Origin of the sequence: Janthinobacterium fluminis, from assembly GCF_028595325.1 — a bacterium.
Lineage (GTDB): Bacteria > Pseudomonadota > Gammaproteobacteria > Burkholderiales > Burkholderiaceae_D > Janthinobacterium > Janthinobacterium fluminis.
This window is the reverse complement of the sequence record NZ_JAQQXR010000001.1, coordinates 1-56,594: the sequence shown is the minus strand read 5'-3', so window position 1 is coordinate 56,594 and position 56,594 is coordinate 1. Positions and strand designations below refer to the sequence as shown.

Here is a 56,594-nt window from a genome sequence, read left to right as displayed (position 1 = left end):
GGAGCAGGTGCTGGGCGTGCGCGTGGTCGAGCGCAGCACGCGCAAGACCCAGTTGTCCGAGCTGGGCCGCGAGCTCTATCCGCTGTTCGACAAGATGATCCAGGACCTCGACGGCGCGATGCTCGACATCGCCAACCGCAAGGCGCTGAAGAAGGGCATGGTGCGCATCGCCGCGCCGCAGATGATGTCGTGCACGCTGTTGCCGGAGGTGATAGCCGCCTACCGGCTGGCCCATCCCGAGGTGCAGGTGCAACTGGTCGATTGCCCGGTCGAGCACGTGTCCGGGCGGGTCTTCAGCGGCGAGGTCGACTTCGGCATCGGCCCGGAGCGCGACCCGACGGCGGAAATCGCCGCGCAACTGCTGTTCGAGATGCCCTTCGTGCTGGTGTTCCCGAACCAGCATCCGCTGCAACAGAAGGCCCGCGTCACCTGGGCCGACGTCAACGACTACCCCTTCATCGCGCTGCAGGGCCAGTTCACCGAACGCCTGCTGCGCGACATGCACATCGCCTTCCGCGACCTGTCGCTCAAGCCTTACAACGAGGTGACCTTCATGACGACGGCGCTGGCCATGGTCAGCGCCAGGCTCGGCATCACCGCCTGCCTGCCCTATGCCGAGCCGATGGTCAAACTGTATGGCCTGCAGATGCGCCTGCTGCACGAGCCGGAGCTGACGCGCCGCTTCTTCGTCTACACCAAGACGGCGCGCTCGCCGTCGCCGGCGGCGGAAAGCTTCATCGCCTTTCTCGTCAAATTCGTCGAAACGCACGAGTGGAATGTCACCGTGCCGCCGCCGGCCTGAGCCCTCCCCCGTTAAGCCCCGTCAAAAAATGTCATGATTTCGTCACGAAAACGTGTTATTTTTGCATTGCATAAAAAACAATCTCTTGGGCGCCGGTAAGTGACTTTCTTGATTGCAATCGTACTTGCGCCCGCTCATTGCCAACCGATACGACAAGGGGAACGTCATTGAATAAATTGATCATTGCTCTGTACCTGATGAGCCAAACGATGTACGCCGTGGCCGACGGCCGCAGCGATTGCGATGCGGCGGCCGGCGAATTCCTGAGCGCCAGCGTGGTCAGCGCTCCGAAATTCGCCCGCGCAAAACAGACGATCAAGGGCATCAAGCTGTCGCACACGCATATCAACGTGCGGCCCGACGGCGACAGCCGCGTCTACGACGTGGCCATGAGCAACGTCTATGCGCGCGACTACGTCAGGAACGCCAACAACATACCGAAATCGCTGGCGGCCTTGCGCACTGGCGATAAGCTGGAACTGTGCGGCAAGCTCTACACCAGCGGCCTGGGCATCCATTGGGTCCATAGCAACTGCAATATCACGCCGGACGCCGAGCATCCCGACGGCTCCGTCAAGAAAGTGCTCGCCGACGGCAGCACCGGCGAGAATCTGCAGTCCAGCCAGGCTTACTGCTATTTGTGGAATTAAGCGGCGCGCCGCGCCGAACCGCCTTGCCGCGATTGCCCGCCCGGGATCGCGGCAGGGCCTCACCTTGACGGACTTGATGTGAATCGCATTGACCGCTATCTGCTGAGCGCCGCCGCCGCAACCTGCGCCGTCGGCATCTATGTCGCCGCCGCGCCCGATAGCGCGGTGGCCGCGCCGCCGGCGCCGGAAGCCGCGCCCGCCTCCGCCCCGCCGGCCGCCCGGTTTGCCGGCCCGATGGCGCGCGACGGCAATCCCTTCGCGCTGGGCGCGCCGCCGGCGGACGGGGATGCCGCCGCCGAGAATCCGGAGGCTGCCGGCGTGCTGGGCCGGAATGGCCGCGCGGTGGATTTCGGCGGACTCAGCGCCGCGCAATTCATTGCCAAATGGAGCGCGGCGGCCCGCGCCGGCAACGCCGAAGCGGCCTACCAGATTTATCAGGCTGAATCCGTCTGCGCCAACAACGACGAGCCGCTCGCCGACTACGAGAACGACAGCGAACGGGCGGCATTTTTGCGCGAGCGCGCCAGCGCGCAAAAAATCTGCGCCGGCGTCAGCCCCGCGCAGGTGCAGGAACGCCTGCATTTTCTGGCGCTCGCCGCGCGCGCCGGCGTGACCGCGGCGCAAATCGATTTTTTCACCGAAGGCCCATACGGCCGCTCGCTGCATCCGGGCAGCAACGGCGCCGACCCGCTGGTGCAGCAATGGAACAAGGACGCCTTGGCGAATCTGCAGGCCGCCGCGGCGGGCGGCGAGCCATTCGCGCTGGCCCTGCTGGCCGACGTCTACAACAACGGCCAGCTGCTGCCGCGCAACGCGAAGATGGCGCTCGCCTACACGGTCGCCGACGCGACGGCCCGCCATGTAGCATGGTCGCAGACGCAACTACGCCGGCGTTTCGGCACGCAAATCTCCGACGCGGACTTCCAGGACGCGCTGCAAACAGGCGCGCAAATGGGCCGCGAGTGCTGCCAAAAATAGCGCAGCAACCACGGCGCGCATGCGCCCGGAGGCGTCCGTGAGCGACATGGCCCGGTTTCGTTGCAATTTCACAACACCTCATTGTTGCGAATAATTATCATTCTCATTGACATAAAGTATCCGCACGGCTATGCTTTTGCTTAACCGTCAGTTAAGTTTTCGCCCAGGAAATATGCCATTCAGGCCAGCGCAATGCAGCTGATTTCCGCCGGTTTCTGACGCTTTTCCCACCTAGCCACTGCAAGCCCATCAATGACAATCTACCGCACCACGCTCAAACCCATGCCCGCGCTGATATCAGCGCTTTTTTTTGTCGCCGCCACAGCCCGGGCTGAAGCGACGGCCACCTTGCCGCAAGTCGAAGTGCGCGCCCAATCCATGGGCGGCGCCGCCTTGAGCCAGGGCGCGACCAAAACCAACAGCAGCCTGCTGGAGACGCCGCAGGCCGTCAGCATCGTCACCCAGGACAGCCTGCGCAAGCGCGGCGCCCTGAGCAGCAAGGACGCGCTGGAGTATGTCAGCAGCGTGGTGGCCGGGCAAGGCGAAGGCCGGCGCGACGAGTTCTACATCCGCGGCTTCTATTCGCTGCGCGACGCCAGCCTCGACGGCGTGCGCGACGACAATCTGTACACCCGCGACCTGGCCACGACCGAGCAGATCGAGGTGATCAAGGGCGCCGCGGCCGCCTTGTACGGGCGCGGCTCGGCCGGCGGCCTGATCAACCGCGTCAGCAAGAAACCGAAGGCCGGCCAGGCCAGCGAAGTGACGGCCACGCTCGGCTCGCACCGCGAGCGCCGCGTCAGCGTCGACGTCGGCGCCGCGCTCAAGGATGGCGTGAACACGCGCCTGATCGGTGTCTATGACGCCGGCGACAGCTACCGCGACGTGGTGCAGCATACCCGCAAGCTGATCGCGCCGTCCCTCGCCTTCAAGGTCGACGCGCAAACCCATCTGCTGCTGCAGGCGGAAGTGCAGCGCGAAGACCGCACGCCGGACCGTGGCGTGCCGTCGCTGAACGGGCGTCCGCTGGGCGTGCCGGCCGGCACCTTCTACGGCGAGCGCTACGACTACACCAAGACCGACAGCGAAATGCTCAAGGCCAGCGTGGATCACCACTTCAACGATCAACTGAAGATCAACAACACGCTGCAATACAGCCATACCGACCTGAGCGGCGCGAACACGCGCAGCCGCAGCGTCAAGGTCGGCGCCGACAAGGCCGAGGTGCTGCGCCAGATCACCTATTTCCCGCAGAAGCAGCGCAATGTCATCAACCAGACCGAGCTGACCTATGCGCTGCAACAGCACACCATCCTGATGGGGCTGGAGCTGTCGAAGCAGGAACGCGACGTCTACACCGGCCAGACCGCGATCGATTTTCCCGTCGACCTGTCCGCGCCGCGACACCTGCTGGCGCAGCCTGACTTCAAGGCGCTGCCCAAGACGCTCGATAACACCTTTGTCGCCAAGACGCAGGCTCTGTATCTGCAAGACCAGTTGAGCCTGGGCGCGCAGTGGAAAGCCTTGCTCGGCGTGCGTTTCGACCGTTTTCAGCAGGAACAGACCAATCACCTGAACAAAAATACGGTCAGCCAGCGCACCGACCACGTCACTTCGCCGCGCCTGGGCCTGGTCTATCAACCTGAAGAAAACCAATCCCTGTATCTGAACCTGAGCCGCTCCTACCAGCCGGGCGGCGGCGACCTTTTATACACGGGCAACATGCCGTTGGCGCAGGTGAAACCGCTGCAGACGGACTTGCAGGAAATCGGCTACAAGCGCGACTGGATGGGCAAGCGCTTCTACACCACCATCGCGTTGTTCCGCATCGAGCAGCGCAACCAGCTGACACGCGACAGCAACGATTCGCTACGCCAGTTGCAAGTGGGTAAGCAGCGCAATCAGGGCATCGAACTGGAATTGCAAGGCACACTGTGGCAAGGCGCGCGCATCAACAGCAGTTACACTTACAACGACGCGCGCATCGTCGCCTCGAACGATATCCGTCCTGGCAACCGCGCCGAAATGACGGCGCGCCACCGTGCCAGCATCTGGCTGGACCAGGCGTTGACGCAAACCTACAGCGCCGGCTTCGGCGTGCTGGCCAACAGCGATCAATTCGCCCTGTCCGACAATGCCGTGCGCCTGCCCGGCTATGTGCGCATGGACCTTGCCCTCAACTACCACCAGAAAAGCTACGACGTCAAACTGAAGGTCAACAACCTCGGCAACACCCGCCACTACGAATCGGCGATCAACAACGTCCAGATTCAACCCGGCGCGCCGCGCGGCATCAACCTGACGCTGAGCAGCCGCTTCTAAGTCCGCGCAACACCAGGGCAGACAGCCGTGGCCGGTCCCGCCGGGTCGACCACGGTTTTTTATCGCCGTTTTTGTTGCCTTATAATTGAGGCACCACCACCCGGCGGCAACCTTCCCTTCTGCACATCATGAGTACCCAAGCAACCCACGGCAGCACCGACACCATCGCGGCCAACAAACTGATGGATCGATTCGACGGACACCACAGCGTTTGGCTGTTCGCTTACGGTTCGCTGATCTACAAAACAGATTTCCCCTTCATCGAACGGCGCCCGGCCAGCATCGCCAACTGGACGCGGCGCTTTTGGCAAGGTTCGCACGACCACCGCGGCACTGCGGCGGCGCCGGGGCGGGTCGCCACCATCGTGCCGCAGGACGGCGCCGTCTGCCATGGCATGGCCTACCTCGTCACGCCGGAGGAGTTCGCCCACCTCGACCACCGCGAAAAGAACGGCTACCTGCGCCTGGCCACCGACATCGCCTTCGAAGATGGCAGCCGGGTCGAGGGCCTGGTCTACATTGCCACGGCCGAGAACGGTGCCTTTCTCGGCGCCGCGTCCGAGCTGGACATCGCGCGCCACATCGCCCGCTCGGCCGGGCCAAGCGGCCCCAACAGCGAGTACCTGCTCCGTCTGGCCGACGCGCTGCGCCAGCTTGGCAAGGCCGACCCGCATGTGTTCGCCATTGAGCGCCACCTTGCGCAATTGGGCGGCGTCGACGCGGCAGATTAAGCCGGCCGTGCTTGCCAAGCTGCGCTGCGCCACGGGTGGCATCAGAACAGATCGAGTTGTCCGTCCGGCGGCGTCCTCGCCCTGGCGCCCAGCGGCGGCGGCACCGGCGGGCGCTTGAACTGCGAGGCGTCGAGTTGCTTGAAGCGACTGCTCCGGGCGGCGTTCAGGCCGTAGCGCTGCGTGGCCTTGTCGAAGCGCTGCCGTATCAGATCGGCCCACACGCCTTCGCCACGCATGCGCGAGGCGTAGCTGCTGTCGTAATCCTTCCCGCCGCGCATGTCGCGCACGCGGTTCATCACGCGCTGGGCCCGGTCGGGAAAATGCGCCTGCAACCATTGCTGGAACAGGGGATTGACTTCCCACGGCAGGCGCAACACGACGTAGTGGGCGTGCACCGCGCCGGCCTCGCTGACGGCCTCAAGCAGACGCTCCAGTTCCGGTTCCGTAATGAAGGGGATCACCGGCGCAATGCTGACGCCGACCGGGATGCCCGCGTCCGTCAGCGTGCGGATGGTGCGCAGGCGGCGCGCGGGCGCAGCCGCGCGCGGTTCCAGTGTGCGCGCGATGGCCGGGTCCAGCGTCGTGAGGGTGACGGCGACGACGGCCTGGCGCTTCGCCGCCATCGCCGCCAGCAAGTCGATATCGCGCTCGATCAGCGCGGACTTGGTGATCAGCGCGACCGGATGCTCGCATTCATGCAGCACTTCCAGCACGCGCCGGGTCAGCCGGCGCTCGCGTTCGCAAGGCTGGTAGGCGTCGGTGCTGACGCCGAGCGCAATCGGCTCGGGCACATAAGATGGCCTGGCCAACTCGCGCCGCAGCAGTTCCGGCGCGTTCACCTTGGCGAAGATTTTGCTCTCGAAGTCGAGCCCCGGCGACAGCCCCAGATAGCTGTGGGTGGGCCGGGCAAAGCAGTAGATACAGCCGTGCTCGCAGCCGCGATAGGGGTTCAGCGAGACGTTGAACGGCAGGTCGGGCGAAGCATTGCGGGTCAAGATGGTTTTGGCTTGCTCATCGGTGACCTGGGTCCGCCACGCCGGCGCGCCGGCATCGGCATCGTCGTCGTGGCTCCAGCCGTCGTCGAAGTCTTCGCGCGCCTGCTTCTCGTAGCGGCCCTGCAGGTTCGATACGGCGCCGCGGCCTTTCTGCGCCCTTATCGCTGGCGGCGGCAGCATGACCTGCCCTTCCGCATCATCGTCATACTCCGCCATAGCGCCCCCAAGCACTGTATATATAAACAGTATTCTATGCCGCCGGCGCGGCAAGATCAAGGCGTCTCCGGCGTTCCTTCGGGAGTCCGGCTGAGGTAGCGCAATTGCTGGGCCACGAAACTGTCGAAGGCGCCGATCAGCGGCTCAAAGCGGGCCGGCTCCCGTTCCAGCTGCATCAGGGCATAGCAGCTTGCTTCCAGCGTCGACAACTGGTCCGCCGCGTGGGCCTTGCGGATCAGGTAGTGCGACGGCGGCGTGTCGCGCAGCGGCAGGCGCGGCAGTTGTTGCAGCAGCGGATTCAGGTAGAGCATCTTGCGGCTCTTGCGCCAGGTGCCGTCGAGCACCACCAGGCGCAGCGCCGCCGGGTCCTCGCGCCAGACTGCCTCGAATGGCGGCGGCGCCGGCAGGCCCAGCGCCTGTTCGCCGGCCGTGTCGGGATACAGCAACACGCTGCGTTTGCCCGCCAGCAGTGGCGCCAGCACCGCCGGGTCGAAGGTTTCGCCAACCAGCAGCGTGCTGCCCGGCAGGCTCAAATGCAGTAAACGGGCGCTGCCCTTGGCATTCGCCACTTCCAGCGGGTGTTGCAGGATCAGCACGTCGACGGCGTGCGGCACCACCGCGATGCAGCCGCAGATGCAGCTTTGCTGTGGACGGAGGCACTGGGGGCAGGTGGGACGTTTGGTGCTGGCGGTCATGGCGGGTCGGAGGGCGGCCGCCGGTGTGGCGGGAAGCGCCGATTGTAGCCGCCCCGGCCCGCCGGCGGTGGCGGCGGGCCGAAAAAAACGCTTAGAACGTTTCCCAGTCTTCCGCGCCGGCGTTCACGGCAAGGCGCCGGGACGCCGGCGCCCGCGGCGCGGCGCGGGCGGGTTGCGGCGCGCGCGCCGCCGTTGGTTTCAGGGCCTGCACGGGCGCACGCGTGGCGTCGAGCTTGAACAGGCGCACCACCTCCTCCAGCTTGACCGCCTGTTCCTGCATGGATTCGGCGGCGGCCGCCGCCTCTTCGACCAGCGCCGCGTTTTGCTGGGTCGCCTGGTCCATCTGGCCGATCGCCTGGTTCACCTGTTCGATGCCGATGCGCTGTTCGTCGCTGGCGTCGGTGATCTGGTTCATGATGCCGGTCACGTGGCCGATGCTGGTGACGATCTCGTCCATGGTGCGGCCGGCCTTGTCGACCAGTTGCGAACCGGCTTCGACCTTTTGCACGGAATCGTCGATCAATTCCTTGATTTCCTTGGCCGCCGCGGCCGAGCGCTGCGCCAGGTTGCGCACTTCGCTGGCGACGACGGCGAAGCCGCGGCCCTGCTCGCCGGCCCGGGCCGCCTCGACGGCCGCGTTCAAGGCCAGGATATTCGTCTGGAAAGCGATGGCGTCGATGACGCTGATGATGTCGACGATTTTGCGCGAGGAGTCGTTGATCGAGCCCATCGTGCTGACGACGTCGGCCACCACGGCGCCGCCCTTGCTGGCGATGGCCGAGGCGTCGATGGCCAGCTGGTTGGCGCTGCGGGCGTTGTCGGCGTTCAGTTTCACGGTCGCCGTCAATTCCTCCATCGACGAGGCGGTTTCCTCCAGCGTGCCGGCCTGCTGCTCGGTGCGCGCCGACAAGTCGGCGTTGCCGACGGCGATTTGGCCCGAGGCCGTGCCGATCGCCTCGGTGCCCGCGCGCACCTGGCTGACGATGTCGACCAGGTTGCCGTTCATTTGTTTGAGCGCCTTCATCAACTGCCCCGTTTCATCGTTGCCGGCGGCGGCGATGTCGGTGCTCAGGTCGCCCGTCGAGACGGCCTGGGCAACCAGGACGGCGCGCCGGATCGGCCCGGTGATCGAGCGCGTGATCCACAGCGCGCAGCCGAGGCCCAGCAGCACCGCCGCCGCGCCCAGCGCCAGCAACAGATTGCGGCCGCTGTCGTATTGTTGGCGGATCTCGTCGGCGGCGCGGTCCAGCGCGTTCTTTTGCGCCTCGGCCAGCTGGGCCATGTTGCCAAGGTAGCGGTCGCGCTTGGCGATCAGTTCGCCGTCGAACAATTGCTTGCCCAATTCCATATTGCCCTCGGCCTTGGCCTTGAACACGGCCTTGCGCACGTCGGCATACCCTTGGCGCGCGCCCAGCACGTCGCGGTACAGCGCCTTCGTGGCCGGGTCCTGCAGCGTCTCGCCTAGCAGGTCTTGCAACACCGTGGCGCGCGCCGAGCTCTGCTTCATCTCCGCCTCGAAAGCCTGCTGGGCGGCGGCGTCGCTGACCTTCCACGCGGCCGAGGTCCGGGCGGCGTTGACCTCGATCAGTTTGACCCACTCGGCCACATGGCGCTCGTCGCGGACCTTGACCTTGACCAACTCGTCCGTCATCTCGCTGGCGCTTTGCATGCGCGCAATGCTGATGGCCGTCAATGCCAACAGCAGCAGCAACACCGCGGCGAAGCCGAGCCCGAGACGCGCACCGATTTTAAGATTGTTCATGAAGCCTTCCTTGTCTCCAAATATGCCAACACAGCCTGGCGGCCGCACCAATTTGCTGCCGATTGTGTTCGCATTTTGAAAATATTGCAACCGGGCAATTGCAACAGAGTGGAAGACTGGGGGACGGGTGGCTTACTTCAACAGAAAGTTGCTGACCATATCCTTGATTTCGCCGCTGCGCTTCATGTCGCGGATCACCGCGTTGAATTTGAGGAAAAAATCGTCGCGGAACGGGTATTGCGCCGGTTCCAAGGCCGTGTAGCCGAGGTGACCCTGCTCGGCGCTCAGCTCCACCGTCTCGCTCACGGGCAGCGAGCCGGGCACCATCAATCCCTCTTTTTTGATGCGCGCCACTTCCCACTGGATCGACAGGCGGTCGTTGACATAGCAGTCTATGCGCCCGAGCATCAGCTTGAGCAGATTGGCGCGGCTGCCGTGCGCGGCGTCGGCGCGCAGGCGCCCCGCCTTGACGGCCTCGTCGAACTGTTTGCCGCCGGCCAGAAAGCCGGCGTTCATGCCGACACGCAAGCCGTAATAATCGGCCGGCCAGTTCTTCAGGCCGCGCCTGGCGATCACGTCGGCATTGCAAAAGACCACAAGTTGCTCGGTGAGCATGGGTTCCGAATACTTCATGTAGCGCCGCTCGTCCGGCCGGAAATACGGCGGATACAGGGCGAAGGCCTCGCCTTTTTCCAGCATCAGCACGCCGCGCTTCCACGGCACGGGCGCCAGTTGCACCTGATACTCGGGCAGGCGTTCTAGGGCCTTTTGCATGATCAGCGTGTAGATGCCGGTGAGCTGGCCGTTGTCGACATAGGAATACGGCGGGTAGTGGTCGTCGGCGTAGATGGTGATGCTGACCGGCGCGGCCCAGGCCGGCAGGCAGGCGCAGGCGGCCAGCAGCAGCCAGCGGCCCGGCCGGCGCCGGCGCGTGGGTGCCGGCCGCGCCGGCAAAAGCGCGCACGGGACAGCCGCCGGAACTGAGCTCGTCTTCATTCCGCAAGAGTAGCACGACTGCGGCGCGGCGGCGGGCCAATCGCGCGCATGGTGGCGCGGACGCATCACTGGCGCCAGGCCGGCGGCGCCCCTTAGCCCGGCCCGGCCGCGCCCAGCAACTCGTCGAGCTGGGCGACGACGGCGGGGTCCTTGACGACGGCGCGCAGCCACAGGTGCAGCGGCAGCTCGCCCCAGTCCGCCGCCTTGTCTGCCAGGTAGGCCACCGGACTGTGCGGCTCGGTGCGGCGGAAGAAGGCGGCCACCTGGCGCAACTGCGCCAGCGCCTGGGCGCGGCTTTGTGCGCCGCCGGCCGCGCCGGCCACGCCGCAGGACGTCGCGGCGGCGGCCGGCTCGCCACCGGGCGCCGCCGTCGCCAGCGGCGCGATGCAGTCGATGGCCTGCTGCAGCGCCTCCCTGGCGAGGCCGAAGCCGGGGCCGGCCGCGCCCAGGCGGGCGTCGACGCAGCGTTCCAGCGCCAGCAAAGCCTGCAGGCAGTACTCGGCGTCGGCCAGCAAGGCGTCGTTGAACTGGCGCGAGTTTTGCCGCCGCGCGGCGTCGAACTGGGCCAGGCCGGGGCCGGGACCGTCCCCGGGCGCCGCGCCGCCCCACGGGTCGGCGGCGCCGGCGCCGCCGGCCGCGCGCTGACGCGCCGCGTCATAGTCAGCCAGCGAGTAACTGCCGCCGCTGCCGTCCGTGACGGGGATTTCGCGGATCAGCCGGGGCGAGCGCGTCAGCAGCCAGAACAGATTGCCGATGCGCTGCTCGTATTCGCCGTCGTCCGGCGCCGGGTACAGGCCGTCCCAGTAGTGCTCGCACAAGCCGGCCAGCAGGGTGTAGCCGTCGCCCAGGCCGCGGAAATGGCGCGTCTTGGCGTGCGCCTCGGCCAGCCACACGGCCAGCCGCAGGTCCTTGCTTTTCGATTCGATCAGTTGCGCGCAGCGGCTCGCCACGAAGGGCCAGTCGGCCTCCTTCAGCGCCACCACCCACTCGCCCTGGTCGAGGCTGGGATCGTCGTGGACGCGCGCCCGGGCGATCGCGTCGAGCTCGCTGCTGAACGACAAATCCTCGCCGCACGCCTGCGCCGCGCTGATGGGGTTGAGCAGTTGGGCGATGCTGAACATGGCGTAAGTCCCCCTTACTTGATCGTGTATTTGAACTGGCCCTGGCGGCCGGCGCCGACCTTGATCGTCGAGATGGCCACGCCGTCGGCCATTTTCGCCAGCACCGCCTCGGCGATCTCGGGCAGCAGCGTGCCGTTGAGGATGTGGTCGACGTTGCGCGCGCCGGAATCGACTTCCGTGCAGCGCGCCAGCACCGCCTCGACCAGCGCCTGGTCGTGGCAGAACTCGGCCTGGTGGTGCTCGCGCACGCGCTGCCCGATGCGGTCCAGCTTCAGCGCGACGATCTCGGCCAGCGCCGCGTCGCCCAGCGGGTAGTACGGCACCACGGTCAGGCGCCCCAGCAGCGCCGGCTTGAAGTGCTGCACCAGTTGCGGGCGCAGCAGCCGCTCCAGCTCGGCCGGCTGGGGCAGCGCGTCGTCGGCCTTGTTCAGGCAAGCCTGCATCAGCGCCGCCGAGCCGGTGTTTGCCGTGGCGATGAGGATGGTGTTGCGGAAGTCGACCTCGCGCCCCTCGGCGTCTTCCAGCACGCCCTTGTCGAACACCTGGTAAAACAGTTCGAGCACGTCGGGATGGGCCTTGTCCGCCTCGTCGAGCAGTACCACGCTGTAGGGCGCGCGGCGCACGGCCTCGGTCAGCACGCCGCCCTCGCCGTAGCCGACGTAGCCGGGCGGTGCTCCCTTCAGGCCCGCCACGCTGTGCGCCTCCTGGTACTCGCTCATGTTGATGGTGATGAGCTTGCGCTCGCCGCCGTACAGCAGCTCGGCCAGCGCCAGCGCGGTCTCCGTCTTGCCGACGCCGGACGGGCCGACGAACAGGAACGCGCCCTGCGGCTTGTCCGGATCGTCCAGGTTGGCGCGGGCGCTGCGCACCCGCCGCGCCACCGCCTCGACCGCGTGCGGCTGGCCGACGATGCGCTGCCGCAGCGCGTCGCGCAGGCGCAGCACGGTGCGGATCTCGTCCCTGAGCATCTTCCCCAGCGGGATGCCGGTCCAGCCGGCGACGACGGCGGCGACGGCGTGGCCGTCGACCTCGACCGGCACCAGCGGCGTCTCGCCCTGCAGCTCGGCCAGCTCCTGTTGCAGCGCGCGCAGCGCCACGGCGTCGCCGGTGCCGCCCTGCTCCAGCGCGGCGCGGCGCCGGCCGATCTCGGCGCTGATGGCCTTTTCGCGCTCCCAGCGCAGATTCTGCTGGGCCTGTTCGACCCGCAGCGCGGCGCGCGCCTCGCGCAACTGGCGCAGCCGCGCCGGATGGGCCGCGCCGCCGCTCTCCTCGCGTTCGAGCGCGGCGACTTCCGCGTCGATCTGCCCGAGCCGGCTGGCCGTCGTGTCGATCAGCGCCGGCGTCGCCTCGCGTCCCAGCGCCACCCGGGCGCAGGCCGTGTCGAGCACGCTGACGGCCTTGTCGGGCAGTTGCCGGCCGCTGACGTAGCGGTGCGACAGGCGCACCGCCTCGGTGATGGCGCGGTCCAATATCCGCACCTGGAAATGCCGCTCCATCAGCGGCACCATCGCCCGCAGCATGGCGCACGCCACCTCCTCGCCGGGCTCCTCGACCTTGACGACCTGGAAGCGCCGCGCCAGCGCCGCGTCCTTCTCGAAATACTTCTTGTACTCGCCCCAGGTGGTGGCGGCGATGGTGCGCAGCTCGCCGCGCGCCAGCGCCGGCTTGAGCAGGTTGGCCGCGTCGTTCTGCCCGGCCGCCCCGCCCGCCCCTATCATCATGTGGGCCTCGTCGATGAACAGGATGATCGCGCGCGGGCTTTTCCTGACCTCGTCGATGACGTTTTTCAGGCGGCTTTCGAACTCGCCCTTGACGCTGGCGCCGGCCTGCAGCAGGCCCATGTCGAGGCTGCGGATGTCGACGCCCTGCAGCAGCGCCGGCACCGTGCCGGCGGCGACGCGCAGCGCCAGCCCTTCGACGACGGCGGTCTTGCCGACGCCGGCCTCGCCGGTCAGGATGGGATTGTTCTGGCGCCGCCGCATCAGGATGTCGATCAGTTGGCGGATCTCGCCCTCGCGCCCGACCACGGGGTCGATCCGGCCGTCGCGGGCCAGTTGCGTCAGGCAGGTGGTGAACTGCTCCAGCGCCGGCGTCCTGGCGCCGAGGTGGGCCACCATGTCGCCGACCGGATCGCTCTCGGCCGGCGGCGCGGCGGCCTGCTCCTCCTGCGAGCCGTGGGTGAACTTGTCGAGGTGGTGCTTGAGTTCATCGACGCGGAATTTGCCGAACAGCTTGGAGGCGCGCCCGGCCAGCTGCGCCAGGTCCGGCTCCGTCAGCAAGGCCAGCAGCAAATGGCTGCTGCGGATCTGGTCCGGCTGCGGCATGCCGAGCGAGGCAATCAGCCAGGCGTGCTCGAACAGCGTCGGCAGATGCCTGGAAAACACCGGCGTGCGGGCGCTGCCGGACTTGAAGCCCTCGATTTCGCGCCGCAGGTCGCTCTCCAGCGCGCCCAGGCTGATGTCGCACTTGCGCGCGATGACGACGAAATCGCTGCGCTCCTGCTCCAGCAGCGCCAGGAACAGGTGCTCGATGTCGACCTCGTACTGGCCCAGGCCGACGCAGATGTTGGCGGCGCGGGTGGCCGCCAGGCGGGTCGTGTCGTTCAGCTTGCCGATCAGCGTCTTCAGATTGATGCTCATGCACAGCCTCCTGGGTCGGGTACGGATGCGCCGCGGTGCCGGGCTCAGGCGATGCGGTTGCTCGACAGGTCCCAGCCGCCGGAAGTGTTGCCGCCGGCGCCGCCGGTGATTTTCTGCTGCGTGTATTTCCACTTGACCTTGGAGAACTTGATGCCGACTTCCTCGGACAGGATGTCGCCCTCGCCGACCGAGGGGCTGACGGAGCCGATCAGCACGTTCTCGATTTCGATCTCGAAATACTTGATGCGCTCGCCCTGGCCGTCGGCGCGCATGAACTCGAAACGCGCCTTCGGTATCGTCTTGCCGGCCGAGCAGGTTTGCAGCAGGATGGGCGAGGACAGGTCGGCCAGCTTCGAGATCGCGATGTCGCTGTGCTCGCAGCGCTCGGCCGTGTGGCCGCCGCCGGTGGAGGCCGTGGCCGATTTCGGCTGCGACACATGCCACTGCACCGAGCGGCATTCGATCCAGTCGCGGTGGCGCTCGTCGGTCGACTCGCCCTTGATGCCGTCGATTTGCAGATAGACGTCAATTGCCATGCTGTACTCCTCAAGTGAAAGAATGATCGCGGACGATCAGGAAGCTGTCGATTGCGGCAACTCCGCAACCAGACGGAGGGAAACGGACAGTTCGTCGAGCTGGAAGTGCGGCCGCAGGAAGGAGACGGCGCGGTAGACGCCGGGCCGGCCCGGCACTTCGGCGACTTGCACCGAGGCTTCGCGCAGGGGGAACTGGGCCTTTTGCTCCTGGCTGGCGTTGTCGTCGAGCAGCACGTACTGCATCAGCCAGCGGTTCAGGAAATCCTCGACATTGGCGGCCGCCGTGAAGCTGCCGACCTTGTCGCGCATCATCGCCTTCATGTAGTGGGCGATGCGCGACACGGCGAAGATGTATTGCAGCTGCGACGACAGCACGGCGTTCGCGTTGGCCGAGTCGGAGCTATATTTCTTCGCCTTCTGGGCCGACTGGGCGCCGAAGAAGGCGGCGTAGGCGGTGTTCTTGCAGTGCACCAGCGAAATGAAACCGAGGTCGCTCAACTCCTTTTCGCGCCGGTCCGTGATGGCCACCTCGGCCGGGCATTTCAGCGCCACCTCGCCCTCGTCCGTCTTGAAGGTGTGGGTGGGCAGGTCGTCGACCAGGCCGCCGCCCTCGACGCCGCGGATCGCCGCGCACCAGCCGTAGTCGTCGAAGGCGGCCGTGAGCTTGCTGCCGAAGGCGTAGGCGGCGTTGCACCACAGGTATTTGTGGTGGTCGCTGCCGTCGACGTCCTCGACGAAGTTGAAACCGTCGACGGTCATGCCGTCGACGGGGTTGTACGGCAGCCGGCCAAGGAAGCGCGGCAGCGTCAAGCCCACGTAGCGCGCGTCCTCGCTGTCGCGGAAGGCTTTCCATTTCGAGTATTCCACCGTGTCGAACACCTTGGCCAGGTCGCGCGGCTTGCCCAGGTCGCCGTAAGTCTCCAGGCCGAACAGCTCCGGCGCGGCGGCGGCGATGAAGGGCGCGTGCGCGGCCGCCGCCACGTGCGACATCTGTTCGAGGAAGTAGATGTCCTCGGGCTGGCGCGACAGCGCGAAGTCGCCCAGCAGCGCGGCATAGGGCGCGCCGCCGAAGGTGCCGAACTCCTCCTCGTAGACTTTCTTGAACAGGGCGCTCTGGTCGAACTCCAGCGCCGCCTGGAAGTCCTTCACCAGCTCGCGCTTGCCGACGTTGAGCATGCGGATCTGCAGGCGCTGGCCCGTGCTGGAATTGTCGACCAGATAATTCAGGCCGGTCCAGCTCTGCTCCAGCTGCTGGAAGGCGGGCGCGTGCATCACCGCGCTCAGCTGCGCCGAGATCAGCCGGTCCAGCTCCGCCACGCGGGCGTCCAGCGTCGCCGACAGATTGCCCGACATGAGCACCGCGCCATCCAGCACCTGGCTGACCAGCTCGGCGATGAGGTCGCGGGCGCGCGCATGCTCGGCGCTGGACTTGGCCACCTTGCTCTGCTCGACGATCTCGTCGAGCAGGTCGGGCGCCGCCGCCTCGGCGACGGTGGAAAGCGGGTTCGCTTGTGCCGGCATGTCAATCCTCCTGTTTCGCTGCGTGGGGCGTGAGGGCGGACAATTTGTCGGTGTTGCCGAGCACCTCGCCAAGGATGTCCTCCAGCCTGTCGTTGCCGGCCAGTTTGTTGCGCAGGTCGGCCAGCTTGGTGCGCGCGGCCAGCAGTTTGCGCAACGGCTCGACCTGGTTGACCACGGCTTCCGGGCGGAAGTCGGCCATCGCCTTGAAGCGCAGCTCGACCTCGAAGCTGCCGCCCTCGGCGCCAAGCAGGTTCGGCACGCGAAAGTTCAAGGCCGGCTCGACGCCGCCCAGTACCTCATCGAAATTATTGTGGTCGATGGCGACGAATTTGCGTTCCTTCAGGCGCTTCTTTCCGGCATCGGGATTACCGCCGAAGTCGCCCAGCACGCCAACGACAAAGGGCAGTTCCTTGTTTTCGGTGGCACCGCCAACCTCGACGTCATACGTCATCTGCACCCGCGGCGGGCGCACTTTCTGCAGGCGTTTCTGAATGCTTTCACCTTTGGCCATGACAACTCCATTCACATTAAGGGGGACCAGCCAGGCTGCTGCCGGACTTACTTGCTCAAGCCGCTAAACGGGTCGGCGCCGCTGCCCTGCAGCGTGGACTTGGCCGGCGCGGCGGGCGGCGCCGGCCGCTTCGGCGCCGCCGCCCGCCTGGCCGCGCTCGCCACGCCCGGCGGCGGCACCAGCACCTCTTCGCCCAGGCTGGCGCGCAACAGCTTGGCCAGCTCCTGCGCCTCCGAACGCAGCGAACCGTTCAAATTGTTTTGCCGCGTCAGGTCGGCCAACGCCCGGCTCGACAGGCGCAGCCCGCTGACGGCGAGAATGCTGTTGGCCAACTTGTCGTCGGGGTCGCGCTGCAGCGCCTCCAGCGCATGCTGGATGGCGTCGCCGTAATGGTTGCGGTCGAACTTCATCTGGGCCATCTGCAGCCACGGCGCCTTGTCGGCCGGGAAGGCGCCGCCGGCCCCTTTCAGCAGCGCCAGCGATTTATCGTACTGCCCCGCTTTGGCGGCGACGTCGGCCTCGCTCATCAGCTGTTTCAGGGTCGTGGAGCCCGAACGGGGGCCATCGGTGCTGGCACAGGCGGCGAGCAGGAAAACGCTGACCACGCAGGGCAGCAGGGAGCGAAGCTTCATAGGGTTTCCTCTTTGTTGAAAAAAGGCAGGTCTTGGTGGAGGCAATTATTGACCGGGCGGTTTTATGGCCCGTTGCGGTGAATCAGCAAACAATTAGTTCCGCTAATACCGGGGCATTTTCATTAGAAGGGCTGATGCAGCGCAGAGTCCGTGCGAACGGCGAGCGCGCCCGATCGGCGGGGCGGGGGAGAACTTGCGCGGGCGCAAAAAACGCCACGGCCATCTCCGGTTAAATGGCGACAGCCCCGCCCCTCCACCCGGATGGCGGCTTGCCTCCACCCGTCCGAGGTAGCGAATATGCATCCCCTCTTGCCATGCCGCCTCGCCCTGCTCGCACTGCTGGCTGCGCTGGCGGGCTGCGCCGGCGGCGCGGCCGGATCGCTGGCCGGCGCGGCGCTGGAGCTGGTCGGCATCAGGAAGCCTGTCGAAGTGCCCGACGCGCAAAAACCGCCGCGCCATGTCGCCATCAAGCTGTACGCCGGCGCCAACCTGAACAGCGATGCCGGCGGCCAGCCGCTGGCCCTGGTGGCGCGCATTTACAAGTTGCGGCAAACGGCCGCCTTCGAGCAGGCGCCCTACGACAGTTTCCTCAGCGCGCAGCGCGAGCGCGAGCTGCTCGGCGCCGATTTGCTGGAAGTGAAAGAGGTGCTGCTGGTGCCGGGCCAGCGCTATGAAGTGCTGGAAAAAGTCAGCAAGGAGGCGTCTTTCATCGGCATTGTCGCGCTATTCCGCGCGCCGGCCGCGCAGCGCTGGCGCCTGGCGTTCGGCGCCGCCGAGGCCGAACAATCGGGCATCACGGTGGGCGTCAACGCCTGCGCGCTGAGCGTGGGCGCCGGTTCGGCCGGCGGCGGCGCGACGGTGCGCTGCCGCTGAGGCCGACACATATTTCGGGGAGCGGAAGATGCGGATACGATCGAAGAACATGCGGGGACGGCGGCGCCAGAGGCGCGCGGCGGCGCCATGACGAACCGGGTCGAACGGCGCGCCGCGCCCTCGCTGCTGGGTCCGCGCGGCGCCGCGCCGGCCGCCACGCGCGGCGGCTCGCTGCTGGACTTGATGCACGAGGGTTTCTATCTGCTGTTCATGCTGAAGAACGGCGCGTCGCCGCCCTTGGGCGACGACGCGTTCATGCAAAAAATCAGCCCCTTCCTCGCCGAATTCGACCGCGAAGCGAAAAAACTGCGGGCCGAGAGCGAGGACATCGAGGCGGCCAAATACGCCTTCTGCGCGGCCCTCGACGAAGTCATTCTCAGCTCGACCTTTCCCGTGCGCGGCGAATGGGAGCGGCGCCCGCTGCAACTGCTGCTGTTCGGCGACCAACTGGCCGGCGAGCACTTCTTCGACCGCCTCGAAGAGCTGCGCGGCAAGGGCGGCGCGCGCCTGCAGGCGCTGCAGGTGTTCCACATGTGCCTGCTGCTGGGTTTTCAGGGCAAGTACGCGATACACGGCGGCGAAAAGCTGAACTACCTGAGCGCCCGCCTGGGCGACGAGATCGCCCACATCAAGGGCAAGAGCCGCGGCTTCGCGCCGCGCGGCGAGCGGCCCGACCAGGTGATCCACAAATACCGCGGCGGCCTGCCGCTGTGGGCGCTGTCGAGCCTGTTCGCGCTGATCGCCGTGTGCGCCTACTGGGGCTTGAAGTCCTCGCTGACGCAGGACACGGTGAACGCGATGGCGGCCTACGCGAATCTGGTGCAACTGGCGCCGCGTCCCGCCCATCTGACCATCACCCTGCCTTAGCCTCCGCGTCCGGCCGCCGCCCCCCGTTCATGGTCCGCGCCAAAGACGACTACGACACGCCCTGGAAGGACGCCGTCACGCGTTATTTCCCCGCCTTCATGGCGTTCTATTTCCCCCTGGCCTACGAGCAAATCGACTGGTCGCGGGGACATGTTTTTCTCGACAAGGAATTGGCGCAGGTGGCGCGCGACGCCGCGCTGGGCAAGCGCCTGGCCGACAAACTGGTGCAACTCAGCTTGCGCGGCGGCGGCGAGCAATGGTTGCTGCTGCATCTGGAGGTGCAGGGCCGCCGCGAGCGCCGCTTCGCCGAGCGCATGTTCACGTACAACTACCGCATCTTCGACCTGTATCGCCGGCCCGTCGCCAGCCTGGCGCTGCTGACCGACGACAGCGCGGACTGGAAGCCGCACGCCTTCGGCTACAACTGCTTCGGCTGCAGGATGGGCATTGATTTTCCTATCGTCAAATTACGCGATTTCGCCGGCCGCCCCGAAGCATTGCTGGCCGACGCCAATCCCTTTGCGCTGCTGACCGCCGCCTATCTGGCGGCGCGCGACACCAAGGGCAAGGCCGAGCGGCGCGCGGAGGAAAAATGGCGTTTGCTGACACTGCTCCTTGAGCGCAACTGGGACAGGCAGGCTATCATGGACTTATTGATGGTGATCGACTGGATGATGTGGCTGCCCAAGCCGCTTGAGCGCGCGCTGTGGCAGCGCATCGGCGAGCAGGAAAGGAGTCAGAAAATGCCTTATATTTCATCCATTGAACGCATCGGACTGGAACGCGGCCGCAAGGAAGGACGATTGGAAGGACAAGTGCTGATGTTGAGCCAGTTGCTGGCCGAGCGCTTTGGCGCCTTGCCCGCGCCTGTGCAACAGCGGCTTGCCCATGCGACGGCGGCTGAGCTGAAGGCATGGTCCAAGGCTTTCGTGCGCGCCCAGACGCTCGACGAGGTGTTCATGCCGGCTGCTGCCGGCTAAAAATGCATCGTTACTTTTCGAGCCCTGGCATAAGCTGCGGCCGCGGCGTCGATACCGCCAAATAAGGTGCCCCGCGCACGAACAAGACCGGCGGCCCGCTTACTGCGCGATGCGGAATTCGATGCGGCGGTTGCGCGCGCGCCCGTCGGCCGAGCCGTTGTCGGCCACCGGCCGGTCCGGCCCCTGCCCCGACACCGCCACCAGTTCCGGATTGATGCCCCTCATCGCCAAATAGCCGCGCACAGCCTCGGCCCGGGCCAGGCTGAGTGCAACGTTGCTCTCGCGCAGGCCGCTATTGTCCGTGTGGCCAATCACCTCGACCTTCCTGCTCTTGAGCTTTTGCAACGCGGCCGCCATCTCGTCGAGGATGGCCTGGCCCGACGCCGTCAGCGTCGTCTTGCCGATGTCGAATTCGATGATGCGCCGCGCCAGCGTCTCGTCCAGCAGGTTCTGTTCGGCGGCGCTGACGCGCAGGCCGTTGTTGACCGTGTAGGTCGGGTTGAGCCGGGTGGCGATGTCGCTGGCGATCTGCTGCCGCTGCGCCTCGTTCGCCACCTCGCCGCGCACGCTGACGTTGTTGCCGTCGATTTTCAACTGGCCGCGCGTAATCAGCTTCAGGCTCGGATTGATCAGCTTTTGCACGTAGCCGCTCCAGTTCGGCGGCATCGCCACGCCGCCGACGGCGATCTGGTCGACCACCTGCTCGGCGCCGTACAACTCGCGCAGCCGGGCCAGCACGGCGGCCTTGCTGGCCTCGTCGGGAACCGTGCCGTTGACGAGGATCTGGCCCGGCTTCGGCGTGGCCGGCGCCGGCACCTGGGCCAGCGCCGCGCCGCCCAGGCCGGCGGCGCAGAGAAAAAAACCGTGCAGCGTATGCAGTTTCATCGGCCCTCCGGCGGCGCACAGGCAAAGGTTTCATGGAACAGCTCGTGGGCCGAGCGCAGCGACAGCTGCGGCCGCGCCAGGCAAGCCGCCAGTTGCTGCAGGCGGGCGTCGGCGCGGACGCGCTCGTCGACCCACTCCATGGACTCGAAGTCGATGTGGCGTTCGATCCCGGCGGCCGGGTCGATGATCGCCAGCAGCGTGTGCGGATCGGCGCCGCAAAAGCCGATCACCATGACCGCCCCGCCCTGCCGCTCGGTGAAAAACAGCGCCAGCTCGAAATCGGCCTGCTGCAGGAAGGGCGCGATCAGGTGCAGCCAGAAGGCGGCGACGAGGCAGCGCCGGGCGGCGTCGGCCGGCACCGGCAGCACCAGGCTTTTCTCCAGCCGGGCGGCGCCGTTATCGCGCACCGCCTGCAACAGCAAGCCCAGCGCCATGATCAATTGCCGCGCCGGACCGGCAAAGCCGGCCGACGCCAGCATGGCGTCGAGGCCGGACAGGGTGTGCCGCTCGGCGAAGGCGGCGAATTCCCCGTCGTGGCCCGCCCCGTCCGGTTCGACGTCGACGACGCCGGCGGCCAGCGCCAGCAACGCCGGGCCGGGGTCGGCGGCGGCGCCGACGGCGCCGGCCAGGCTGTCGAGCCGCTGCCACAGGCCGGCCAGCGCCAGCGGGCTGCGCGCCACGAAGCGGGCCGGCTCGCCGACGTCGAGCGCGCTCATCGCCAGGAAGGGGAAACGCCGCTGCGACTGGTCGCTGCTGGCGGCGATGCGCCCGGCGATGGCGCACCGGCTGCGCGTGCCGACAAAGGCGAACTGCAGCGGGCGCATGGCGTCGTAGAGCAGTTTCCAGCGCGGCTCGGCCTTCAGCAGGTTCATCACCTCGGCCAGCCACTGGTCGAGCAGCGTCACCAGCGCGGTGTTGCCGCACGCCTTGATGAAGTCGCCGTGCGCCGGCAGCTTGCCGAAGTAGCCGATGCGCACCCGCTGCGGCGCGCGCTTCACGGCGCCGCTCCGCCGGCGCCTGGCGCGGGCGCCGCCGGGGCCGGCGCGGCGCGGCCGACGATCGCCTCCGGCAGCGTCATGCCGCGCCAGCCCTGCTGCTGCGGTCCGGCGTCGTCGCCGCTCGCCTCGGGGTTGCTGGTGATCTTCAGGTCGAAGGCCACCGAGACGTTGCCGCTGCTCCAGCGCAGCTCGTAGACGCCGCCCTCCTTGCGCTTCTTGCTGGCGGCGTCGATCATGCGCTTCAAGCCAAACTGGCCGGGCTCGTTGAATAGCTCGACGCTGCGGCCGTCGAAGGTGATGGCCGTGATGCGCGCGCCCGGCGTGCCCTGCGTGCCGGGATGCACCATGTTCACCCACTGCGCCGGCGTGTTGCGGTAGCGCAGTTGCTGGCCGTCGATCTCGACCGTGTACTCCAGCGTGCCGGGCGCGGCCATCGGCTGGATCTGGAACACCGTCTGCACCGGCCCCGCCGCGCCGGCCGCGCCGCCGGCCCCCAGCGGCGCGATCCAGCCGGGCAGGCGCGCCACCACCTGCGGCGACAGGCTCAGCCCCATGTCGGCCCAGGTCCGGGCGGCCAGCACGTCGCCGCGGCGCACCACCAGCGGCCCCATCGCGCCGGTGACGAATTTGGCGATCAAGCCGTCCGGTCCGAAGAACTGGCCGATTTCGGCGCTGCCGGCCTCGATCCGCGCGGCCGGCGCGAACGGGTACTTGTTCGCCAGCGACTTCTGGAAGGGCTCGTACACCTGGGCCAGCCAGGTCTTGTTAAGGTCGGCCTCGGCCGGCGCGACGATGACGGCGAAGGTTTGCATCAGCGGGCGCACGAGGATGGGCCGGATCGCCTGCCGCTGCGCGTCGCTCATGCCGGTGAGCATTTGCTCGTCGACGTACTTGAGCGCGTCGGCCAGCTCCGAGCCGCTGCCCTCCAGCGTCTGCTGCATGAACTGCCTGGCGCCGGGGCCGGGATCGCCCTGATTCTTCAACAGGTTCAGGCGGCTGCGCAGCTTCGACAGCGCCTCCATATACGCGCGCATCAGCGAGGCGTCCTTGTCCCTGGGCGCGACGAGGCGGGCGACGCCGGCGAACTCGCGCCCCACCGCGCCCATCGGCCGGGGCGCGTCGGCCGCGCCGCCCAGGCTCACGCTGACGTTCACCGGCGCCGGCGCGCGCCGCAGGAAGGTGTCCCTGAACCAGTTGGCGACGCCGCCCTCGGCCTTGCCCAGCTCGGCGGCGGCCAGGCTGGGGTTGTCCCACGACGTTTCATGGTAAATCGCCGCCAGCAGCTTGGCCAGCGGCGACGACTGCGGGTCGCCCAGCCGGTTCATCGCCAGCACGGCGCCGTCGAAGCCGCGCATCTCGCTGACGGCGACGCCCTGGACGAAGCGCTGCCACTCGCGCGCGTAGTCGGCCTTGTACAGCTCGACCAAGCCCTTCTGGATCTGCTCGGGGCTGCCCTCCAGCGTCAGGTCGTCCCTGGCCGCGCTCTTGAGCACCCAGTCGGCGCTGCGCAGCTCGCCGTTGGCGGCCTCGCGGAAGGCGCCGTCGACGAACTTCTCCCACGCCTGGCGCGTGAAAGTGCCGGCGATCGCGTAACTGCCGGCCAGCAGCGCCTGGTCCTGCTCGCCGACGATGCGCGCCACCGTCATCGGCGCGAAACGCGTCGCCGCGCGCGCGCGAATGTCGGCGTAGACGCGCTCGCGCGCCGGCATGCCGCGCACGACCCGGCGCAGGTTCTCGCGCGCCTGGTCGACCAGCGCCAGCTTGAGCTCGACGCGCGGCCACGACGGGTCGCCCATCTGCGCCAGGTAAAAGCTCAGCAGCCGTTCTGCGCTGCGGATCAACTGCTCGCGCGGCATGGCGCCGCGGTTGCTGTCGAGCCAGCCGCGCCAGAAGCGCGCCAGTTGGTCGTTCAAATGGCTGGGTTCGGCATGCGCCTTGTCGACCAGCATCAGGTACGCCTTCAGCGCGTTGTAGGCGTCCTCGACGTTGGTGGGCGAAGCCTCCTGGAACTGCCGGCCGGCCGGCAGCGGCGCCGGCGCGGCGGCCGGCGCGCGCGGCGCCGCCTGCAATTGTTCGGCGTTGGCGTTCATCTCCGCCAGCAGCGCCTCGATATTGCCCGTCACCGGTTTCAGCATCACTTCGCGCACACCCGAGAAATACTCCTCGCGCAGCTTGCGTTCGAGCAGCTCGCCCTGGTACAGGCCCATGCGCAGCGACCACGGCCGTTCCACGCGATACTTGTCCAGTTGCTCGATGCGGTCCTGCAGGATCTCCAGCGCCTCCAGCCGCGACTGCAAATCGAGGCGCTTGTCCTGCAGCCGCACCACCTTGTCGAGGTCGGCCTGCACATGGGCCAGCAGGTGGCGGTTGCCCAGGTAGGACCAGCTCCAGCCGCCCAGGCAGGCGCCGAGCGTGAGCGTGGCGCCGAAGAACACCGCGTATTTCAGCTGCACCTTGTACTTGCTGGCGTAGTTCGACACCAGATACTTGTCGGCGAAGACCACCTTGCGGAACAGGTCGAGCAGGAAGTAACCATACTGGCGGCCGCTGGCGGCGGCCGGCGGCAGCGCCGTGTAGTCCAGCGCGAAACGCTGCACCACCTGCTTCGACGAGGCGCTGACCGGCTCGCCCTCCTGCAGCGCGCTGGTGAAGTAATAGCCGCGGAAGACGGGTTGGAACTGGAACGGGTTTTCCTCGAACAGGGTGGCGATGAAGACGCGCAGCGCGCCCTTCAGCGCGGCGAATTCGAGGGGGAAAGTGAACACGCCGGGCGGCATGCGCTCGCGGCGCCGGTGCGCCATGTTCGCCAGGCTCATCTCGGTGAGGCCGTCGTGCAACTCGTCGAAGCTGTGGTCGAAGAAGGCCAGCAAGTCGACGGCGCCCACCTTGCGCTTGTAGGGCATCGTCGCGCCCCACACGCGGTCGCGCTCGCTGCGTTCGGCCTCGGCGAAGAACTCGCCGAAGCCGGCGACCAGGTCGGCCTTGGTGAAGACGACATACAGCGGCGCGAACACTTCGAGGCGCTCGACGACGTCCTGGACCCGCTTGCGCAGGCTGCGCGCCAGCTTGCGCCCGACGTCGGCGTCGTCGCCGCCCAGCTCGGCGACGCTGACGGCGATGAGGATGCCGTTGATGGGCGCCTTGGCGCGGTGGCGCTTGAGCAGGTCGAGGAAGCCGAACCACTCGGCGCGGTGCTCGTCGAGGACCGCATAGCGCCCGGCCGTGTCGAGCAGGATGCCCTCGGTGGTGAAGAACCAGTCGCAATTGCGGGTGCCGCCGACGCCCCGCACGGCGCTGCTGTCGGCGAAGGGGAACTCCAGGCCGGAATTGCTGATCGCGCTGCTCTTGCCGGCCGCCGGATTGCCGATGATCATATACCACGGCAATTCATACAGCGCGGCCGTGCCCGACACCTGGCCCAGCTTGGAACTCTTGATCGTGTCGATCGCCTGCAGCATGCCGTCGCGCAGCAGGTTGAGCTCGTCGCGGGCCGGCTCGCCGGGACCGGCCGCGGCGGCCTCCGCCTCGGCCTCGCGGCGCATGGCCAGCTCCAGCTGCTCGGCCTCGCGGCGCGCGCGGCGGCGGTGCCACCACCACAGCAGCGCCCACGCGGCGCCGGCCAGCGCCAGCGCGGCCAGCGCCCACAACGCGCCGATTTCCAGCGCCTCCGCGCCCAGGAAAAGGAAGGCCGCCAGCGCCAGGCAGGCGAGCACGCTGAGATTGCGGGTATCGGTCAAGAACTGCCAGATTCGTCGCATCATGGGATGGAGGAGAATATCGACGGTGGATCGGTGGCCCGGCTGCGCCAATGATGGTGACACCAATAAAGCGGGGCTTTCTTGAGCTGTGACAACGATCATGGCGGGGCCGCAGACGGGCGCCGCGCCCAGACACTACAATGTGACAAGCTCATTTTCCCAGCACGCCAGGCTGCCGCAATTCCGTATGGCCGAAATCCATCATCGTCCAGCGCCCGCCCCAGTGCAGGCCGAGCGATTCGGCCACCTCGCCGTAGAGGCGATAACCGCGCATGGCCCAAGGATCCTTTTCCGAAATGAGCAACTTGCCATCCCGAAAAAACGCGCAATCGGCCGCCAGGCCGTACTGGTGGTAGCTTTGGAATGCCTTCGCATTGCTCACCGAGGGGCCGGCGGCGGCGAGCATGTTTTGCCGCGCCGGGCTGCGGTAACCCTCCAGCAGCGCCATCTCGTAGCCGTACCTGTCGCGCATGATCTTAAACACCAGCAGCAGGCGCTGGCCGAAATGCTGATCGAGCAACTGCCAGTTGCGGCTGGCGCCGCCCAGCAGCGGCCGCAACTGCGTCACCTCCAGCGTCGTAAACACCAGCGGCGGCGGTGCCGGCGGCGGCACCAGCTGCTCGCCCATCAGCAAGTCGCTGAGCTGGACATTGGCGACGCGGCTGCCGCCGTCGTAGCTGCCCAGCATGCTCCCGCCGCTGGCCAGCCAGGCCAGCAGCGGCGGCAGGCCCAGCAGCAAGACGGCCGCCAGCGCGACCCAGCGGTGCCGCGCCAGCGCCTGCCAAGCCCGCGCCAGCGTCGATTGCGCGGCGCAGCCCAGCGCGCCGGCGCGACCGGCGCCGCCGCGATGCCAATGCCCGGCCCTGCGCTGGACGCGCAAGCCCAGATTGGCCATCGACTGCAGCACCAGCTCGCGCCCGCCGGGAAATAGCAGCAGCCAGGCGGCAAAACAGGCGAGCAGGAAATACATCAGGACCAGGACGATCAACATGGCGCGCTCCGCGAAATGGTTCAGGCTGGGGACGGCTTCATGCTATGCCGATGCCGGCGGCGCATGGAACGCTACATCAAGTTTGGAGGTGATATTTTGCAAGCGACAAAACCGCCTGAGCTGCTGGGCAAGTCGACGCCGGAGCCGGCCGACCACAGCCGTATTCTGGCCAGCCTCGAACACGGCGCGCCCGTGCCGCAACGCCCCCGCCCCCGCCTTGGCCGCGGCGGCGTCGCCGCCCTCGCGCTGCTGCTACTGATAGGCGCGGGCTGGCTGGGCTACCGGCACGCCAGCGCACCGCCGCCAGACGGCGTCGAAGCCAGGCGCGCCGCGCCGCCTCGGGAACAGCCGCAGCCCGTGGCGGCGCTGCGCGACATGCCGGCACCGGCCGCCATCGTCAACGATGCGACGGCGGCGCCTCCCGCGCAGCGGCCCGCCGCCGCGCCGGACAAGGCCGGCACCGCGCCCGCCAGCCAGGCGCCGGCCGCGCCACGCGCACCAGCCCGGCCGCGCGTGGCGGCCGCCGGAACAAGCGCACCGCCGAAAAAGGCGCCGGCGTCGGCCGCCGTGCCGCCCGACAGCGACGTCGCCCTGCTGACGGCGCTGGTGGCCCACGTCAACAAGCAAGACGCCGGCGGCGCCGCCGGGACCAACCGCGACGTCGTGCTGCGCGGCGCGCACGACACCACCGACAGCCTGCTACAGCGCTGCAAACAGCTTGGCGTCATCGAAGGCATGCTGTGCCGCTCGCGGATCTGCGCGGGACGCTGGGACAACGATCCAGCCTGCAAATAAACGCACGGCGAAATGTACAATGCGCCGTCCAGCCCAACGACAAGACCAGCTATGCCGCTCACAATGTTACGGCTCCTGCGTTCCCGTCTTAACGCGCTACCTGCGCCAACTGCACTGCCGAACTTCTCTTCCGTCTGGGCAGCGCCTACCCGCGCGCCTGAGGCAGCGCAGCATCCCTTGACGCCGCACAAGCGCACCGCAGAATCGGCCGGGCGCCGCGCGGCGAGGCGCTACTCTACAAGCCGGGTCGGCATCGCTGACACGCTGAAAAAAGGAGCTGCGCCATGCCATACAAAACCATCCTTGTCCATGTCGACCAATCGCACCAGACGGCGACGCGCATCGACCTGGCGCTGCAACTGGCGGCGGCCGACGGCGCCCACCTGATCGGCGCGGCGTCGACCGGCATCTCCGCCTTCCTGCACCAGCACGTCGGCGACGCCGGCGCGCCGTCCCTGGCGCCCTACCTCGACATCCTGCGCCAGCGCGCCGACGCCGCACTGGCGCAATTCGAACAGCAGGTCCGGCGCGCCAACGCCACCTCGTTCGAACTGCGCCGGATCGACGACGAGGCGGCGCCCGGCATCAGCCTGAGCGCCAGCTTTTGCGACCTGGCGATACTGGGGCAAACCGATCCCGGCCAGGCCAACCAGCTGCTCGGCCCCGACTTTCCCGAATACGTCGCCATCCACTCCGGTTGTCCGGTACTCATCGTGCCCTACGCCGGCGCCTTCGCCAGCGTCGGCGCCCACGTGCTGGTGGGCTGGAACGGCAGCCTCGAAGCGCGCCGCGCGGTGCGCGACGCCTTGCCGCTGCTGCGGCGAGCGCGGACGGTGGAGCTGGCCGTGTTCAATCCGCGCCAGCAGGACGACGCGCACGGCCAGCAAGCCGGCGCCGACATCGCGCTGCATCTGGCGCGGCACGGCGTCGCCGTCAGCGTCCGCGAGGAGGCGGGCAACGGCGACGTCGGCGAGGCGCTGCTGTCGCTGGCCGCCGACAGCGGCGCCGATTTGCTGGTAATGGGCTGCTACGGCCACGCGCGGCTGCGCGAAGTGCTGCTGGGCGGCACCACCCGCACCGTGCTGCAAGCGATGACGGTGCCGGTGCTGATGGCGCACTGACAGGCGATTCAATAACCGGGTGAAACCCCGTTTTCACTCGGTTTGCTGTAGCACAAACCCGCTGTTGAAATGCCGCCGCCCCCGCCTAGGATTCCGTTTTTTCCGCCCTAGAATAAATTACTACTTTGCCAAGGCAAGGCAGGGCAAACCCCATCGGCTGGGCAGCGCAGGATGGGGCGTCAGGCATCCCGACGACATGCGGGGCGAACCACAGCGAGGCGATATCATGGACATGAAAAAAGAACATCGGGCAGGCAGCAATCTGGCCGAAACGATCACCGACCTTCCGGCGATCATGAAAGGTCCCGACAACATGGTGGAGGGGGCGGACGAGCAAACAGCCAACCTGTCCCCCGCCGCGTTCACCACCTATTACACGTGGCGGGCCAACGGCGTGTTCCGCGCCGTGCGCTTCAACAACACACGCGTGACGGCCAATTCCCGCGTCCTCCTCAACATCAGCGAGTACAGCAGCGACGCCCAGCACCGCTTCATCGGCGCCGCCCGCATGGCCGTCTACAACATTGCCCCGTTCAATGGCGGCTTCTTCGCCTGGGTCGAAATTTCCTGGGGCAGTCCGCTCAACGTCCGCTTCGACGTGTTTGTCGATCCCTGAGCATAGGCAAGGTGCTGGCGCGCAACGGCGCGCCGCAATAGAAAAGGGCCACAGTTTGACGTGTGGCCCTTGGCATTCTGGCTCCCCAACCTGGACTCGAACCAGGCACCTACGGATTTACAGTTGTACGTTGATGCCTTAGGATGGAATTGACGTCATCCCAATCTCCGTAAAATCAAGCAGTTCTGACGTAGGCCCGGTTCGCCGCAGACTCATACCGGTCAGTATGTGGCCGTTGTCATCGAACTCCAAATAAAGAAGTTCTACTTGTTAATTTGGAATTTCTCCCTACACTTAAAAATTACCGTTCATCCCGTTCAACGTAAAGGAATTGCTATGAGCATTCTTGTTCAGTACGAATTTCGTCCACTGCCCGGCAGCAATTTCATCAATCTGATAGAAAGCGTCAAGGTCGTTGCTGCATTGTGGCGTAAGTACGGTGCAGAACCATCGTTATGGAATGTGAGCGTTGGCGAAGTGGGGAACTTGTCATTCACAGTCCCTTTTGCAACATATGCCGAGTATGGCACATGCATGGACGCACTGACTGCCGATCCTGATTTCCGCTTGTGGCAGACGCAGAACTCGGATGCTGGAAATGGGCAGTGGATACGCAGCAACCTGTATCGTCATATGTCAATTTGAGAAACGTCGCCAGAGTGCATGTGCGGTGCTACGGGCTCTATCACATTGGCGATTACCTGACGAATTTTGATGGCCGAACTGAGCTTCCATCAAGCTGATTGGAGTTGTCAGAACAGGGTTCGCTGGGCGCGCATTGCACGCGTGATTGGCATGCTGCTCCTGAACCACTCTTCATCGTAGCGCAACAGCCATCGAAACGATTGCAGTGCGAGCGCAACGTAAGACATCTGGTTGCCAAACGGTTTGTGGACCTGAGTCACATGCTCGTGGAGCTGGATACCAGGTCACGGACTTTTCATTGACGTGGAACGAAGGCACAGTTCACGTGCTTGTGATCTTGGAGGACCGGCAGCTAGCCGCAATGGTGGCAGCCGGCGCTGCGAGAGTGGATGAAGCAGTGGTCAAGGCCGAAGTTAGGGCGCCAATTGTTGCCTACAGTACCAGCAGCGACTTCGTTCTAGGAGTTCTTACACGACAGTTGATAAAGTGAAAAACCAGGTCCGCACCGGCGCAGGATCACGACCAACGCTCCTTGCTCAGGGCAATCCATAAGCAAATATTACCCAACTGGATAATATTGGTAATAGGCCATACGAAAACGGCCCCGCGATTGCTCGCGGGGCCGCTTGTATTCTGGCTCCCCGACCTGGACTCGAACCAGGGACCTGCGGATTAACAGTCCGTCGCTCTACCAACTGAGCTATCAGGGAAAAGAGGCCGCATTATATACGCCGGATTTACGCTTGTCCAGTTCGCATCCATCCACCGTTACGCGACGATTCCGCCACTTGCGCCTAAATTTGATTGCATGGCGCGGCAAACGCAGGCAGGATAGTAAAACATCAACACCGTTTCCATCCTTCTGCGCGGAGCCGACCTTGCTTACCCTACCTGCCCCATTGCACTTGCGCAGCATCCGGGACGACGATCAGGCATTTCTCGACGCCCTGTACGACTCCACCCGCGCCGACCTGAAGCAGGCTGGCGGCGATCCCGTCTTCGTCGAACAACTGATCAAAATGCAGCAAAAAATGCAGGCGCACGGCTACCGCATCATGTTTCCGGATGCGCAGTATCTGCTGCTGGAAAGCGACGGCAAGCCGATCGGCCGCATCGTGCTGGACCGCGACGCCCGCTCCGTCCGCCTGGTCGACATTGCCATCCTGCCGACCGAGCAGGGCCGGGGCGTCGGCAGGACGGTGCTGTCGTCGCTGCAGTGCTGGGCTGCGGAGCGGCAAATGGAGCTGCGCCTGAGCGTCAGCAAGGACAATGGCAAGTCGCGCCGCCAATACCTGGCCCTGGGCTTCGAAGTCACCTCGTCCGATTCCGTGCACGAGCAAATGCGCTGGAGCGCCACGGTAAACGGGCCGGCGCCGCTGACGCGCGCCTGAAGCGTTGCGGCAGAAGCCTAGGTGCTGTTTTGCCTCGCCTCGCGCACTGCCATTTCCTCTTTCAGCGCCTTGATCTTCGCCGCCATCGCCACCCTCTCTTGCCGCCATTCATGCGTGCGGACGTGCGCCTTGGCCCTCAGATAGTAGGCATAGGCGGACATGACCCGGAACAGCCCAAGCGAAATGATCAGCCCACAAATAAACATCAGCAGATATTTTGCCAACAACAAGATCATGTAAACAAAAAAACAGGCCGCCGAAAGCAGGCCGAACACCAACACAGCACGCAGCCACAGCGGATATTCAGCGAACTCGCCGCCGGTGTTTTTCTTACTTGCCAGCCATTCGCTGATGAAGGGCGCGCATGCGGTAAAAACACCACCCAGTCCTATCACCAGATCAAGCAGGGCACTCCACCATGGCAAACCGCCTTGCTTGCCTTCGCTCTCAGGTTCCACGCCGAAGATGATCGACACAGGCCGCAACACGTTTGTTCCGTCCGCGCCGGCCGCTCCCCGCTTACCCGGCTCGCCTGGTTCGCCGCGCGCGCCCGCGTCCCCCTTGTCGCCCCTGTCGCCCTTGGCTCCGGCATCGCCCTTCTCCCCGGCAACTCCCTGCTCGCCGCGCTGCCCCCTGGCGCCGGCCAGTCCCGGCAATCCGGCCGGACCGCGCGGCCCGGGGACGCCCCTCTCGCCATCGGCTCCATGCTGGCCGGGTGTGCCAGTCAATCCCCGCTCGCCCCGCTCCCCTGCCGCGCATTTATCGCATTTAAGCGGCGTCGCGGCGAAGTTAAGCGTCGATGAATTCTCGTTCACCGACGAAGGCCCGGGCGACTTGCAGCCAGCCAGGATGATCACACTAAACAGGTACGCCAGCGCATATTTCATGCAATGCTCCTTGCTCCATACTGGAGGGAATGGATCACACGCTACGCGACATGGGAAAGCTTGTCAAATAAGTATTCCGCGCCGCAAACTAGCCGGCGCCGAGGTAGATAAACTTGAAGAGGAACAGGCCGGAGATGAGCGCCGCCAGCGCCGACACCTGCTTGATGCGTCCCGTCGCCACTTTCAGCACGACATAGGTGATGAAGCCGAAGGCGACGCCGTTGGCAATCGAATAGGTGAACGGCATGATCAGCGCCGTGACGGCGGCCGGCACGCTTTCGGTCGAGTCCTCCCAGTCGATGTCGGCCAGCTCGCGCAGCATCAGGCACGCCACATAGAATAGCGCCGGCGCCGTCGCGTAGGCCGGCACGGTGCCCGCCAGCGGCGCGATGAACAGGCAGGCCATGAACAGCACGGCGACGGTGACGGCCGTCAGGCCGGTGCGTCCGCCGGCCTGCACGCCCGCCGCGCTCTCGATGTACGCGGTGGTGCTGGAGGTGCCGAGCACGGAGCCGGCAACGATGGCGGTGCTGTCGGCCAGCAACGATTTGTTCAAGCGATCCATTTTGCCGTTTTTCAGCAAGCCGGCGCGGTTCGCCACGCCCATCAGGGTGCCGGTCGCGTCGAACAGTTCGACCATGAAGAACACCAGCACGACGTTGACGATGCCGACCGACAGCGCGCCCATGATATCGAGCTGGAACAGGGTCGGCGACAGCGACGGCGGCGCCGAGACGATGCCCTTGAATTCGTTGCCGGCGAACAGGAAGCTGGCGATGGTGACCGTCACGATGCCGATCAGGATGGCGCCGCGCACCCGCAGGCGGTCCAGCGCGACGATGACGAAGAAGCCGACGATGGCCAGCAGCGGTGGCGCCTTGTGCAGGTCGCCCAGGGCCAGGTAGGTGGCCGGGTTAGCGACGACGATGCCCGAGCTTTTGAGGGAAATGATCGCCAGGAACAGGCCGATGCCCACCGTAATCGCCGTGCGCAGCGATGGCGGGATGGCGCCGATGATCATTTCGCGTATCTTGAACAGGCTGACGAGGATGAACAGGCAGCCGGAAATGAAGACGGAGCCGAGCGCCACCTGCCAGGGAATGCCCATGCCGATGACGACGGCGTAGGCGAAGTAGGCGTTCAAGCCCATGCCCGGCGCCAGGGCGATCGGGTAGTTGGCGTACAGGCCCATGATCAGCGTGCCGAGGGCCGCCGCCAGGCAAGTCGCGACGAACACGGAATCTTTCGGCATGCCCGCATCGCCGAGGATGGACGGGTTAACGAAGATGATATAAGCCATCGTCAGGAAGGTCGTCAGACCGGCCAGCAGCTCGGTGCGCACGTCGCTCCCGCTTTCCTTCAGCTTGAAAAACTTCTCCAGGAATTGCATGTAACTCTCCTCATGATTATCACAATCCTCGCGCCCTGCGTGGCTGGCCTGCCGCACGCCAGGCGGGTGATGTGATGTCGCGCACAGCGGCGGATAGCGGATGCTGCCGGCCGGCATATGCGGTATTGCGATCTGATGATGCTGACGCCTGCGGCGCTGGCGCGCGCGGGTGGCCGACGCAAGCCGGATTGTGCCCGGTCCGGTGCCCCTGTTCCGGGCCAAGGTAGGCCGCGGGCCCGCATTATCCCTCACCCGGCGCCCCCGCGTCCAAAAAAATACAGCGTCGGCCGCCCGCGCTGGCAATCGCATGCAATTTTTGAGCGCCGCAATGGAGTCGAATGGAGGAGCGGGCAGCGCCGATGGCGGGGAAATTCGCCCCACGGGCGCAACGGGGCCGAGCCGCCGCGGCGCCGCCGCGCTGCCCGCGGCCGTTTACTGTTGGGCTTGCCTAACTTGGCGGCATCAGGGGATCAGAAATTCAGGGCCGACGTGCCATCGGCGAAACGGGCATCGTAGCAACGCGTGCACTGCGCGCAATACAGGTGGGCGGCGCGCACATCGCTCTGGCGCAGCACGAGTTTCAAATGGACCCCCTTACACTCGGGGCAGGTTTCACGCATTTCGCCATAGGTGCGTACGCTGTCGGCGACATAGACATCGTCGCGCCGCTCGGCGACCACGACGGCAAGGGGATCGATTTCTACCAGAACCAGCGGCGGCATGTCCGTTGTGGCATTTCGGTGCTCGGCGGCCGTCGGCGGTCGCGCCGGGCGACACTTTTCATCTTGCTCCATGTTTGCTCTCCTGTTGCTTCAGGACACGCCGCTGAGACGAAGGTATTATGCGGCTAGGGAAGTTAACCTTAGCCAAATAACGCCCAAGCCGCAAGCGCAACATGCGCAAAATAGTCGCAGAGCAGCGGAATATCGCAGCAGAGTACGCTTTGCGGCGCGTCAGTGGTGCTTGCCCAACGCCAACATTGCCAGCGCAACCTTACGTGCCTCGGCCTCCGCCTCGGCTTCGCTGCCGAAGACCGAACAGACCGACACGCGCCGGCCGGGAAAGACACGGTAGCGGTGCATCGGATTCGACGACGGGGCGTAAATGGTCAGGTAGGCGCCCCAGCCTTTGACGAGGGCCAGGGGCACGCCGGAATAGTTGATTTCATACTCACCAATATATTCAATTGGCATAGTCCGTTCCGCTATGAGGAGAGCGCCAGCTTACCACGCCATGGGGCCGGCAAGGATATCCAGATACCGCTAGGCAATAAAAAAGCCGTCCTGGCCCCGCCGTCCTGGCCCCGCCCTCCCTTGGCGGCGGCTTACTTGGCCGGCTTGAACGCCCACCAGCGGCTGCCGGCGAAATTCCACGCCAGGCCGATGGCCGTGGCCAGCAACTGCGCCAGCCAATAGTTCCAGCCCAGGCCCTGCACCAGCAGCCACATCAGTCCAGTGTTCATGCACCAGCCTATGCCCAGCAACGTGAAGTATTTGGCGGCGGCCTCGCCGTGCGACTTGTCGCTCTGGAAGGTGAAGAAATAGTTGAGGATATAGTTAACCACGGAACCGAGCGCATACCCCAGCCCGGAGGCGGCGGCGGCGCCGATGCCGGCCAGTTCGACGCCGGCCCACAGGACCGAATATTGCACGGCCGTGCCGGAAGCGCCGACGGCGGCGAAGCGGAGAAATTGGCGTTGCACGGACATCGGCGTGATCTTTTCGGACGTTGAGGGGGCGTGCGGGCGGCGCCGGGCCGCACCAATATAGCAAAAAAAATGGCTACGATTTCTCGTAACCATTTTTTCACTACCGTATTCTGGCTCCCCGACCTGGACTCGAACCAGGGACCTGCGGATTAACAGTCCGTCGCTCTACCAACTGAGCTATCAGGGAAAAGAGGCCGCATTATATACGGCAATATTTAGATTGTCCAGCCCACGCCGCGCCGGCCCGGTCTTACATGCCCAGCGACTTCAGCAGATCGGAATTGTCATCCAGGTCCTCGACCGCCGGCGCCGCTTCGACGCGGCCGCTCGCCTGCTCCATCGCCATCAGCGCATCGGGATCGAGCTCCTCGTGGGTATCGAAATCGTGCAGGCGGATAAACTCGGTGCGGTCTATCGCCAGCTCCAGATAGAAGATGTTGTTCTTCTCCGTGTAGAAGGTGACGCGGCGCATTTCCGGCCGGTCCAGCGGCGTGTCCACGCTCAGCATGACCTGCTTGGTGAGCACCAGCATTTTCGGCTGGTTCTGGGTAATATTGGTTTGCAGCTCGCGGCGCACCTTGCCGGTGAAGTCGCCGACTATCTGGTTCATCAGCTCACCCATGATGTTGGCCACCTCGTCCGAGGTGTGGGAGCTGGCCAGCTCGGATTTTGGCATGCCCATGTGCAGCATGTAGCGCTCGTAAATCTCCATTGCCGCATCGGCGGCGAAGTTCAGCACCACCAGCCCGGTGAAGCCGCCGTCAAACAAGACGAAACAGCCGATATCCGGCTTCAAGCCGGTCTTGGTAATCCGCTGCACCATGCCGGAGTAATTGACTTTGCTTTGCGTTGCGACATTCAAGACCCGCGTGACCGAGTTGCACAAACTCATCAGCAAGTCTTCTGTACCGTACACAACATCCTTATTTTCAACATTCATGGTCAACCTCTGTTATTTTCTTAAAGATGAAACTACTGTTTCCTGGTCCAGCGCCAGACGAAACAAAACGACTTCGCTCAGCAAGCGGACAAGCTCATCTTTCCATTCCTGATCCCGGCTGGCGACGGGCCTTGCCTCCCCCTTCGCTGACACAAGACACCCGGAAACGATCAGAATACCGAGGCGCAAGATTCCCGTCCACTTGAATCATGCATTCGCGTGAAATTTTAGTTCCAAAATGCAAAAAAAAGGGCGCGCGCGCTCACCAGGGCCGCGGCCGCCCCGCATCCACATTACACGACCGGACCCGGCACATAGTCGACCACCAGCACCTTGGCCAGCCACGGCTTGAGCAATTCGACGAAACGCAGGTGCGCCGGATCGAGCAGATAGGCGTCGCGCCCCGCTACGCCGTCGAAGAGCAGCGTGAAGCAATCCGTGTAACCATCGGCCAGCCCCTCGGGGCTATTATTCAGTCCGTGCTCGAAATGGCGCACGACGGGGATCGCCTCCTTCAGCCGGGCGAATTCGCGCACCAGCAAGGCGTACTGCTCGTCAGAAATATCGGTACGAAACGTGCACAGCACAAGGTGCCGCAAACCGTGTGGAAAATCCATTGTTCACCCCTCCTCATATTTACTTTACCATAACAACAAACCGCCTCGGAAAGATCGCCGCCAACCGCGCGCCAGCGCAAAGGATCGCCATGATTTTCCTCTATGCCTGCACGATCTTTCTCAGCGCCTTCCTGCTATTCCAGATCCAGCCCATCATCGGCAAGATGATACTCCCCTGGTTCGGCGGCTCGGCTGCGGTCTGGAGCACCTGCATGCTGTTCTTCCAAGTCCTGTTGCTGCTCGGCTACCTGTATGCCCACCTGACCACGCGCCGCCTGAGGCCGCGACGGCAGGCGCTGCTGCATATCGCCCTGCTGGCCGCCAGCGTCGCGCTGCTGCCGATCACCCTGGACGAAGCGTATAAGCCCGCCGGCAACGCCGAACCAACGCTGACCATCATCGGCTTGATGGCCGCCAGCATCGGCCTGCCCTACTTCCTGCTGTCGGCAAGCGGCCCGCTGCTGCAAGCCTGGTTTGCGCGGGAAAAACCCGGCAGCATCCCCTACCGCCTGTTCGCGCTGTCGAATTTCGGTTCGATGCTCGGGCTGCTCAGCTACCCCCTGCTATTCGAACCGTCGCTGACGCTGCCGCACATGTCCGTCAGTTGGTCCGCCGCCTACGCCGTGTTCGCGCTGCTCTGCGCCGCACTGGCGCTGCGCGGCGTGTGCGCGCACGCCGCCCGCGCGCCGGCGGCCGCCGCCCCCGTCGGCGCCGCACCGTCGGGGCGGCGCCGCCTCGCCTGGCTGGCACTGGCGGCGCTGCCGACCATTCTGCTGATGTCGGTCACCAGCCATCTGACGCAGAACGTCGCCCCGATTCCCTTGCTGTGGGTCGCGCCCCTCAGCATTTACCTGACCAGCTTCATCCTCTGCTTTGAAGGGGGCGGATGGTATAGGCGCAACTGGTACTTGCCGATGTTCATGCTCTCCATCGCCGGCATGGTAGTGTTCTTCATCGCCCCCGCGCTGATGCCGAAAACCGCCTGGCTGCCGATTCTGCTGTACTGCGGCGGCCTGTTCTGCTGCTGCATGGTGTGCCACGGCGAACTGGCCAGACTCAAGCCGCACGCCTCGCAGCTGACCACGTTTTACCTGATGCTCGCCAGCGGCGGCGCGCTGGGCGGCATCTTTGTCGCCATCGTCGCGCCGCGCCTCTTCAACGACGACTACGAACTGGTGCTCGCCGCCATCGCCAGCGTTGTCGCCGTCTTCACTGTGGTGTACCGCGAACCGGGCGGCGCGGCCTACCGCTTCGTCAGCCGCGAGGCATGGCTGAAAATCACCGTGTTTTCGGTGACGCTGACATCCCTGCTTGTCGCCGCCATCTTCCTATTCGCGGCGCAGCAAAATATCGTCCAGCGGCGCGACTTCTACGGCACGGTCAAGGTCAAGGACGTGGGCCTGGGCGAGCAGCGCTACCGGCAACTCTCCCATGGCGTCATCCTGCACGGCTTCCAATATCTGGACGCGGCGAAGCGGCGCTGGCCGACCAGCTACTATGGCGCCGACAGCGGCGCCGGCGTGGCGTTGTTGGCCGGCAGGGGCGCCGCGCCGCAAAAGGTCGGCGTGGTCGGCCTCGGCGCCGGCACCATGGCCGCCTACTGCCGCCACGGCGACGCCTACCGCTTCTACGAAATCAACCCGCTGGTGATCGGCCTGGCCGCCTCGGCCTTCAGCTACCTGCCGGACTGTCCGGCGCAGATGGCCGTCGTGCAAGGCGACGCCCGCCTGTCGCTGGAGCGCGAGCCGGCCCAGCATTTCGACGTGCTCGTGCTCGACGCCTTTTCCGGCGACTCGATCCCCGTGCATTTGCTGACGCGCGAAGCCTTCGGCCTCTACTTCCGCCACCTGAAGCCAGGCGGCATGCTGGCCGTGCACATCTCGAATCAGCACCTGAACCTGGCGCCGGTGGTCAAGCTTGCCGCCGACTACTACGCGAAAGAGGCCAGGCTGGTGCAGTCGAAGCAGGACCAGCGCCGTGGCGTGGGCATGGCGGAGTGGATCGTCATCAGCGACGGGGCGGCCATTTTCCAGTCCGGGGAATTGAAGAGTGCGGCAAGAACGATACACGCGGGCCAGCACATCCGCCCCTGGACGGATGACTACAGCAGCATTTACGCGATTTTGAAGTGACGCCGGCAGCGCATAAGCAAAAGGGTGACGTTTGCACGTCACCCCTGCTCTATTCTGGCGCCCGACCTGGACTCGAAAAACTCAGGCCGGCGCCCGTTCCGCTCGCTTACCCCTGACAGGAGTCAACGAACCCCGGCAATTCGCCCGGTATGATCGGCGACACACCACCGGGAGAGACGAATGCATCCTTACCTGAGCTACTTCGCGTTCGCCGCCATTCTCGCCGCCGGCGGCAATGCCGTCGCCCAGCCAAGCCCGGTCAGTATGTACTCCGACATCTCCGGCACGGCCTGCGCCAGGCATATCGACGACGCTTCGACCGGCGCTTACACGATGGACTGCCCCGGCGTTCACGGCTTCCGCCTGCGCGTCCTGGAAGACGATGAACGCAGTTCGATCAGCATCGTGACGCCGAACAAACGGGTCTTCCCCCTCAACTATTGGAATGTGGTAACGCGCGGATTTTCGATGCTGGGCACCAAGGCTGAGTGGCGCATCGCGAAAGTGGATGGGAAAACCGCGCCGATTGCGATCATCGTGCGCATACACGCTCTCGACCAAAGCTATCCGGAGCATCCGAAACGCGTACCGCTCCTTGCCGTCGCGAAGATATCCCGCGATGCGGCCTGCGTTACCCGCGCCGTCGAGGCCCTCGCCCCGGACGCGAACGAGCAAGCCCGGCGATTCGCCGACAACAGGAACATGGCGTGCCTGCCCGCCGAATCGGGGCAATAGCCATACGAAAACGGCCCCGCGATAAATCGCGGGGCCGTCTGTATTCTGGCTCCCCGACCTGGACTCGAACCAGGGACCTGCGGATTAACAGTCCGTCGCTCTACCAACTGAGCTATCAGGGAAAAGAGGCAACATTATATACTTTCTTGAGCGCACCATCAAGGTTTTTGATCATGCGCTTCGGTCAGCTTTTTTTTGTTACCTTCCGGATCAATCTTGCGAGCAATCCGAAGAAAAAAGATTTTAAAGGACTTTAGCGATTGCGTCAACAACCTTGTCGATATTTGCCGCGTTCAGCGGCGCCACGCAGATGCGGCCCGTGTCCACCGCATACACCGAGTGCTCGCGCGCCAGCGTCTCGACCTGCGCCTTGCTCAGGCCCGAGTACGAGAACATGCCCACTTGCTGGCGCACGAAGTCGAAATCGTGGCCCGGCGCCTTTTCCTTGAGCTTGGTGACGAAGGCTTCGCGCATGGCGCGGATGCGCACGCGCATCGCGGCCAGCTCGTCTTCCCACAACTGGCGCAGTTCCGGCGTCGTCAACACGGTGGCGACGACCTTGCCGCCGTGCACTGGCGGGTTCGAGTAGTTGGTGCGCACGACGCGCTTCAACTGCGACAGCAGGCGCGCCGCCTCGTCCGCGCTTGCCGCGACGACGCTGAGCGCGCCGACGCGCTCGCCGTACAGCGAGAACGACTTCGAGAACGAGTTCGAGATCAGCAGCGGGCCGCCGGCCGCAACGAAGCGGCGCACGACGGCACCGTCTTCGGCGATGCCGGCGCCGAAGCCCTGGTAAGCCATGTCGAGGAAGGGAATCAAGCCGCCGGCGCTGACGGCGGCGATGACCTCGCCCCACTGCTCGGCGCTCAGGTCGGCGCCGGTCGGGTTGTGGCAGCAGGCGTGCATCAGCACGATCGAGCCGCGCGGCATCGCCTGCAGGTCGGCCAGCATGCCGGCAAAGTTCACGCCGCGGGTGGCGGCGTCGTAGTAGGCGTAGTTGTTCACGACGAAGCCGGCGCTCTCGAACAGGGCGCGGTGGTTTTCCCAGCTCGGGTCGCTGATATACACTTGCGCGCCGGGCGCGAAGCGCTGCAGGAAGTCGGCGCCAATTTTCAGCGCGCCGGTGCCGCCGATCGCCTGCACGGTGACGGCGCGGCGCTCTTGAATGACGACGCTGTCGGCGCCAAATACCAGTTCCTGCACGGCGGCGTCGTAGCTGGCCAGGCCGTCGATCGGCAGGTAGGTGCGCGGCGCCGCCTGCTCGATCAGAATGGCTTCGGCTTTGCGCACGCAGGACAGCAGCGGAACCTTGCCGTTTTCGTCATAATAGACGCCGACGCCGAGATTGATCTTGGCCGGATTTTTATCCGCGTTGAAGGCTTCGGTGATGCCCAGGATGGGGTCACGCGGCGCCATGTCGATGGCACTAAACAGGCTGGCAGAGGCAGAAGGGTTCGTCATGATAAGATTGAATTCGATTGGAGGCAGGGTTCGCAGCGGAGTTGCAGACAGCGCCCCCGAACACGCATTCCAGGGCCGCCGGCTGAGCACTATTCTAACAAAGGTCTGATTCGTATGGCTGATTTATCCCTTGCAAATGACACATCGCCGACCATAGTGTCGTTTCCCGATTCACCGTTCCAGTTGCACCAACCGTTTTTACCCGCCGGCGACCAGCCGACGGCCATCACCGGCCTGTGCGAAGGCATCGCCGACGGTCTCGCCTACCAGACACTGCTGGGCGTGACGGGTTCCGGCAAGACCTACACGATGGCCAACGTGATCGCGCGCATGGGCCGGCCGGCCATCGTCTTCGCGCCGAACAAGACGCTGGCGGCCCAGCTCTACAGCGAGTTCCGCGAATTTTTCCCGAACAACGCCGTCGAGTACTTCGTCAGCTACTACGACTACTACCAGCCGGAAGCCTATGTGCCGCAGCGCGACCTGTTCATCGAAAAGGACTCTTCGATCAACGAGCACATCGAGCAGATGCGCCTGTCCTGCACCAAGTCGCTGATGGAGCGGCGCGACGTCGTCATCGTCGCCACCGTGTCGGCCATTTACGGCATCGGCAATCCCAACGAATACCACCAGATGATCCTGACGCTGCGCGCCAAGGACAAGGTCAGCCAGCGCGACGTCATCGCCCGCCTGATCCAGATGCAGTACACGCGCAACGAGGTCGACTTCGGCCGCGGCACCTTCCGCGTGCGCGGCGACACCGTCGACATCTTCCCCGCCGAGCACGCCGAACTGGCCGTGCGCCTCGACATGTTCGACGACGAGATCGAATCGATCCAGCTGTTCGACCCGCTGACGGGCCGCGTGCGCCAGAAGATCCCCCGCTTCACCGTCTACCCCGGTTCGCATTACGTGACGCCGCGCGCGACCGTGCTGCGGGCCATCGAAACCATCAAGGACGAGCTGCGCGAGCGCCTCGAATTCTTCCGCCGCGAGAACCGCCTGATCGAGGAGCAGCGGCTGGAGCAGCGCACCCGCTTCGACCTGGAGATGATGACGGAAATCGGTTTCACCAAGGGCATCGAAAACTACTCGCGCCACTTGAGCGGCGCGCAGGCCGGCGAACCGCCGCCGACGCTGGTCGACTACCTGCCGGCGGACGCGCTGATGTTCCTCGACGAGTCGCACGTGCTGATCGGCCAGCTCAGCGCCATGTACAACGGCGACCGCTCGCGCAAGACCAACCTGGTCGACTACGGCTTCCGCCTGCCGTCGGCGCTGGACAACCGGCCGCTGCGCTTCGACGAGTTCGAGTCGAAGATGCGCCAGACCGTGTTCGTTTCGGCCACGCCGGCCGACTACGAGAAGGCGCGCGCCGACCAGGTGGTCGAGCAGGTGGTGCGTCCGACCGGCCTGGTCGATCCGCAAATCATCGTGCGCCCGGCCAGCAGCCAGGTCGACGACCTGATGTCGGAAATCGTCGAGCGCATCAAGAAGGACGAGCGGGTGCTGGTGACGACGCTGACCAAGCGCATGTCCGAGCAGTTGACGGAATACCTGGGCGACCACGGCATCAAGGTGCGCTACCTGCACAGCGACATCGAGACGGTCGAGCGCGTCGAAATCCTGCGCGACCTGCGCATCGGCACCTTCCACGTGCTGGTCGGCATCAACCTGCTGCGCGAGGGCCTGGACTTGCCGGAAGTGTCGCTGGTGGCCATCCTCGACGCCGACAAGGAAGGCTTCCTGCGTTCCGAGCGCAGCCTGATCCAGACCATCGGCCGCGCCGCGCGCAACCTGAACGGCACGGCCATCCTGTACGGCGACCGCATCACCGACTCGATGCGCCGGGCCATCGACGAAACCGAGCGCCGCCGCGCCAAGCAGATCGCCTTCAACACGGCCAACGGCATCATCCCGGTCGGCGTCAAGAAGAGCATCAAGGAGCTCATCGACGGCGTCTACAGCCCGCAGGAGGCGCGCGACAAGCTGGAGGTGGCGCAGGAGACGGCCAAGTACGAGGCGATGAGCGAGAAGCAGATCAGCAAGGAGATCAAGCGCCTGGAGAAACTGATGCTCGACCACGCCAAGAACCTGGAGTTCGAAAAGGCGGCGCAGGTGCGCGACCAGTTGCATGTGCTGAAGGAGCAGTTGTTCGGCGCCCCGGGCAGCGACAACGTCGCCGCCCTGCTGGCCAGCTGATCGGCCGCGCCATAAAAAATGGCGGGCGGACCCTGAGGTCCGCCCGCCATTTTTTTTAACGATGCCGGCCGATTACGCCGCCGTGTCGTCCTTCTTCAGCCACGCCGCCAACTGGTGCGGGCGCAGGCCGTCGTAGTCCTCGAAGGGTTGATGGATCCACGGATTGTGCGGCAGGTCTTCCATGCAGTAGTCCGGACGGATCGACGAGCAACCCTTGGTCCAGATCACGGCCGAGCGCACTTCCGTGACGCCGGCGAAGTTCTGCTTCAGGTGCTTGGTGACTTTTTCCAGCGTCACGCCAGAGTCGACCAGGTCGTCCACCAGCAGGATGCGGCCGGCCAGCGGGCCCTTGGTCATCGTCATGTATTTGGCGATGTCGAGGTCGCCGCGCACGGTGCCCGCCTCTTCGCGGTACGAGCTGGTCGAGAGGATCGCCAGCGGCACGTCGAAGATGCGCGAGAACACGTCGCCCGGACGCACGCCGCCGCGCGCCAGGCACAGCACCTGGTCGAATTTCCAGCCCGATTCATGCACCTTCAGCGCCAGGCGCTCGATCAGGCGGTGGTATTCGTCCCAGGAGACCCAGAGGTGTTTTTCGTTCGTTTGTGGGGTAGTCATAGAGCTTATTCCGATTGTTTTTATTATTCGAATGGGTGGCGCAGCACGATCGTTTCTTCACGATCCGGACCGGTCGAGACCATGTCGACCGGCACGCCAACCAGTTCTTCGATGCGCTTGATGTAAGCGCGGGCGGCGGCGGGCAGCGCGGCCAGCGATTTCGCGCCGACGGTGCTGTCTTTCCAGCCCGGCATTTCTTCGTAAATCGGCTCGCAGCGGGCCGCGTCTTCGGCGCCGACGGGGAAGATGTCGACGTTGCGGCCGTCGAGCTTGTAGCCGGTGCACAGCTTCAGCGTTTCCAGGCCGTCCAGCACGTCCAGCTTGGTCAGGCACATGCCCGACACGCCGTTGATCTGCACGGAGCGGCGCAGCAAGGCGGCGTCGAACCAGCCGCAGCGGCGGGCGCGGCCCGTCACGGTGCCGAATTCGTGGCCGACGGCCGACAGGTGGTGGCCGACGCCGTCATCGGTGCTCAGCTCGGACGGGAACGGGCCGGAGCCGACGCGCGTCGTGTAAGCCTTGGTGATGCCGAGGATGTAGTGCAGCATGTTCGGGCCGACGCCGGAACCGGCGGCGGCGTTGCCGGCCACGCAGTTCGACGAGGTGACGAAGGGATAGGTGCCGTGGTCGACGTCGAGCAGGCTGCCCTGCGCGCCTTCGAACAACAGGTTGGCGCCGGCCTTGTGCGCCGCGTACAGCGCGCTCGACACGTCGGTGACCATGGGGCGCAGGCGCGGCACGTAGGCCAGCGCGTCGTCCAGGGTCTTCTGGTAGTCGACCTTGGGCGCCTTCAGGTAATTGGCCAGCACGAAGTTGTGGTAGTCGAGGTTCTCGGCCAGTTTCTCGGCGAAGCGGGTCTCGTTGAGCAGGTCGGCGATGCGAATCGCGCGGCGCGCCACCTTGTCTTCGTAGGCCGGGCCGATGCCCTTGCCGGTGGTGCCGATCTTGGCGGCGCCGCGGGCCGCTTCGCGCGCCGCGTCCAGGGCCGAGTGGTAAGGCAGGATCACCGGCGACGCTTCCGAGATCTTCAGGCGCGAGGCGACTTCGACGCCGACCGCTTCGAGCTTGTCGATTTCGCGCAGCACGTCCGGCACCGACACCACCACACCGTTGCCGATGTAGCAGGCCACGCCCGGACGCATGATGCCCGACGGGATCAGCTGCAGGGCGGTTTTGACGCCGCCGATGACCAGCGTGTGTCCCGCGTTGTGGCCGCCCTGGAAGCGCACCACACCCTGGGCGTGATCGGTCAACCAATCGACGATCTTGCCCTTACCTTCATCGCCCCATTGGGTGCCGATGACGACGACGTTTTTTGCCATAATTTTCTTTGACATACTCAACCTAAGTTTTTAAGAATCCAGCTACTACCATTATCGTCAAGAACCAGCGCGCGGTCGCACTCGAACTCGTCTAGCTCATTACTGTGACCCGGCATGCTCTGGATCACGACCTCGCCCGCTTTGCGCAGCTCGGCGATCTTTTCCCGCAGCTCGGGGGCGTTGCCCCAGGGCGCGCGGATGGAATGCTTACGCTCGGCCGTCGGCAGCAGCCGCGCCAGTTCGCGCAAGTCGAGCGAAAAGCCGGTGGCGGGACGGGCCCGGCCGAACGCTTCGCCGACGTGGTCATACCGGCCGCCGCGCGCCACCGCGTTCGGCAAACCGGGCACATACAGCGCGAACATCGCGCCGCTTTCATATTGATAGCCGCGCAGGTCGGCCAGGTCGATCGCCACCTCGGCGCGGCCGATGGCCGAACCGGCCAGCGCGGCCAGCTCCGCCAGCGCCCTGCCGATGCCGGGCAGCGCCGGCAGCACCTCGCGGGCGCGCGCCAGCACGTCGATGTCGCCGTACAGGCCGGGCAAGGCCAGCAGCGCGTCGCGGGTCGCCGGCAGATAGTTGGCCGTCAGCGCGCGCAGGCCGGGCGCGTCTTTCGCGCGCAGCAGCGTGTACAGCGCCGCCTCGTCCTTGCCGGCGGCGGCGTCTTCGGCAATGATAGCGCGCAATACGCCAACATGCGACAAATCCAGGCGCACTTCAGTGAAACCGGCCAGCGCCAGCGAGGCCAGCGCCAGTTCCTGGATCTCGGCGTCCGCCTCCAGGCCGGCGTGGCCATAGATTTCGGCGCCGATCTGCAGCGGCTCGCGCGTGGCGTGCAGGCCGGAGGGACGGGTGTGCAGCACGCTGCCGACGTAGCACAGGCGCGTCACCGAGGCGCGGTTCAGCAGGTGGGCGTCGATGCGCGCAACCTGGATCGTCATGTCGGCGCGCAGGCCGAGCATGCGCCCGGACAACTGGTCGACCAGCTTGAAGGTGCGCAGATCGGTATCCTTGCCGGCGCCGGTCATCAGCGACTCCAGATATTCGAGCAGCGGCGGCATCACCAGTTCATATCCGTACAGACGGAAATTATCCAGCATCAGACGACGCAACTCTTCAATCTTGCGCGCTTCCGACGGCAATACATCGGCAATATTTTCGGGCAAAAGCCAATTCGGCATGAGGGAACAAGATACGGAAGAAAGTTGAAAAATGCATTCCACGGGGCGGTAAAGCGCACGCCGGGCAGAAGGCCGAACCTGATATTTTACGCGAAAATGCCGGACAACAGGAAGAAAGTCGCGCGCGGGGCGCAGAAAAGCCCGCGCGGATTCCTGTCTAGACAGGTGGAAAAGCGTGGAAAACCAAACACTTAGGCAGTGTGCGGGCAAAAAAAATCCGGGCCGCCGTGAGGCGGCCCGGACGCGCCGGCCGGGTGAAACCGCGGCCGTCGGCGCTTACTTCTTGGCCGGCGCCGCGGCGCCGCCCGAACCCTTGAAGTACTTGAAGAAGTCCGAGTTGGCGTCCACCACCATGACGTCGCTGTGGCTCTTGAACGTGGCGCGGTAAGCTTCCAGGCTGCGGTAGAACTTGTAGAACTCGGGGTTCTTGCCGAACGCCTCGGAATACACCAGCGAAGCCTTGGCGTCGCCCTCGCCGCGGATCTTCTCCGCTTCGCGGTAGGCTTCGGCCAGGATCACGGTGCGCTGCTTGTCGGCGTCGGCGCGGATCTTCTCCGAGTCGGCCGAACCGGTCGAGCGCAGCTCGTTGGCCACCCGCACACGCTCCGACTTCATGCGGTCGTACACGGAATTGTTGATCTGCTCGACGTAGTCGACGCGCTTCAGGCGCACATCGATGATTTCGATGCCGATCAGCTTGGATTCGGCGATGACCTTGGTGCGGATGCCTTCCATGACCTTGCCGCGCTGGCCGGAGATCACTTCGCGCACGGTGCGCTTGGTGATTTCGTCGTTCAGCGAGGCCTTGACGATCTGCGACATGCGGTCGCGGGCCCGGCTTTCATCGCCGCCGAAGCTGACGAAGTACAGCTTCGGCTCGACGATGCGCCATTTGACGAAGGCGTCGACCAGGATGTTCATCTTCTCGGCCGTGATGAAGCGGTCCGCCTCGGGCGACTCGATGGTCATGATGCGCTTGTCGAGGAACAGCACGTTCTGGAACGGCGGCGGCAGTTTGAAGTGCAGGCCCGGCTGACTGATCACCTGCTTGACCTCGCCCAGGGCGAAGACGATGGCGTATTTGCGCTGGTCGACGACGAAAACGGTCGAGGACAGCAACATCAGCGCGATAAAGCCCGCGACCAAGGCTGTTACGATGCGGTTCATTAGCGACCCTCCCGATCACGCGACGATTCCCGGGAACGACTGTCGCGGCGCGACCCTTCCACTGTTTGTATGAGTTCCGGCGGCAGCGCCGTGCTCGCCGTCGGCGCGGCGGCGGCCTTGGCGGCGGCCGCGCTGGCGTCCTGGGCCGCGCTCTGGGCGATCAGCTTGTCGAGCGGCAGGTACAGCAGATTGCTGCCGCTTTTCGCGTCGATCATCACCTTGCTGGCGCTGGAGAAGATTTGCTGCATCGTTTCCAGATACATGCGGTCGCGCGTGACGCCCGGCGCCTTCTGGTACTCGACCAGCACTTGCTGGAAGCGCGAGGCGTTACCGATGGCGTTCTCGGTGACCATCGAGCGGTAGGCTTCGGCCTCCTGCAGCAGGCGGAAGGCGTTACCGCGCGCCACCGGCACCACCTGGTTGGCGTAGGCCTGGCCTTCGTTCTTCTGGCGTTCGCGGTCCTGGCCGGCCTTGACGGCGTCGTCGAAGGCCGTCTGCACCTGCTCGGGCGGCTGCACAGCCTGCATCGTGACGTTGGTCAGCACGGCGCCGACGGCGTAGCGGTCGAGGATCTGCTGCATCAGTTGCTGGGTGTCGAAGGCGACTTTCTCGCGCCCCTCGTAGAGCACGAAGTCCATCTTGCTGCGGCCAACGATTTCGCGGATCGCCGTTTCGGCGACCTGGCGCAGCGTCTCTTCCTGGTCACGGTTGTTGAACAACCACGCCACCGGGTCCTTCAGCTTGTACTGCACGGCGAACTGGATGTCGATGATGTTCTCATCGTCGGTCAGCATCAGCGATTCCCTGGCCTGCTTGTTCTTGACGGTCGAGCGGTAGCCGATTTCCACGGTGCGCACCTGCGACACGTTGACGGTTTCGTCGGTCTGGAACGGATACGGCCAGCGCCAGTTGAAACCGGCCGGCGTCGAATGGCTGTACTTGCCGAACGTCATCACGACGCCGGTCTGGCCCTCCTGCACGATGAAGGCGCCGCTGGCGAGCCAGATCAGCGCCGCCACCGAGGCGACCACGCCGACGGTGATGCCGGCCCCCTTCATGTCGGGGCGCATGCCACCGCCGCCGTTGTTGTCGGGGCGGTTTTTCTGGCCGAAGAAGCCGTTCAGGCGGGCGTTGAAATCGCGCCACAGCTGGTCCAGGTCGGGCGGACCTTCGCCGGGCTTTTTGCCCTCCTGGGCTTTGTTGGCGTCGTCCTTCCGATTGCCCCAGCGGGGGTCGTTCAGGGACAGCTTCAAGCCGATTTTTTTCTTTAGGGAGACAAGCATACTATCGTGTTCCGGCATGGATGTTGGTTGGAATACTATCTGCCTGGCCAGCCTCGTAGGCCTGGCCCGGACTGGCGTCGTCCTGCTCATCGTACTGCAATTCTTCGCCGTCGTGCTGGTACAGATGGGCCGCGCCGGGCGCGCCCTTGGCCGATTCGACGATGGCCTCGCGCAGCAGGTCGAGCCCGGTGCCCTTCTGCGCGCTGATGAAGACGCGGTGCAAGCGGCCCTCCTCGTCGCGCTCGACGCTCGGTTCGAGGCCGGCCGCGTCGATTTTGTTCCACACGAGAATCTGCGGAATGTGGTCGGCGCCGATTTCCTTCAATACCAGGTTAACCTGCTCGATCTGCTCCATGCGCACCGGCGAGGCGGCGTCGACGACGTGCAGCAGCAGGTCGGCGTGGATGGTTTCCTCCAGCGTGGCGCGGAACGCCGCCACCAGCTGGTGCGGCAGCTCGCGCACGAAGCCGACCGTGTCCGAGATCACCACATTGCCCACTTCCTGACCCAGGTAAACCCGGCGCGAGGTCGTGTCCAGCGTGGCGAACAACTGGTCGGCGACATACACGCCGGCCTTGGTGACGGCGTTGAACAGGGTCGACTTGCCGGCGTTGGTGTAGCCGACCAGGGAAACCGAGAAGGTATGGCTGCGCCCGCGCGCGCGGCGCTGGGTTTCGCGCTGCTTGTGCAGCTTTTCCAGGCGGGCGCGCAGCGCCTTGACACGTTCGCCGATGAGGCGGCGGTCCGTTTCAAGCTGGGTTTCGCCCGGGCCGCGCAGGCCGATACCGCCCTTCTGGCGCTCAAGGTGGGTCCAGCCGCGTATCAGGCGCGTGGCCAGATGCTGCAGCTGGGCCAGCTCGACCTGCAGCTTGCCCTCGTGGCTCTTGGCGCGCTGCGCAAAGATGTCGAGGATCAGGCTGGTGCGGTCGAGCACGCGCACGTTCAGGCGTTTTTCCAGATTGCGCTGCTGGGCCGGCGACAGCGCGTGGTTGAAAATGACGATTTCAAGCGCGTCATCGGCAACCGCGGCGCCGATCTCGTCGGCCTTGCCGCTGCCGACGAAATACGCCGAGTCCGGGCTGGAGCGCTTGGCCGTGATGGTCGTGATCGGTTCCGCCCCCGCTGAACGCGAGAGCAACATCAATTCCTCGACGCTGGCGGCAAAGTCGCCCTGACCGAAGTCAACTCCGACTAGGGCTGCGCGCATACGGCATTCTGGCAGGTTGGCGGGGAAATCTGGCCCAAGGCCTTATTCCGCTTCGGATTCAATATTCAAATTGACGGCGCGCGCCGGCACGACGGTCGAGATGGCGTGCTTGTACACCATTTGCGTGACCGTATTGCGCAGCAAGACGACGTATTGGTCGAAGGATTCGATATGGCCCTGCAGTTTGATGCCGTTGACCAGGTAGATCGAGACGGGAACATGCTCTTTGCGTAATGCATTGAGGAATGGGTCTTGTAACAGTTGCCCTTTGTTGCTCATAACAGCTCCGTGATGTTGTTGTATTTAAGAATTGGAGACGACTCGTTCAATTTCAAGTGCCTATGCACCATTCTCACGAAGAGAATGATGCTCAAGGGCTACTGTAACCTGTTTTCGGGCCGTCCGTCGCACAGGCGGCGACTATTTCTGCGTTTTGTTAAACGGGTTCTTGCCGGTACGCAGCTCAATGCGCAGCGGCGTGCCGACCAGCGAGAAGGTGTCGCGGAAATGTTTTTCCAGATAACGCTTGTAGGGATCGCCGACGGCGTCCAGGGCGTTGCCGTGGATAACGATGATCGGTGGGTTCATGCCGCCCTGGTGGGCGTAGCGCAGTTTCGGCCGGATCGAGCCCTTGCGCCGCGGCTCCTGCTTCTCGACGGCCTCGATCAGCGCCCGGGTCAGCTTCGGCGTCGACAGGTCGCTCATGGCGGCCGCGTAGGCCGCGTTCAGCGACTTCATCAGCGGACCGATGCCGGAGCCCTTCAGCGCCGAGATGAAATGCGTCTTGGCGAAGGACAGGAAGTCGAGCTTGCGGTCGATGTCGATCTTGATCTCGTCGCGCTGGTCCGACTGCAAGCCGTCCCATTTGTTGACGGCCACCACCAGCGCGCGCCCCGTTTCCAGCACGAAGCCGGCGATGTGCGCGTCTTGCTCGGAAATGTCTTGCTGGGCGTCGAGCAGCAGCACGACGACGTTCGCCTCGGAAATCGACTGCAGCGTCTTGACGACCGAGAATTTCTCGATGGCCTCGAAGACCTTGCCGCGGCGGCGGATGCCGGCCGTGTCGATCAGCGTGTACTGCTGGCCGTCGCGCTCGAAGGGGATCTCGATCGAGTCGCGGGTCGTGCCCGGCATGTCGAAGGCGATCACGCGCTCCTCGCCCAGCAGGGTGTTGACGAGGGTCGACTTGCCCACGTTCGGCCGGCCGACGATGGCGATCTTGATGCCGCGCGCGACCGGGTCGAGCTCCTCGGCTTCCGGCGGACGCTGGGCGAAGGCCGTGTTCAGGGCCTCCTCGACGAGGTCGTTGACGCCGTCGCCGTGGGCCGAGGAGATGGCGATCGGATCGCCCATGCCCAGCTCATAGAACTCGGAGACGACGGCCGTGTAGCGCATGCCCTCGCTCTTGTTGACGACGAGAATCACCGGCCGGCCGCTCTTGCGCAGGAAGTCGGTGATGGTCTTGTCGTGCGGCGTCAAACCCTGGCGGCCGTCGACGATGAAGACGACGACGTCGGCCTCGGCCACGGCCTGCTTGGTCTGCAGCGCCATCTGGTGCATGATGCCTTCCTTGGCGACGGGCTCGAAACCGCCCGTGTCGATGACCAGGAAGGGACGTTCGCCTACCCGGCCTTCACCATAGTGACGATCGCGCGTCAACCCAGGCAGGTCGGCCACCAGCGCATCGCGCGAGCGGGTGAGACGATTGAATAAAGTCGATTTCCCAACATTGGGTCGACCTACTAGTGCAATTACCGGCTTCATTGTATTACTCGACCGCGAGAGCGGTCACTGTCCCTGATTGGGTTTGAAAAATCAAATTCGTGCCGGCGAGGACGGGAACCGATGTGACCGGGCTGCCGTCGGTGCTGACGCGACCTATTAATGCGCCATCTTCCCGTGACAGGAAGTGGATGTAACCTTCAAAATCGCCGACCGCGACCGCCCGGCCATAGGAGATCGGGGTCGACAGGCGGCGGTAAGCGAGCGCGTCGGTTTTCCACGCGCTCTGGCCGCCTTCGCGGCTGAACGCGGCGACGCTGCCCTTTTCGTCGGCGGTGAAGACGAAACGCTGGTCGACGCCGACGCCGACGTCGGACGACTGTTCCTTGCTCCAGCGCGCCACGCCGGTGGCGGCGTCGAAGCAGCTGACCCGGCCCTGGTAGGACACGGCGCAAATGTCTTTGTCAAACAGCACCGGCGTGCCGCCGATGTCGGTGACACGCTCCAGCTCGGTCGCGCCGCGCGGATCGCCGACCACCGCTTCCCAGCGCGGTAAACCGGCCGCCAGCGTCAACGCCAGCAATTTGCCGCCCGGCTGGGCCACATACACGTTGGCGCCGCCGACGACCATGCCCGGCGCGTTGCGCAGGGTCAGGGCCGGCGTGCTGCGCTGCACCGTCCATTTTTTCTCGCCCGTCTTGGCGTCGAAGCCGACGATGCGGTTGTCGACGCTGCGCACGACGACGACGTCCTGGCCGACGGCGGGCGCCGACAGCACCTCGCTCGACGCCTGCTGCTTCCACAACTGCTTGCCGTTGGCGTCGAACGCCAGCACGGTGCCCTTGACGCCGCCGACGACGACGACATTGCCGTCGCTGCCGACGCCGGCGGTCAGCTCGGTGCCGGCCTTGACGCGCCACAGCTCGCGCCCGCTGGCCGCGTCCAGGCGGGCGATGCTGCCATCGTTGGCGGCCACGAACAGGCTGTTATTCACCAGCGCCGGCGTGAACGCATACACGCCGGCCTTGCCGGCCGAATACTTCCAGGCGCTGCGCACGGCAACGCTGGATTTTACCTCGACCAGCTTGGCCGGCAGATTTTTCGTCTCTTTCGATGCAAACGGATTCAGTGAAGAACACCCTGCCACCAGAGCCAGCAGGCCCAGACCAAGCAGCTTTTCGGTAATGCGCATAAGTTTAACCTTGTTTACTGTTGATGCTCGCCCCGCCGCAGCGTAGGGCACGACGCCCGCCGGCCAGGCCGCGGGCAACATGAGAAAGGGATCAGAGCGCCGCTTTCGGCTCCGGCACGCTGCCGCCCACCGCTTCGAGTTTCACCTCGATCAACTGGCGCGCCGGCTGCCGCTTGTCGGTCACGGCCAGCGCGGCCAGGTAGGCGGTGCGCGCCTCGGCCAGCTTGTTCTGCGCCGCCAGGATGTCGCCCTTGCGGTCGGCCACGGCGCCGGCAAATTGCGCCGGCAGCTCGCCCGCCAGCGCCTTCAGCGCCTCGTCGTAGGCTTTTTCGTCGAGCAGCACGCCGGCCAGGCGCAGCTTGGCGACGGCCTGGTATTCCTCGTTGCCGTGCTCGGCCGCCCATTGCAACTGGGTTTTGGCCGTTTTCAGGTCGCCCGCCTCGAAGGCGCTCTTGGCCGCCGTCAGCGCGCTCATCGGCGCGTAGGCGGTGCGGCCGAAGCGGCTCTGCATGTCGGCGGCGGCGCGCTGCACCTTGGCCGCGTCCTTCGCCTGCACAGCGCCCTGCAGCTCCTCGTACAGCTGCGAAGCCTGGCTGGCCTGGCTGCGCTGGTAGTAATTCCAGCCGGTCCAGCCGCTATACGAGGCCATGGCGGCGATCAGCACCCACGACGTCAGATTGCCGTACTGATTCCACCACGCTTTAAGGGACGCTAATTGTTCTTGTTCTTCGAGATCGTATGCCATGAGTATGAAGTTGTAATGGTTAATGGTTCAAGAAACGGGTCAAAAAAAGCACCGGCGGCATCAGTGGTGGAAATGCGTGTGGCCATGGTCGTGGCTGGGATCCTGGCAACCAACGATCTGGTCGACCAGGAAATCGACGACCTCGTCGAAGGGCACCGTGCTCTGCTGCTGAGCCGCATCGGCCGAGCGCAGCGCCTTGACGTTGGCGACATGCTGTTCCACCTCATCCTCGCCGAGGATGACGGCGAAGGCGGCGCCACTGGCGTCGGCCTTCTTCATCTGGGTCTTGAAGCTGCCGCCGCCGTTGCCAGCTGCGCAATGTAGCACAACGTCGAGGCCGGCATCGCGTATCCTTTCGGCCAGCACGAAAGCTTGCAGTTGCGCGCCCTCGCCCTGGTGCACCATATAGACGTCGCATTGGCCCGGCAGTTCCGGCTCGCCGGCCGCCTTCATCAGCAGCACCAGGCGTTCGATGCCCATGGCGAAACCGACGGCCGGCGTCGCCTTGCCGCCGAACATTTCGACCATGCCGTCGTAGCGGCCGCCGGCGCAGACCGTGCCCTGCGCGCCCAGCTCGTCGCTGACCCACTCGAACACGGTGCGGTTGTAATAGTCGAGGCCGCGCACCAGGCGCGGATTGATCGTGAACGGGATGTTGTTGTGGTTCAGGATCTTCTGCACGCCGTTGAAGTGGGCCAGCGATTCCTCGCCCAGGTAGTCGAGCAGCTTGGGCGCCGCGTTGACCAGCGCCTGCATGGCCGGGTTCTTGGTGTCGAGGATGCGCAGCGGATTGCTGTGCAGGCGGCGCTTGGCCTCTTCGTCGAGCACGTCCATGTGGCCTTCGAGATAGGCGATCAGGTCGGCGCGGTGGCGCAGGCGCTCGGCGGCGTCGCCGATCGAATTCAGTTCGAGGCGGATGTTTTCCAGGCCCAGGTCATCCCACAGGCGGCGGCACAGCATGATCATCTCGGCGTCGATGTCCGGGCCGGTGAAGCCGACGGCCTCGGCGCCGAACTGGTAGAACTGGCGGTAGCGGCCTTTTTGCGGGCGCTCGTGGCGGAACATCTGGCCCTTGTACCACAGGCGCTTCGGGCCTTCGTAGACGAGGTTGTGCTCGACCACGGCGCGCACGACGCCGGCCGTGCCTTCGGGGCGCAGCGTCAGGTTGTCGCCGTTCATCGAATCGGTGAACGAGTACATTTCCTTTTCGACGATGTCGGTGACGGCGCCGATGGCGCGCGCGAACAGCTTCGTCTCCTCGACGATGGGTGTGCGGATCTGCTGGAAGCCGTAGCTCTGCATGATCGACTGCGCCGTGTTCTCGAACAAGTCCCACAGCGGCGCGTCGGCCGGCAAGACGTCGTTCATGCCTTTGACGCCGGTGATTTTCTCTGCTTTTCTATTTTCTGACATAAGGTTCTTCTATTCTGTAAAGGGACAAACCGCGCGCCTTCAGGCCGCGCCCGCACTCATTTGCCGTAGTGGCTTTGCACGTAATCGAGCACGATGGCCTGGAATTCCTCGACGATGCGCTCGCCGCGCAGGGTCACGGTTTTCTGGCCGTCGACGAACACCGGCGCGGCCGGCGATTCGCCGGTGCCGGGCAGGCTGATGCCGATGTTGGCGTGCTTCGACTCGCCGGGGCCGTTGACGATGCAACCCATCACGGCCACGTTCATCGCCTCGACGCCCGGATAGGCTTTTTTCCACTCCGGCATCTGCTCGCGCAGATAGGTCTGGATGTTGTCGGCCAGCTCCTGGAAGGTGGTCGAGGTGGTGCGGCCGCAACCCGGGCAGGCGATGACCATGGGCGCGAACTTGCGCAAGCCCATCGTCTGGAGGATTTCCTGGCCGACCACGACTTCCCGGCAACGGTCGCCGCCCGGCTCGGGCGTCAGCGAAATGCGGATGGTGTCGCCTATGCCCTCTTGCAGCAGCACCGACAGCGCCGCCGTCGAGGCGACGATGCCCTTGCTGCCCATGCCGGCCTCGGTCAGGCCCAGGTGCAGCGGATAGTCGCAGCGGCGCCCCAGCTCGCGGTAGACGGCGATCAGGTCTTGCACGCCGGACACCTTGCACGACAGGATGATCTTGTCGCGGGCCAGGCCCAGCTCCTCGGCGCGGACGGCGTTTTCGATGGCCGACGTCACCAGCGCCTCGTACATGACGGACTGGGCCGCCCAAGGCTGGGCGCGGGCCGCGTTCTCGTCCATGATGCGGGCCAGCAAAGCCTGGTCCAGGCTGCCCCAGTTGACGCCGATGCGCACCGGCTTGTCGTACTTGCAGGCGGCCTCGATCATCTGGGCGAACTGGCTGTCGCGCTTGGCGCCCTTGCCGACGTTGCCGGGATTGATGCGGTACTTCGACAGCGCGCGGGCGCAGTCAGGATAGTCGTTCAGCAGCGTGTGGCCGTTGTAGTGGAAATCGCCGACCAGGGGCACGTCGATGTCCATCTTGTCGAGCTGTTCGCGGATATACGGCACTGCGGCGGCCGCCTCGGGGCGGTCCACCGTCAGGCGCACCAGCTCGGAGCCGGCGCGCGCCAGTTCCTTGATCTGGATGGCCGTGCCGACGGCGTCGGCGGTGTCGGTGTTGGTCATCGACTGCACGACGACGGGGGCGCCGCCGCCGACATAAATGCGGCGCTGGCCGTGCGCGACGAGCACGCTGCGGCTGTCGCGCCGGGCCGACGGGCCCGAACCGATAGCGATATTCGAGGAAGACATATTATTTGATGTTCAAACGTGAAGTGGTGCCGCCCGGCACCGGCGTCAATTCCAGCTTGGCGCCGCGCAGGCTCGCTTCGACGCCGGCCGGCTTGCCGACGACCAGCATCACCGGCCCGGTGATGTCGAAGGTTTCCGTGTTGCCGGCCTTGACGATGCGCGAAATCAGCGGCGCGGCGCCGCTGCGGCGGATCTCGACCCAGGAATCCTGGGTCGTCGTCAGCACCAGCGCGTTGTTGGTGGCGGCGGCCGGGGCGGGAACGGGAGCCGGCGGCGGCACGGCGGCGGCCGGGGCCGGGGCCGGCGCGATGGCGGGCGGCGCCGCCTCGGCGGGC

At 65.4% G+C, this 56,594-nt stretch carries 51 protein-coding genes and 3 tRNA genes (1 of these 54 running past the window's edge); 16 read left to right on the top strand and 38 right to left on the bottom strand.

All coding sequences use genetic code 11. From position 1 onward, the window contains the following. The 5 genes from OIK44_RS00270 to OIK44_RS00250 form a co-directional block, all read left to right on the top strand. A protein-coding gene (locus OIK44_RS00270) for a LysR family transcriptional regulator (RefSeq protein ID WP_273668647.1) crosses the window boundary here: on the top strand, positions 1-802 show its 3' portion. It extends 122 nt beyond the left edge of the window; only the last 802 of its 924 coding nucleotides appear in the window; its start codon lies off the left edge, out of view; its stop codon occupies positions 800-802. Positions 803-969: 167 nt separating this feature from the next. Further along, positions 970-1,452, top strand: a complete 483-nt coding sequence (locus OIK44_RS00265) for a hypothetical protein (RefSeq protein WP_273668646.1) — start codon at positions 970-972, stop codon at positions 1,450-1,452. Positions 1,453-1,530: 78 nt separating this feature from the next. Continuing rightward, positions 1,531-2,430, top strand: a complete 900-nt coding sequence (locus tag OIK44_RS00260; protein WP_273668645.1) for a hypothetical protein — start codon at positions 1,531-1,533, stop codon at positions 2,428-2,430. A gap of 363 nt (positions 2,431-2,793) precedes the next feature. Further along, a complete protein-coding gene (locus tag OIK44_RS00255) occupies positions 2,794-4,752 on the top strand; it encodes a TonB-dependent receptor (RefSeq protein ID WP_273668644.1) in 1,959 nt (652 codons plus the stop codon). A gap of 128 nt (positions 4,753-4,880) precedes the next feature. Then, a complete protein-coding gene (locus tag OIK44_RS00250) occupies positions 4,881-5,483 on the top strand; it encodes a gamma-glutamylcyclotransferase (RefSeq protein WP_273668643.1) in 603 nt (200 codons plus the stop codon). Between the two features lie 41 nt (positions 5,484-5,524). On the opposite strand, the gene OIK44_RS00245 is transcribed toward OIK44_RS00250, so the two are convergent. From OIK44_RS00245 to OIK44_RS00200, 10 genes are all read right to left on the bottom strand, one after another. Continuing rightward, the gene (locus OIK44_RS00245) at positions 5,525-6,658 is read right to left on the bottom strand and encodes a PA0069 family radical SAM protein (protein ID WP_273668642.1); all 1,134 of its coding nucleotides are present in this window, start codon (positions 6,656-6,658) and stop codon (positions 5,525-5,527) included. A gap of 92 nt (positions 6,659-6,750) precedes the next feature. Beyond that, a complete protein-coding gene (locus OIK44_RS00240) occupies positions 6,751-7,389 on the bottom strand; it encodes a tRNA-uridine aminocarboxypropyltransferase (RefSeq protein WP_273668641.1) in 639 nt (212 codons plus the stop codon). A gap of 91 nt (positions 7,390-7,480) precedes the next feature. Beyond that, on the bottom strand, positions 7,481-9,151 hold the full coding sequence (locus OIK44_RS00235) for a methyl-accepting chemotaxis protein (RefSeq protein WP_273668640.1): 1,671 nt from the start codon (positions 9,149-9,151) through the stop codon (positions 7,481-7,483). Between the two features lie 132 nt (positions 9,152-9,283). Further along, the gene (locus OIK44_RS00230) at positions 9,284-10,105 is read right to left on the bottom strand and encodes a substrate-binding periplasmic protein (protein ID WP_273668639.1); all 822 of its coding nucleotides are present in this window, start codon (positions 10,103-10,105) and stop codon (positions 9,284-9,286) included. 134 nt (positions 10,106-10,239) lie between these two features. Continuing rightward, a complete protein-coding gene (gene tssA / locus OIK44_RS00225; RefSeq protein ID WP_273668638.1) occupies positions 10,240-11,268 on the bottom strand; it encodes a type VI secretion system protein TssA in 1,029 nt (342 codons plus the stop codon). 14 nt (positions 11,269-11,282) lie between these two features. Further along, complete coding sequence (gene tssH, locus OIK44_RS00220; RefSeq protein ID WP_273668637.1) at positions 11,283-13,907, bottom strand: type VI secretion system ATPase TssH; 2,625 nt, start codon at positions 13,905-13,907, stop codon at positions 11,283-11,285. Positions 13,908-13,951: 44 nt separating this feature from the next. Continuing rightward, a complete protein-coding gene (locus tag OIK44_RS00215; RefSeq protein WP_273668636.1) occupies positions 13,952-14,443 on the bottom strand; it encodes an Hcp family type VI secretion system effector in 492 nt (163 codons plus the stop codon). 36 nt (positions 14,444-14,479) lie between these two features. Next, positions 14,480-15,964, bottom strand: a complete 1,485-nt coding sequence (gene tssC / locus OIK44_RS00210; RefSeq protein WP_273668635.1) for a type VI secretion system contractile sheath large subunit — start codon at positions 15,962-15,964, stop codon at positions 14,480-14,482. 1 nt (position 15,965) lies between these two features. Next, positions 15,966-16,475 (bottom strand): type VI secretion system contractile sheath small subunit, encoded by a 510-nt coding sequence (gene tssB / locus OIK44_RS00205; RefSeq protein WP_273668634.1) that lies wholly within the window; start codon positions 16,473-16,475, stop codon positions 15,966-15,968. A 47-nt stretch (positions 16,476-16,522) separates the two neighbouring features. Continuing rightward, on the bottom strand, positions 16,523-17,107 hold the full coding sequence (locus tag OIK44_RS00200; protein ID WP_273668633.1) for a tetratricopeptide repeat protein: 585 nt from the start codon (positions 17,105-17,107) through the stop codon (positions 16,523-16,525). A 297-nt stretch (positions 17,108-17,404) separates the two neighbouring features. On the opposite strand from OIK44_RS00200, the gene tssJ reads away from it, so the two are divergent. The 3 genes from tssJ (at position 17,405) to OIK44_RS00185 (ending at position 19,827) form a co-directional block, all read left to right on the top strand. Beyond that, positions 17,405-17,980 carry a type VI secretion system lipoprotein TssJ gene (tssJ, locus tag OIK44_RS00195; protein ID WP_273668632.1) on the top strand — a complete coding sequence of 192 codons (576 nt, stop codon included), beginning with the start codon at positions 17,405-17,407 and terminating at the stop codon, positions 17,978-17,980. Between the two features lie 87 nt (positions 17,981-18,067). Beyond that, the gene (icmH, locus tag OIK44_RS00190; protein ID WP_273668631.1) at positions 18,068-18,847 is read left to right on the top strand and encodes a type IVB secretion system protein IcmH/DotU; all 780 of its coding nucleotides are present in this window, start codon (positions 18,068-18,070) and stop codon (positions 18,845-18,847) included. A 29-nt stretch (positions 18,848-18,876) separates the two neighbouring features. Then, entirely contained in the window at positions 18,877-19,827 is a 951-nt protein-coding gene (locus OIK44_RS00185) for an RpnC/YadD family protein (protein ID WP_273668630.1), read from the top strand. Between the two features lie 99 nt (positions 19,828-19,926). On the opposite strand, the gene OIK44_RS00180 is transcribed toward OIK44_RS00185, so the two are convergent. The 4 genes from OIK44_RS00180 to OIK44_RS00165 all read right to left on the bottom strand — a co-directional run bounded on the left by OIK44_RS00180 (position 19,927) and on the right by OIK44_RS00165 (position 26,459). Next, a complete protein-coding gene (locus OIK44_RS00180; protein ID WP_273668629.1) occupies positions 19,927-20,712 on the bottom strand; it encodes an OmpA family protein in 786 nt (261 codons plus the stop codon). Continuing rightward, positions 20,709-21,710: a type VI secretion system-associated protein TagF gene (gene tagF / locus OIK44_RS00175; RefSeq protein WP_273668628.1), complete on the bottom strand. Its 1,002-nt coding sequence runs from the start codon at positions 21,708-21,710 to the stop codon at positions 20,709-20,711. Before tagF ends, OIK44_RS00180 begins: the two co-directional genes overlap by 4 nt. Beyond that, the gene (tssM, locus tag OIK44_RS00170; RefSeq protein WP_273669761.1) at positions 21,707-25,468 is read right to left on the bottom strand and encodes a type VI secretion system membrane subunit TssM; all 3,762 of its coding nucleotides are present in this window, start codon (positions 25,466-25,468) and stop codon (positions 21,707-21,709) included. Before tssM ends, tagF begins: the two co-directional genes overlap by 4 nt. 151 nt (positions 25,469-25,619) lie before the next feature. Then, on the bottom strand, positions 25,620-26,459 hold the full coding sequence (locus tag OIK44_RS00165) for a M15 family metallopeptidase (protein ID WP_273668627.1): 840 nt from the start codon (positions 26,457-26,459) through the stop codon (positions 25,620-25,622). A 96-nt stretch (positions 26,460-26,555) separates the two neighbouring features. Here OIK44_RS00165 and OIK44_RS00160 point away from each other — a divergent pair, with 96 nt between their 5' ends. The 4 genes from OIK44_RS00160 to OIK44_RS00145 all read left to right on the top strand — a co-directional run bounded on the left by OIK44_RS00160 (position 26,556) and on the right by OIK44_RS00145 (position 29,636). Next, positions 26,556-27,254 (top strand): hypothetical protein, encoded by a 699-nt coding sequence (locus OIK44_RS00160; protein WP_273668626.1) that lies wholly within the window; start codon positions 26,556-26,558, stop codon positions 27,252-27,254. Between the two features lie 284 nt (positions 27,255-27,538). Then, on the top strand, positions 27,539-28,375 hold the full coding sequence (locus OIK44_RS00155) for a universal stress protein (RefSeq protein WP_273668625.1): 837 nt from the start codon (positions 27,539-27,541) through the stop codon (positions 28,373-28,375). A 226-nt stretch (positions 28,376-28,601) separates the two neighbouring features. Further along, complete coding sequence (locus OIK44_RS00150; RefSeq protein ID WP_273668624.1) at positions 28,602-28,991, top strand: hypothetical protein; 390 nt, start codon at positions 28,602-28,604, stop codon at positions 28,989-28,991. Between the two features lie 336 nt (positions 28,992-29,327). Further along, complete coding sequence (locus OIK44_RS00145; RefSeq protein WP_273668623.1) at positions 29,328-29,636, top strand: hypothetical protein; 309 nt, start codon at positions 29,328-29,330, stop codon at positions 29,634-29,636. Between the two features lie 634 nt (positions 29,637-30,270). Here the strand turns inward: OIK44_RS00145 and OIK44_RS00140 are convergent. Continuing rightward, a tRNA-Asn gene (locus OIK44_RS00140) sits at positions 30,271-30,346 on the bottom strand. Positions 30,347-30,514: 168 nt separating this feature from the next. Here OIK44_RS00140 and OIK44_RS00135 point away from each other — a divergent pair. Beyond that, positions 30,515-31,027, top strand: coding sequence for a GNAT family N-acetyltransferase (locus tag OIK44_RS00135; RefSeq protein WP_273668622.1), 513 nt, complete (start codon positions 30,515-30,517; stop codon positions 31,025-31,027). Between the two features lie 17 nt (positions 31,028-31,044). Here the strand turns inward: OIK44_RS00135 and OIK44_RS00130 are convergent, their stop codons facing one another. The 8 genes from OIK44_RS00130 to OIK44_RS00095 form a co-directional block, all read right to left on the bottom strand. Then, positions 31,045-31,914 (bottom strand): hypothetical protein, encoded by an 870-nt coding sequence (locus OIK44_RS00130; RefSeq protein ID WP_273668621.1) that lies wholly within the window; start codon positions 31,912-31,914, stop codon positions 31,045-31,047. 88 nt (positions 31,915-32,002) lie between these two features. After that, positions 32,003-33,304: an NCS2 family permease gene (locus OIK44_RS00125; RefSeq protein WP_273668620.1), complete on the bottom strand. Its 1,302-nt coding sequence runs from the start codon at positions 33,302-33,304 to the stop codon at positions 32,003-32,005. A 470-nt stretch (positions 33,305-33,774) separates the two neighbouring features. Further along, entirely contained in the window at positions 33,775-34,098 is a 324-nt protein-coding gene (locus tag OIK44_RS00120; protein WP_273668619.1) for a hypothetical protein, read from the bottom strand. Between the two features lie 159 nt (positions 34,099-34,257). Continuing rightward, entirely contained in the window at positions 34,258-34,497 is a 240-nt protein-coding gene (locus OIK44_RS00115; RefSeq protein WP_273668618.1) for a hypothetical protein, read from the bottom strand. 131 nt (positions 34,498-34,628) lie between these two features. Further along, on the bottom strand, positions 34,629-35,012 hold the full coding sequence (locus OIK44_RS00110) for a GtrA family protein (RefSeq protein WP_273668617.1): 384 nt from the start codon (positions 35,010-35,012) through the stop codon (positions 34,629-34,631). 111 nt (positions 35,013-35,123) lie between these two features. Continuing rightward, positions 35,124-35,199, bottom strand: a tRNA-Asn gene (locus OIK44_RS00105). Between the two features lie 63 nt (positions 35,200-35,262). After that, positions 35,263-35,952, bottom strand: a complete 690-nt coding sequence (locus OIK44_RS00100; RefSeq protein WP_273668616.1) for a DUF3334 family protein — start codon at positions 35,950-35,952, stop codon at positions 35,263-35,265. Positions 35,953-36,245: 293 nt separating this feature from the next. After that, positions 36,246-36,569, bottom strand: coding sequence for a Dabb family protein (locus OIK44_RS00095; protein ID WP_273668615.1), 324 nt, complete (start codon positions 36,567-36,569; stop codon positions 36,246-36,248). An 89-nt stretch (positions 36,570-36,658) separates the two neighbouring features. On the opposite strand from OIK44_RS00095, the gene OIK44_RS00090 reads away from it, so the two are divergent. Further along, positions 36,659-38,701, top strand: coding sequence for a spermidine synthase (locus OIK44_RS00090; RefSeq protein WP_273668614.1), 2,043 nt, complete (start codon positions 36,659-36,661; stop codon positions 38,699-38,701). Positions 38,702-38,881: 180 nt separating this feature from the next. Beyond that, positions 38,882-39,436 (top strand): hypothetical protein, encoded by a 555-nt coding sequence (locus tag OIK44_RS00085; protein WP_273668613.1) that lies wholly within the window; start codon positions 38,882-38,884, stop codon positions 39,434-39,436. Between the two features lie 46 nt (positions 39,437-39,482). Here OIK44_RS00085 and OIK44_RS00080 read toward each other — a convergent pair. Together OIK44_RS00080 and OIK44_RS00075 are read right to left on the bottom strand one after the other, a co-directional pair. Continuing rightward, positions 39,483-39,558 (bottom strand) — tRNA-Asn (locus tag OIK44_RS00080). A 121-nt stretch (positions 39,559-39,679) separates the two neighbouring features. Continuing rightward, entirely contained in the window at positions 39,680-40,897 is a 1,218-nt protein-coding gene (locus OIK44_RS00075) for an amino acid aminotransferase (RefSeq protein ID WP_273668612.1), read from the bottom strand. A gap of 114 nt (positions 40,898-41,011) precedes the next feature. Between OIK44_RS00075 and uvrB the strand changes: the two genes are divergently transcribed. Continuing rightward, positions 41,012-43,099 (top strand): excinuclease ABC subunit UvrB, encoded by a 2,088-nt coding sequence (gene uvrB, locus OIK44_RS00070; RefSeq protein WP_273668611.1) that lies wholly within the window; start codon positions 41,012-41,014, stop codon positions 43,097-43,099. 72 nt (positions 43,100-43,171) lie between these two features. On the opposite strand, the gene OIK44_RS00065 is transcribed toward uvrB, so the two are convergent. From OIK44_RS00065 to OIK44_RS00005, 13 genes are all read right to left on the bottom strand, one after another. Further along, on the bottom strand, positions 43,172-43,717 hold the full coding sequence (locus OIK44_RS00065; protein WP_273668610.1) for a phosphoribosyltransferase: 546 nt from the start codon (positions 43,715-43,717) through the stop codon (positions 43,172-43,174). Between the two features lie 23 nt (positions 43,718-43,740). Beyond that, positions 43,741-45,054, bottom strand: a complete 1,314-nt coding sequence (locus tag OIK44_RS00060; protein ID WP_273668609.1) for an adenylosuccinate synthase — start codon at positions 45,052-45,054, stop codon at positions 43,741-43,743. Positions 45,055-45,056: 2 nt separating this feature from the next. Continuing rightward, positions 45,057-46,217 (bottom strand): ATP phosphoribosyltransferase regulatory subunit, encoded by a 1,161-nt coding sequence (locus OIK44_RS00055; RefSeq protein ID WP_273668608.1) that lies wholly within the window; start codon positions 46,215-46,217, stop codon positions 45,057-45,059. A 276-nt stretch (positions 46,218-46,493) separates the two neighbouring features. Next, complete coding sequence (gene hflC / locus OIK44_RS00050) at positions 46,494-47,384, bottom strand: protease modulator HflC (RefSeq protein WP_273668607.1); 891 nt, start codon at positions 47,382-47,384, stop codon at positions 46,494-46,496. Beyond that, positions 47,384-48,667, bottom strand: coding sequence for an FtsH protease activity modulator HflK (gene hflK / locus OIK44_RS00045; RefSeq protein WP_273668606.1), 1,284 nt, complete (start codon positions 48,665-48,667; stop codon positions 47,384-47,386). The genes hflC and hflK overlap by 1 nt, the downstream gene beginning before the upstream one ends. Position 48,668: 1 nt before the next feature. Beyond that, complete coding sequence (gene hflX, locus OIK44_RS00040) at positions 48,669-49,874, bottom strand: GTPase HflX (RefSeq protein ID WP_273668605.1); 1,206 nt, start codon at positions 49,872-49,874, stop codon at positions 48,669-48,671. Positions 49,875-49,916: 42 nt separating this feature from the next. Further along, positions 49,917-50,153, bottom strand: a complete 237-nt coding sequence (gene hfq / locus OIK44_RS00035) for an RNA chaperone Hfq (RefSeq protein ID WP_008450615.1) — start codon at positions 50,151-50,153, stop codon at positions 49,917-49,919. A gap of 141 nt (positions 50,154-50,294) precedes the next feature. Further along, positions 50,295-51,638, bottom strand: a complete 1,344-nt coding sequence (gene der / locus OIK44_RS00030; protein WP_273668604.1) for a ribosome biogenesis GTPase Der — start codon at positions 51,636-51,638, stop codon at positions 50,295-50,297. A gap of 4 nt (positions 51,639-51,642) precedes the next feature. After that, positions 51,643-52,788, bottom strand: a complete 1,146-nt coding sequence (bamB, locus tag OIK44_RS00025) for an outer membrane protein assembly factor BamB (RefSeq protein WP_273668603.1) — start codon at positions 52,786-52,788, stop codon at positions 51,643-51,645. A 91-nt stretch (positions 52,789-52,879) separates the two neighbouring features. After that, positions 52,880-53,533 carry a tetratricopeptide repeat protein gene (locus tag OIK44_RS00020; RefSeq protein ID WP_273668602.1) on the bottom strand — a complete coding sequence of 218 codons (654 nt, stop codon included), beginning with the start codon at positions 53,531-53,533 and terminating at the stop codon, positions 52,880-52,882. A 60-nt stretch (positions 53,534-53,593) separates the two neighbouring features. Further along, positions 53,594-54,946: a histidine--tRNA ligase gene (hisS, locus tag OIK44_RS00015; RefSeq protein ID WP_273668601.1), complete on the bottom strand. Its 1,353-nt coding sequence runs from the start codon at positions 54,944-54,946 to the stop codon at positions 53,594-53,596. A 56-nt stretch (positions 54,947-55,002) separates the two neighbouring features. Continuing rightward, the gene (gene ispG / locus OIK44_RS00010) at positions 55,003-56,259 is read right to left on the bottom strand and encodes a flavodoxin-dependent (E)-4-hydroxy-3-methylbut-2-enyl-diphosphate synthase (protein WP_273668600.1); all 1,257 of its coding nucleotides are present in this window, start codon (positions 56,257-56,259) and stop codon (positions 55,003-55,005) included. Between the two features lies 1 nt (position 56,260). Next, the coding region (locus tag OIK44_RS00005; RefSeq protein ID WP_273668599.1) for a DUF4115 domain-containing protein at positions 56,261-56,594 on the bottom strand (334 nt) is incomplete at its 5' end.

What these genes read in the sequence shown, in the direction of transcription:
- OIK44_RS00075 (WP_273668612.1), bottom strand. Translation starts at nt 40,897, where the DNA reads ATGACGAACCCTTCTGCCTCTGCCAGCCTGTTTAGTGCCATCGACATG.
- OIK44_RS00065 (WP_273668610.1), bottom strand. Translation starts at nt 43,717, where the DNA reads ATGACTACCCCACAAACGAACGAAAAACACCTCTGGGTCTCCTGGGAC.
- der (WP_273668604.1), bottom strand. Translation starts at nt 51,638, where the DNA reads ATGAAGCCGGTAATTGCACTAGTAGGTCGACCCAATGTTGGGAAATCG.
- OIK44_RS00055 (WP_273668608.1), bottom strand. Translation starts at nt 46,217, where the DNA reads ATGCCGAATTGGCTTTTGCCCGAAAATATTGCCGATGTATTGCCGTCG.
- tssC (WP_273668635.1), bottom strand. Translation starts at nt 15,964, where the DNA reads ATGCCGGCACAAGCGAACCCGCTTTCCACCGTCGCCGAGGCGGCGGCG.
- tssJ (WP_273668632.1), top strand. Translation starts at nt 17,405, where the DNA reads ATGCATCCCCTCTTGCCATGCCGCCTCGCCCTGCTCGCACTGCTGGCT.
- OIK44_RS00020 (WP_273668602.1), bottom strand. Translation starts at nt 53,533, where the DNA reads ATGGCATACGATCTCGAAGAACAAGAACAATTAGCGTCCCTTAAAGCG.
- OIK44_RS00165 (WP_273668627.1), bottom strand. Translation starts at nt 26,459, where the DNA reads ATGTTGATCGTCCTGGTCCTGATGTATTTCCTGCTCGCCTGTTTTGCC.
- uvrB (WP_273668611.1), top strand. Translation starts at nt 41,012, where the DNA reads ATGGCTGATTTATCCCTTGCAAATGACACATCGCCGACCATAGTGTCG.
- OIK44_RS00100 (WP_273668616.1), bottom strand. Translation starts at nt 35,952, where the DNA reads ATGAATGTTGAAAATAAGGATGTTGTGTACGGTACAGAAGACTTGCTG.
- OIK44_RS00235 (WP_273668640.1), bottom strand. Translation starts at nt 9,151, where the DNA reads ATGAACAATCTTAAAATCGGTGCGCGTCTCGGGCTCGGCTTCGCCGCG.
- OIK44_RS00215 (WP_273668636.1), bottom strand. Translation starts at nt 14,443, where the DNA reads ATGGCAATTGACGTCTATCTGCAAATCGACGGCATCAAGGGCGAGTCG.
- hfq (WP_008450615.1), bottom strand. Translation starts at nt 50,153, where the DNA reads ATGAGCAACAAAGGGCAACTGTTACAAGACCCATTCCTCAATGCATTA.
- OIK44_RS00150 (WP_273668624.1), top strand. Translation starts at nt 28,602, where the DNA reads ATGGACATGAAAAAAGAACATCGGGCAGGCAGCAATCTGGCCGAAACG.
- OIK44_RS00245 (WP_273668642.1), bottom strand. Translation starts at nt 6,658, where the DNA reads ATGCTGCCGCCGCCAGCGATAAGGGCGCAGAAAGGCCGCGGCGCCGTA.
- hflK (WP_273668606.1), bottom strand. Translation starts at nt 48,667, where the DNA reads ATGCTTGTCTCCCTAAAGAAAAAAATCGGCTTGAAGCTGTCCCTGAAC.
- OIK44_RS00090 (WP_273668614.1), top strand. Translation starts at nt 36,659, where the DNA reads ATGATTTTCCTCTATGCCTGCACGATCTTTCTCAGCGCCTTCCTGCTA.
- tssM (WP_273669761.1), bottom strand. Translation starts at nt 25,468, where the DNA reads ATGCGACGAATCTGGCAGTTCTTGACCGATACCCGCAATCTCAGCGTG.
- OIK44_RS00060 (WP_273668609.1), bottom strand. Translation starts at nt 45,054, where the DNA reads ATGTCAAAGAAAATTATGGCAAAAAACGTCGTCGTCATCGGCACCCAA.
- tssB (WP_273668634.1), bottom strand. Translation starts at nt 16,475, where the DNA reads ATGGCCAAAGGTGAAAGCATTCAGAAACGCCTGCAGAAAGTGCGCCCG.
- OIK44_RS00095 (WP_273668615.1), bottom strand. Translation starts at nt 36,569, where the DNA reads ATGGATTTTCCACACGGTTTGCGGCACCTTGTGCTGTGCACGTTTCGT.
- OIK44_RS00120 (WP_273668619.1), bottom strand. Translation starts at nt 34,098, where the DNA reads ATGGAGCAAGATGAAAAGTGTCGCCCGGCGCGACCGCCGACGGCCGCC.
- OIK44_RS00200 (WP_273668633.1), bottom strand. Translation starts at nt 17,107, where the DNA reads ATGAAGCTTCGCTCCCTGCTGCCCTGCGTGGTCAGCGTTTTCCTGCTC.
- OIK44_RS00185 (WP_273668630.1), top strand. Translation starts at nt 18,877, where the DNA reads ATGGTCCGCGCCAAAGACGACTACGACACGCCCTGGAAGGACGCCGTC.
- OIK44_RS00130 (WP_273668621.1), bottom strand. Translation starts at nt 31,914, where the DNA reads ATGAAATATGCGCTGGCGTACCTGTTTAGTGTGATCATCCTGGCTGGC.
- icmH (WP_273668631.1), top strand. Translation starts at nt 18,068, where the DNA reads ATGACGAACCGGGTCGAACGGCGCGCCGCGCCCTCGCTGCTGGGTCCG.
- OIK44_RS00110 (WP_273668617.1), bottom strand. Translation starts at nt 35,012, where the DNA reads ATGTCCGTGCAACGCCAATTTCTCCGCTTCGCCGCCGTCGGCGCTTCC.
- OIK44_RS00145 (WP_273668623.1), top strand. Translation starts at nt 29,328, where the DNA reads ATGAGCATTCTTGTTCAGTACGAATTTCGTCCACTGCCCGGCAGCAAT.
- tssA (WP_273668638.1), bottom strand. Translation starts at nt 11,268, where the DNA reads ATGTTCAGCATCGCCCAACTGCTCAACCCCATCAGCGCGGCGCAGGCG.
- ispG (WP_273668600.1), bottom strand. Translation starts at nt 56,259, where the DNA reads ATGTCTTCCTCGAATATCGCTATCGGTTCGGGCCCGTCGGCCCGGCGC.
- OIK44_RS00180 (WP_273668629.1), bottom strand. Translation starts at nt 20,712, where the DNA reads ATGAAACTGCATACGCTGCACGGTTTTTTTCTCTGCGCCGCCGGCCTG.
- bamB (WP_273668603.1), bottom strand. Translation starts at nt 52,788, where the DNA reads ATGCGCATTACCGAAAAGCTGCTTGGTCTGGGCCTGCTGGCTCTGGTG.
- hisS (WP_273668601.1), bottom strand. Translation starts at nt 54,946, where the DNA reads ATGTCAGAAAATAGAAAAGCAGAGAAAATCACCGGCGTCAAAGGCATG.
- OIK44_RS00240 (WP_273668641.1), bottom strand. Translation starts at nt 7,389, where the DNA reads ATGACCGCCAGCACCAAACGTCCCACCTGCCCCCAGTGCCTCCGTCCA.
- OIK44_RS00115 (WP_273668618.1), bottom strand. Translation starts at nt 34,497, where the DNA reads ATGCCAATTGAATATATTGGTGAGTATGAAATCAACTATTCCGGCGTG.
- tssH (WP_273668637.1), bottom strand. Translation starts at nt 13,907, where the DNA reads ATGAGCATCAATCTGAAGACGCTGATCGGCAAGCTGAACGACACGACC.
- OIK44_RS00125 (WP_273668620.1), bottom strand. Translation starts at nt 33,304, where the DNA reads ATGCAATTCCTGGAGAAGTTTTTCAAGCTGAAGGAAAGCGGGAGCGAC.
- hflC (WP_273668607.1), bottom strand. Translation starts at nt 47,384, where the DNA reads ATGAACCGCATCGTAACAGCCTTGGTCGCGGGCTTTATCGCGCTGATG.
- hflX (WP_273668605.1), bottom strand. Translation starts at nt 49,874, where the DNA reads ATGCGCGCAGCCCTAGTCGGAGTTGACTTCGGTCAGGGCGACTTTGCC.
- OIK44_RS00085 (WP_273668613.1), top strand. Translation starts at nt 38,882, where the DNA reads ATGCATCCTTACCTGAGCTACTTCGCGTTCGCCGCCATTCTCGCCGCC.
- OIK44_RS00155 (WP_273668625.1), top strand. Translation starts at nt 27,539, where the DNA reads ATGCCATACAAAACCATCCTTGTCCATGTCGACCAATCGCACCAGACG.
- OIK44_RS00250 (WP_273668643.1), top strand. Translation starts at nt 4,881, where the DNA reads ATGAGTACCCAAGCAACCCACGGCAGCACCGACACCATCGCGGCCAAC.